Source organism: Lysinibacillus sp. NPDC096418, from assembly GCF_044762775.1.
Lineage (GTDB): Bacteria > Bacillota > Bacilli > Bacillales_A > Planococcaceae > Lysinibacillus.
Genome location: NZ_JBIWEY010000030.1, coordinates 1 through 56344, shown reverse-complemented (window position 1 = coordinate 56344; position 56344 = coordinate 1). Strand labels below are relative to the sequence as shown.

70 protein-coding genes, 4 pseudogenes and 1 riboswitch (1 of these 75 cut by a window edge) are annotated in these 56344 nt (G+C 35.1%); of the genes and pseudogenes, 23 read left to right on the top strand and 51 right to left on the bottom strand.

What is annotated here, in order from left to right; translation table 11 throughout:
- The 6 genes from ACIQZG_RS18715 to ACIQZG_RS18690 form a co-directional block, all read right to left on the bottom strand.
- A protein-coding gene (locus tag ACIQZG_RS18715) for a hypothetical protein (protein WP_402756979.1) crosses the window boundary here: on the bottom strand, positions 1-376 show its 5' portion. The gene continues 287 nt to the left of window position 1, outside the view; the window shows 376 of its 663 coding nt (coding positions 1-376); the start codon lies at positions 374-376; its stop codon lies beyond the left edge, outside the window.
- Positions 377-548: 172 nt separating this feature from the next.
- Positions 549-776, bottom strand: coding sequence for a hypothetical protein (locus tag ACIQZG_RS18710; protein ID WP_402756978.1), 228 nt, complete (start codon positions 774-776; stop codon positions 549-551).
- 123 nt (positions 777-899) lie between these two features.
- The gene (locus ACIQZG_RS18705) at positions 900-1166 is read right to left on the bottom strand and encodes a hypothetical protein (protein WP_402756977.1); all 267 of its coding nucleotides are present in this window, start codon (positions 1164-1166) and stop codon (positions 900-902) included.
- Between the two features lie 224 nt (positions 1167-1390).
- Complete coding sequence (locus ACIQZG_RS18700) at positions 1391-1540, bottom strand: hypothetical protein (protein ID WP_402756976.1); 150 nt, start codon at positions 1538-1540, stop codon at positions 1391-1393.
- 262 nt (positions 1541-1802) lie between these two features.
- On the bottom strand, positions 1803-2315 hold the full coding sequence (locus ACIQZG_RS18695) for a hypothetical protein (RefSeq protein WP_402756975.1): 513 nt from the start codon (positions 2313-2315) through the stop codon (positions 1803-1805).
- A 50-nt stretch (positions 2316-2365) separates the two neighbouring features.
- The gene (locus tag ACIQZG_RS18690) at positions 2366-2566 is read right to left on the bottom strand and encodes a hypothetical protein (RefSeq protein WP_402756974.1); all 201 of its coding nucleotides are present in this window, start codon (positions 2564-2566) and stop codon (positions 2366-2368) included.
- 341 nt (positions 2567-2907) lie between these two features.
- Between ACIQZG_RS18690 and ACIQZG_RS18685 the strand changes: the two genes are divergently transcribed.
- The 3 genes from ACIQZG_RS18685 to ACIQZG_RS18675 are packed head-to-tail and all read left to right on the top strand — an operon-like array spanning position 2908 to position 3700.
- The gene (locus ACIQZG_RS18685; protein ID WP_402756973.1) at positions 2908-3327 is read left to right on the top strand and encodes a DUF4183 domain-containing protein; all 420 of its coding nucleotides are present in this window, start codon (positions 2908-2910) and stop codon (positions 3325-3327) included.
- A gap of 51 nt (positions 3328-3378) precedes the next feature.
- Positions 3379-3504, top strand: a complete 126-nt coding sequence (locus tag ACIQZG_RS18680; protein WP_402756972.1) for a hypothetical protein — start codon at positions 3379-3381, stop codon at positions 3502-3504.
- Positions 3470-3700, top strand: a complete 231-nt coding sequence (locus ACIQZG_RS18675; protein ID WP_402756971.1) for a DUF4183 domain-containing protein — start codon at positions 3470-3472, stop codon at positions 3698-3700. Before ACIQZG_RS18680 ends, ACIQZG_RS18675 begins: the two co-directional genes overlap by 35 nt.
- A gap of 213 nt (positions 3701-3913) precedes the next feature.
- Here ACIQZG_RS18675 and ACIQZG_RS18670 read toward each other — a convergent pair whose 3' ends face one another.
- The 5 genes from ACIQZG_RS18670 to ACIQZG_RS18650 all read right to left on the bottom strand — a co-directional run bounded on the left by ACIQZG_RS18670 (position 3914) and on the right by ACIQZG_RS18650 (position 5154).
- Complete coding sequence (locus ACIQZG_RS18670) at positions 3914-4102, bottom strand: hypothetical protein (protein ID WP_402756970.1); 189 nt, start codon at positions 4100-4102, stop codon at positions 3914-3916.
- Positions 4103-4105: 3 nt separating this feature from the next.
- Complete coding sequence (locus ACIQZG_RS18665; RefSeq protein ID WP_402756969.1) at positions 4106-4279, bottom strand: hypothetical protein; 174 nt, start codon at positions 4277-4279, stop codon at positions 4106-4108.
- On the bottom strand, positions 4279-4437 hold the full coding sequence (locus ACIQZG_RS18660; RefSeq protein WP_402756968.1) for a hypothetical protein: 159 nt from the start codon (positions 4435-4437) through the stop codon (positions 4279-4281). Before ACIQZG_RS18660 ends, ACIQZG_RS18665 begins: the two co-directional genes overlap by 1 nt.
- 245 nt (positions 4438-4682) lie before the next feature.
- Positions 4683-4874, bottom strand: coding sequence for a hypothetical protein (locus tag ACIQZG_RS18655; protein WP_402756967.1), 192 nt, complete (start codon positions 4872-4874; stop codon positions 4683-4685).
- A 61-nt stretch (positions 4875-4935) separates the two neighbouring features.
- Positions 4936-5154 carry a hypothetical protein gene (locus ACIQZG_RS18650; protein ID WP_402756966.1) on the bottom strand — a complete coding sequence of 73 codons (219 nt, stop codon included), beginning with the start codon at positions 5152-5154 and terminating at the stop codon, positions 4936-4938.
- Positions 5155-5581: 427 nt separating this feature from the next.
- Between ACIQZG_RS18650 and ACIQZG_RS18645 the strand changes: the two genes are divergently transcribed.
- The 4 genes from ACIQZG_RS18645 (at position 5582) to ACIQZG_RS18630 (ending at position 9452) form a co-directional block, all read left to right on the top strand.
- A complete protein-coding gene (locus ACIQZG_RS18645) occupies positions 5582-6091 on the top strand; it encodes a DUF3231 family protein (RefSeq protein WP_402756965.1) in 510 nt (169 codons plus the stop codon).
- Positions 6092-6370: 279 nt separating this feature from the next.
- On the top strand, positions 6371-6658 hold the full coding sequence (locus ACIQZG_RS18640; RefSeq protein WP_402756964.1) for a hydrolase: 288 nt from the start codon (positions 6371-6373) through the stop codon (positions 6656-6658).
- Between the two features lie 451 nt (positions 6659-7109).
- Positions 7110-8666: an alkaline phosphatase family protein gene (locus ACIQZG_RS18635; protein WP_402756963.1), complete on the top strand. Its 1557-nt coding sequence runs from the start codon at positions 7110-7112 to the stop codon at positions 8664-8666.
- A 525-nt stretch (positions 8667-9191) separates the two neighbouring features.
- The gene (locus tag ACIQZG_RS18630; protein WP_402756962.1) at positions 9192-9452 is read left to right on the top strand and encodes a hypothetical protein; all 261 of its coding nucleotides are present in this window, start codon (positions 9192-9194) and stop codon (positions 9450-9452) included.
- A gap of 203 nt (positions 9453-9655) precedes the next feature.
- Here the strand turns inward: ACIQZG_RS18630 and ACIQZG_RS18625 are convergent, their stop codons facing one another.
- Positions 9656-9877, bottom strand: a complete 222-nt coding sequence (locus ACIQZG_RS18625; RefSeq protein WP_402756961.1) for a hypothetical protein — start codon at positions 9875-9877, stop codon at positions 9656-9658.
- Positions 9878-10042: 165 nt separating this feature from the next.
- Here ACIQZG_RS18625 and ACIQZG_RS18620 point away from each other — a divergent pair, with 165 nt between their 5' ends.
- Positions 10043-10279 carry a gamma-type small acid-soluble spore protein gene (locus tag ACIQZG_RS18620; protein ID WP_402756960.1) on the top strand — a complete coding sequence of 79 codons (237 nt, stop codon included), beginning with the start codon at positions 10043-10045 and terminating at the stop codon, positions 10277-10279.
- Between the two features lie 169 nt (positions 10280-10448).
- Here the strand turns inward: ACIQZG_RS18620 and ACIQZG_RS18615 are convergent.
- Both ACIQZG_RS18615 and ACIQZG_RS18610 read right to left on the bottom strand, forming a co-directional pair.
- A pseudogene (locus ACIQZG_RS18615) lies at positions 10449-10962 on the bottom strand (GNAT family N-acetyltransferase).
- Positions 10963-11808: 846 nt separating this feature from the next.
- Entirely contained in the window at positions 11809-12003 is a 195-nt protein-coding gene (locus ACIQZG_RS18610) for a hypothetical protein (RefSeq protein WP_402756959.1), read from the bottom strand.
- Positions 12004-12261: 258 nt separating this feature from the next.
- On the opposite strand from ACIQZG_RS18610, the gene ACIQZG_RS18605 reads away from it, so the two are divergent.
- Positions 12262-13029, top strand: a complete 768-nt coding sequence (locus ACIQZG_RS18605) for a glucosaminidase domain-containing protein (RefSeq protein WP_402756958.1) — start codon at positions 12262-12264, stop codon at positions 13027-13029.
- 28 nt (positions 13030-13057) lie between these two features.
- Here the strand turns inward: ACIQZG_RS18605 and ACIQZG_RS18600 are convergent, their stop codons facing one another.
- Positions 13058-13522, bottom strand: coding sequence for a GNAT family N-acetyltransferase (locus ACIQZG_RS18600; RefSeq protein ID WP_402756957.1), 465 nt, complete (start codon positions 13520-13522; stop codon positions 13058-13060).
- A gap of 297 nt (positions 13523-13819) precedes the next feature.
- Here ACIQZG_RS18600 and ACIQZG_RS18595 point away from each other — a divergent pair, with 297 nt between their 5' ends.
- Positions 13820-15217, top strand: coding sequence for an alanine/glycine:cation symporter family protein (locus ACIQZG_RS18595; RefSeq protein WP_402756956.1), 1398 nt, complete (start codon positions 13820-13822; stop codon positions 15215-15217).
- Positions 15218-15331: 114 nt separating this feature from the next.
- Here ACIQZG_RS18595 and fosM read toward each other — a convergent pair whose 3' ends face one another.
- The 6 genes and pseudogenes from fosM to ACIQZG_RS18565 all read right to left on the bottom strand — a co-directional run bounded on the left by fosM (position 15332) and on the right by ACIQZG_RS18565 (position 19430).
- Positions 15332-15754, bottom strand: coding sequence for a FosM family fosfomycin resistance protein (fosM, locus tag ACIQZG_RS18590; protein WP_402756955.1), 423 nt, complete (start codon positions 15752-15754; stop codon positions 15332-15334).
- Between the two features lie 95 nt (positions 15755-15849).
- Positions 15850-16317 (bottom strand): annotated as a pseudogene (locus ACIQZG_RS18585) (2-thiouracil desulfurase family protein).
- A 190-nt stretch (positions 16318-16507) separates the two neighbouring features.
- The gene (locus ACIQZG_RS18580; protein WP_402756954.1) at positions 16508-17137 is read right to left on the bottom strand and encodes a type 1 glutamine amidotransferase family protein; all 630 of its coding nucleotides are present in this window, start codon (positions 17135-17137) and stop codon (positions 16508-16510) included.
- Positions 17138-17209: 72 nt separating this feature from the next.
- Positions 17210-18172, bottom strand: coding sequence for a helix-turn-helix transcriptional regulator (locus ACIQZG_RS18575; protein WP_402756953.1), 963 nt, complete (start codon positions 18170-18172; stop codon positions 17210-17212).
- Between the two features lie 248 nt (positions 18173-18420).
- Entirely contained in the window at positions 18421-18696 is a 276-nt protein-coding gene (locus ACIQZG_RS18570; RefSeq protein WP_402756952.1) for a hypothetical protein, read from the bottom strand.
- A gap of 290 nt (positions 18697-18986) precedes the next feature.
- Complete coding sequence (locus ACIQZG_RS18565; protein ID WP_402756983.1) at positions 18987-19430, bottom strand: amidohydrolase family protein; 444 nt, start codon at positions 19428-19430, stop codon at positions 18987-18989.
- Positions 19431-19451: 21 nt separating this feature from the next.
- Between ACIQZG_RS18565 and ACIQZG_RS18560 the strand changes: the two are divergent.
- Together ACIQZG_RS18560 and ACIQZG_RS18555 are read left to right on the top strand one after the other, a co-directional pair.
- Positions 19452-19643 (top strand): annotated as a pseudogene (locus tag ACIQZG_RS18560) (hypothetical protein); the annotation flags it as partial.
- A 186-nt stretch (positions 19644-19829) separates the two neighbouring features.
- Positions 19830-20363 carry a hypothetical protein gene (locus ACIQZG_RS18555; RefSeq protein WP_132358150.1) on the top strand — a complete coding sequence of 178 codons (534 nt, stop codon included), beginning with the start codon at positions 19830-19832 and terminating at the stop codon, positions 20361-20363.
- A 383-nt stretch (positions 20364-20746) separates the two neighbouring features.
- Here ACIQZG_RS18555 and ACIQZG_RS18550 read toward each other — a convergent pair whose 3' ends face one another.
- The 5 genes from ACIQZG_RS18550 to ACIQZG_RS18530 all read right to left on the bottom strand — a co-directional run bounded on the left by ACIQZG_RS18550 (position 20747) and on the right by ACIQZG_RS18530 (position 27291).
- Positions 20747-21583, bottom strand: coding sequence for a YitT family protein (locus ACIQZG_RS18550; RefSeq protein ID WP_402756951.1), 837 nt, complete (start codon positions 21581-21583; stop codon positions 20747-20749).
- Positions 21584-21820: 237 nt separating this feature from the next.
- A complete protein-coding gene (locus ACIQZG_RS18545; RefSeq protein WP_402756950.1) occupies positions 21821-23521 on the bottom strand; it encodes a methyl-accepting chemotaxis protein in 1701 nt (566 codons plus the stop codon).
- A gap of 323 nt (positions 23522-23844) precedes the next feature.
- The gene (locus tag ACIQZG_RS18540) at positions 23845-24534 is read right to left on the bottom strand and encodes an aspartate/glutamate racemase family protein (protein ID WP_402756949.1); all 690 of its coding nucleotides are present in this window, start codon (positions 24532-24534) and stop codon (positions 23845-23847) included.
- A gap of 436 nt (positions 24535-24970) precedes the next feature.
- Positions 24971-26650 carry a methyl-accepting chemotaxis protein gene (locus tag ACIQZG_RS18535; RefSeq protein ID WP_402756948.1) on the bottom strand — a complete coding sequence of 560 codons (1680 nt, stop codon included), beginning with the start codon at positions 26648-26650 and terminating at the stop codon, positions 24971-24973.
- A gap of 170 nt (positions 26651-26820) precedes the next feature.
- Positions 26821-27291, bottom strand: coding sequence for a DUF2691 family protein (locus ACIQZG_RS18530; protein WP_402756947.1), 471 nt, complete (start codon positions 27289-27291; stop codon positions 26821-26823).
- A 314-nt stretch (positions 27292-27605) separates the two neighbouring features.
- Here ACIQZG_RS18530 and ACIQZG_RS18525 point away from each other — a divergent pair, with 314 nt between their 5' ends.
- On the top strand, positions 27606-28160 hold the full coding sequence (locus ACIQZG_RS18525; RefSeq protein ID WP_402756946.1) for a delta-aminolevulinic acid dehydratase: 555 nt from the start codon (positions 27606-27608) through the stop codon (positions 28158-28160).
- Positions 28161-28622: 462 nt separating this feature from the next.
- Here ACIQZG_RS18525 and ACIQZG_RS18520 read toward each other — a convergent pair whose 3' ends face one another.
- The 10 genes from ACIQZG_RS18520 to ACIQZG_RS18475 form a co-directional block, all read right to left on the bottom strand.
- The gene (locus tag ACIQZG_RS18520) at positions 28623-29414 is read right to left on the bottom strand and encodes an ATP-binding cassette domain-containing protein (protein WP_402756945.1); all 792 of its coding nucleotides are present in this window, start codon (positions 29412-29414) and stop codon (positions 28623-28625) included.
- A gap of 10 nt (positions 29415-29424) precedes the next feature.
- On the bottom strand, positions 29425-30216 hold the full coding sequence (locus ACIQZG_RS18515) for an ABC transporter ATP-binding protein (RefSeq protein ID WP_402756944.1): 792 nt from the start codon (positions 30214-30216) through the stop codon (positions 29425-29427).
- 2 nt (positions 30217-30218) lie between these two features.
- Positions 30219-31028, bottom strand: coding sequence for an ABC transporter permease subunit (locus tag ACIQZG_RS18510; RefSeq protein ID WP_402756943.1), 810 nt, complete (start codon positions 31026-31028; stop codon positions 30219-30221).
- Position 31029: 1 nt separating this feature from the next.
- Positions 31030-31992, bottom strand: a complete 963-nt coding sequence (nikB, locus tag ACIQZG_RS18505; protein WP_402756942.1) for a nickel ABC transporter permease — start codon at positions 31990-31992, stop codon at positions 31030-31032.
- Positions 31993-32281: 289 nt separating this feature from the next.
- Entirely contained in the window at positions 32282-33901 is a 1620-nt protein-coding gene (gene nikA / locus ACIQZG_RS18500) for a nickel ABC transporter substrate-binding protein (RefSeq protein WP_402756941.1), read from the bottom strand.
- 191 nt (positions 33902-34092) lie between these two features.
- A riboswitch (cobalamin riboswitch) is annotated at positions 34093-34289 on the bottom strand.
- 92 nt (positions 34290-34381) lie between these two features.
- The gene (locus ACIQZG_RS18495) at positions 34382-34915 is read right to left on the bottom strand and encodes a DUF1572 family protein (protein ID WP_402756940.1); all 534 of its coding nucleotides are present in this window, start codon (positions 34913-34915) and stop codon (positions 34382-34384) included.
- 122 nt (positions 34916-35037) lie between these two features.
- Positions 35038-35646 (bottom strand): SCO family protein, encoded by a 609-nt coding sequence (locus tag ACIQZG_RS18490; RefSeq protein ID WP_402756939.1) that lies wholly within the window; start codon positions 35644-35646, stop codon positions 35038-35040.
- A gap of 105 nt (positions 35647-35751) precedes the next feature.
- Positions 35752-35874 (bottom strand): YvrJ family protein, encoded by a 123-nt coding sequence (locus ACIQZG_RS18485; protein WP_402756938.1) that lies wholly within the window; start codon positions 35872-35874, stop codon positions 35752-35754.
- Between the two features lie 63 nt (positions 35875-35937).
- On the bottom strand, positions 35938-36162 hold the full coding sequence (locus ACIQZG_RS18480; protein WP_402756937.1) for a DUF2922 domain-containing protein: 225 nt from the start codon (positions 36160-36162) through the stop codon (positions 35938-35940).
- Between the two features lie 38 nt (positions 36163-36200).
- Positions 36201-36416: a DUF1659 domain-containing protein gene (locus ACIQZG_RS18475; RefSeq protein ID WP_402756936.1), complete on the bottom strand. Its 216-nt coding sequence runs from the start codon at positions 36414-36416 to the stop codon at positions 36201-36203.
- Positions 36417-36537: 121 nt separating this feature from the next.
- On the opposite strand from ACIQZG_RS18475, the gene ACIQZG_RS18470 reads away from it, so the two are divergent.
- The 4 genes from ACIQZG_RS18470 to ACIQZG_RS18455 all read left to right on the top strand — a co-directional run bounded on the left by ACIQZG_RS18470 (position 36538) and on the right by ACIQZG_RS18455 (position 39318).
- Entirely contained in the window at positions 36538-36966 is a 429-nt protein-coding gene (locus ACIQZG_RS18470; protein ID WP_402756982.1) for a DUF2621 domain-containing protein, read from the top strand.
- Positions 36967-37182: 216 nt separating this feature from the next.
- Complete coding sequence (locus tag ACIQZG_RS18465) at positions 37183-37779, top strand: TetR/AcrR family transcriptional regulator (protein ID WP_402756935.1); 597 nt, start codon at positions 37183-37185, stop codon at positions 37777-37779.
- A 1-nt stretch (position 37780) separates the two neighbouring features.
- Entirely contained in the window at positions 37781-38482 is a 702-nt protein-coding gene (locus ACIQZG_RS18460; protein WP_402756934.1) for an SGNH/GDSL hydrolase family protein, read from the top strand.
- Between the two features lie 17 nt (positions 38483-38499).
- Positions 38500-39318, top strand: coding sequence for an SDR family NAD(P)-dependent oxidoreductase (locus tag ACIQZG_RS18455; RefSeq protein ID WP_402756933.1), 819 nt, complete (start codon positions 38500-38502; stop codon positions 39316-39318).
- Positions 39319-39389: 71 nt separating this feature from the next.
- Here the strand turns inward: ACIQZG_RS18455 and ACIQZG_RS18450 are convergent, their stop codons facing one another.
- Positions 39390-39806: an NUDIX hydrolase gene (locus tag ACIQZG_RS18450; protein ID WP_402756932.1), complete on the bottom strand. Its 417-nt coding sequence runs from the start codon at positions 39804-39806 to the stop codon at positions 39390-39392.
- A gap of 121 nt (positions 39807-39927) precedes the next feature.
- A complete protein-coding gene (locus tag ACIQZG_RS18445) occupies positions 39928-40512 on the bottom strand; it encodes a LysE family transporter (RefSeq protein ID WP_402756931.1) in 585 nt (194 codons plus the stop codon).
- 56 nt (positions 40513-40568) lie between these two features.
- Between ACIQZG_RS18445 and ACIQZG_RS18440 the strand changes: the two genes are divergently transcribed.
- On the top strand, positions 40569-41186 hold the full coding sequence (locus tag ACIQZG_RS18440) for a helix-turn-helix domain-containing protein (protein ID WP_402756981.1): 618 nt from the start codon (positions 40569-40571) through the stop codon (positions 41184-41186).
- Positions 41187-41214: 28 nt separating this feature from the next.
- The gene (locus tag ACIQZG_RS18435; protein WP_402756930.1) at positions 41215-41541 is read left to right on the top strand and encodes a YnfA family protein; all 327 of its coding nucleotides are present in this window, start codon (positions 41215-41217) and stop codon (positions 41539-41541) included.
- Positions 41542-42800: 1259 nt separating this feature from the next.
- Here ACIQZG_RS18435 and ACIQZG_RS18430 read toward each other — a convergent pair.
- The 9 genes from ACIQZG_RS18430 to ACIQZG_RS18390 form a co-directional block, all read right to left on the bottom strand.
- Positions 42801-43658 (bottom strand): MBL fold metallo-hydrolase, encoded by an 858-nt coding sequence (locus ACIQZG_RS18430; protein ID WP_402756929.1) that lies wholly within the window; start codon positions 43656-43658, stop codon positions 42801-42803.
- A gap of 4 nt (positions 43659-43662) precedes the next feature.
- Positions 43663-44112, bottom strand: a complete 450-nt coding sequence (locus ACIQZG_RS18425) for a MarR family winged helix-turn-helix transcriptional regulator (protein WP_402756928.1) — start codon at positions 44110-44112, stop codon at positions 43663-43665.
- 381 nt (positions 44113-44493) lie between these two features.
- A complete protein-coding gene (locus ACIQZG_RS18420; RefSeq protein ID WP_402756927.1) occupies positions 44494-45246 on the bottom strand; it encodes a hypothetical protein in 753 nt (250 codons plus the stop codon).
- On the bottom strand, positions 45246-45737 hold the full coding sequence (locus tag ACIQZG_RS18415; protein ID WP_402756926.1) for an RNA polymerase sigma factor: 492 nt from the start codon (positions 45735-45737) through the stop codon (positions 45246-45248). Before ACIQZG_RS18415 ends, ACIQZG_RS18420 begins: the two co-directional genes overlap by 1 nt.
- 398 nt (positions 45738-46135) lie before the next feature.
- Positions 46136-46582 (bottom strand): hypothetical protein, encoded by a 447-nt coding sequence (locus ACIQZG_RS18410; RefSeq protein WP_402756925.1) that lies wholly within the window; start codon positions 46580-46582, stop codon positions 46136-46138.
- A 234-nt stretch (positions 46583-46816) separates the two neighbouring features.
- Positions 46817-47365 (bottom strand): hypothetical protein, encoded by a 549-nt coding sequence (locus ACIQZG_RS18405; protein WP_402756924.1) that lies wholly within the window; start codon positions 47363-47365, stop codon positions 46817-46819.
- Positions 47366-47650: 285 nt separating this feature from the next.
- Entirely contained in the window at positions 47651-48202 is a 552-nt protein-coding gene (locus ACIQZG_RS18400; RefSeq protein WP_402756923.1) for an MFS transporter, read from the bottom strand.
- Between the two features lie 64 nt (positions 48203-48266).
- Positions 48267-48821, bottom strand: a complete 555-nt coding sequence (locus ACIQZG_RS18395) for a nucleotidyltransferase family protein (RefSeq protein ID WP_402756922.1) — start codon at positions 48819-48821, stop codon at positions 48267-48269.
- 109 nt (positions 48822-48930) lie between these two features.
- Positions 48931-49122 carry a hypothetical protein gene (locus tag ACIQZG_RS18390; protein ID WP_402756921.1) on the bottom strand — a complete coding sequence of 64 codons (192 nt, stop codon included), beginning with the start codon at positions 49120-49122 and terminating at the stop codon, positions 48931-48933.
- A gap of 278 nt (positions 49123-49400) precedes the next feature.
- On the opposite strand from ACIQZG_RS18390, the pseudogene ACIQZG_RS18385 reads away from it, so the two are divergent.
- Together ACIQZG_RS18385 and ACIQZG_RS18380 are read left to right on the top strand one after the other, a co-directional pair.
- Positions 49401-49532, top strand: a pseudogene (locus tag ACIQZG_RS18385) (IS1595 family transposase); the annotation flags it as partial.
- A gap of 287 nt (positions 49533-49819) precedes the next feature.
- Positions 49820-50281 (top strand): putative iron-sulfur cluster-binding metallochaperone, encoded by a 462-nt coding sequence (locus ACIQZG_RS18380; RefSeq protein ID WP_402756920.1) that lies wholly within the window; start codon positions 49820-49822, stop codon positions 50279-50281.
- Between the two features lie 372 nt (positions 50282-50653).
- Here the strand turns inward: ACIQZG_RS18380 and ACIQZG_RS18375 are convergent, their stop codons facing one another.
- The 3 genes from ACIQZG_RS18375 to ACIQZG_RS18365 are packed head-to-tail and all read right to left on the bottom strand — an operon-like array spanning position 50654 to position 53248.
- Entirely contained in the window at positions 50654-51439 is a 786-nt protein-coding gene (locus tag ACIQZG_RS18375; protein WP_402756919.1) for an ABC transporter permease subunit, read from the bottom strand.
- The gene (locus tag ACIQZG_RS18370; RefSeq protein ID WP_402756918.1) at positions 51432-52328 is read right to left on the bottom strand and encodes an ABC transporter ATP-binding protein; all 897 of its coding nucleotides are present in this window, start codon (positions 52326-52328) and stop codon (positions 51432-51434) included. Before ACIQZG_RS18370 ends, ACIQZG_RS18375 begins: the two co-directional genes overlap by 8 nt.
- Positions 52319-53248, bottom strand: a complete 930-nt coding sequence (locus ACIQZG_RS18365) for an ABC transporter ATP-binding protein (protein WP_402756917.1) — start codon at positions 53246-53248, stop codon at positions 52319-52321. Before ACIQZG_RS18365 ends, ACIQZG_RS18370 begins: the two co-directional genes overlap by 10 nt.
- A 317-nt stretch (positions 53249-53565) precedes the next feature.
- Between ACIQZG_RS18365 and ACIQZG_RS18360 the strand changes: the two genes are divergently transcribed.
- Positions 53566-54183 (top strand): TetR/AcrR family transcriptional regulator, encoded by a 618-nt coding sequence (locus ACIQZG_RS18360; protein ID WP_402756916.1) that lies wholly within the window; start codon positions 53566-53568, stop codon positions 54181-54183.
- A gap of 14 nt (positions 54184-54197) precedes the next feature.
- A complete protein-coding gene (locus ACIQZG_RS18355) occupies positions 54198-54797 on the top strand; it encodes a TetR/AcrR family transcriptional regulator (RefSeq protein ID WP_402756915.1) in 600 nt (199 codons plus the stop codon).
- Between the two features lie 51 nt (positions 54798-54848).
- Here the strand turns inward: ACIQZG_RS18355 and ACIQZG_RS18350 are convergent, their stop codons facing one another.
- A complete protein-coding gene (locus tag ACIQZG_RS18350) occupies positions 54849-55988 on the bottom strand; it encodes a YhgE/Pip domain-containing protein (protein WP_402756914.1) in 1140 nt (379 codons plus the stop codon).
- Between the last annotated feature and the right edge of the window lie 356 nt (positions 55989-56344).

Sequence of the window (56344 nt, the reverse complement as noted above, 5' to 3'; positions counted from 1 at the left end):
AATCTAACTTATATTCTTCGATAATATTACAGTACTCTAATTTATTTGTACCATTTAAGAATTGAGAATCTAAAATTTCCTTCGTTAAAAAATCTAAAATTTCAACTACACTCTTAGTATCTTTAGCTAAAACATTGTATTTTTCACATGTAGCTATATAATACGAAAACAACACCGCTTTTTCGGGCAATTTTTTTTCTACTATAAACTCTTGTAGCATAACTACAATATCATCAGTTACTTGATTTATATTTTTTCTATATTCTTTATTGTCTTTGAATTTGCTAAACCAATTGGTTGCTATGTATACTATCACACCGGTTACAATACTTATTACCCAAGCATTGTTTATTATATTAGTTAGCCCATCTACCATTTAAAAACTCCTACCTTTCAGGTTAATCATAACCAAATTAGAATAATTTGTCATTATGAATAGAGACTACCAATTCAGTAGTCTAAAATGTTTGTTTTGAAATACATGCACAACCACCCCTCAAGGCATAATAAAAAGCCGCAACTCGTTAGATGCGACTTAATACATTGGATTAATCAGATGTTATAACATTTTGTTCTACCACTACCTTATAAACATCTTTAGTACTAATTAAAATCGTTTTATAATTTTGTGTTTCAGTAAATGAATACCAAGGCTTCTCATTGAAGCCATTAGAAATTTCTTCTGTAAATGTTTCTTGTCCAACATTATTCTTGATTTTATATTCTTCTTCACGACTTTCGTCAAAGTAAAACTTTACTGTATATTCATACTCCATTATCCTGCACCTCCCATCTATCTATATCATTGGACAAATGGGATTGATGTAATCAATAGAAATATAAAGCATAATAAAAAGCCACACCCGATTGTTGATTGGATGTGACTTGATGTCTATATTTTATTCAGGTGTTGATGTCTCAACAGTTTCATCGTTATTACAAATCAGAAGCTTAGCTTTAAAATCTATACTTGTTGAAAGTTTCTGCAACATACTTAATTCATTAGCCAACTTTTCTATTTCAACCAATCCTTCACTTTGCAATTTAGTAATGACCAACTCAAGTTGTTTTAACGACTGTTGAATTAATTCTATATTCTCCCTATATTTCACTAAAATATTTTCAGTATCCAATATCTCACCCTGATTGTTTGTGTTTTTAATCATTTGATCGACTCTTCCTTTCTCTCTATAAAGTCATCATTACGGTGTGGTCTTTGACACAAGAGATATTAATAAAACCCTAGGATATGACACGAAACCATCTCATAAATAGGATATAATTAGCACTATTATAAAGTTGTTTAACTTATTTAACAATTTTATTTTTATATAGTTAAATGCATAATAAAAAGCCACACCTGGTTAGATGTGACTTGAAAACATACATATTATTTTTGGTTCTTATCAACCTGATTGGTTCTTTTTTCTTCGCTACCTCTTATTAAACTCTTCAACTTACTCAATTCTTCAGATGACATCTTCATCTCACTAGCTTCTTTTCTGAGTTCATAATTATTCATTTCATTTTTACTTTTCACATGTTCACCCCCATCCACCTACAATTATAAATGGAATGGAAGTTGATAACAGTGATATAATTTTGATGTGAAAAAGAGACTACCCATTCAGTAGTCTCTTCCAGTGTTGACGTCCGCAAACGTCTATTAAATTGTTTTACCTGTTTAATTAACAGGGCTTTAAATGTCGATTGGAAGACTATCGGTGCAAAGTAGATCCACTTACTTTACATATACACTATATAATATTTAAAAATCGTGAAAAAGGGCACGTTTACGACATTTAAAGCTGAATACGCAATCCGTCAATGCCGAAAATCAGTACCGACAAGGCATATACCGCTTCTTTTAGATCTCTCCGGACCGTTCGTTCGTTGACATTATGCAGTTCCGCTATGTCAGCATATGTCTTTTTATCATCATCAATATAAAAGCTCATCAACGTATCATATTTACGAATCGATTCCTTCCCTTGTCTCTCACAATCTTTTTTATAAAATTCTAGCATATTATCAATAAAGCGCATCATATTTATCGTCCTTACACTGCTACGGGTAAGAGATTCAACAGATAGATATTCCCCACTAACTTCAATGAACGGATCTTCTTCAATTACCTCAACTTTATTTGTTTCTTTCAATTCTTCGCACCGAGCTTTAAAGTTTTGATAATTTCTAAGGAGCAGTCTTGTATTGAATATCCTTCTATCTGTTTTTTTATTATTTTCTTCTTGCATCAATTGATTAAATTTTGTAATTGCTACATCAGCAATTTGTTTTATCTCTAATCTTTCCATTTGTGCACCTCATCCCGAAATATTCATGATGTGTATTATCCCCATATTGTTCAACTGATAAATTCCGAATCTAAAAACCCTACTATTCCAACACCGTAAATTTTCACAGAATACAGCTCTTTCGAAATTCTGTGGTCAAATCCATAATATTCGATAATTAGAGCAGAATCAGAAATTAAGTAATCTTGTAATTGACCACAAATCACTTCATGAAGCAATTTGATATTTTCAACTTCAACCTCAGTCTTCATGGATTCCTCTAATGAACCTCTGTGAAATCTGAATTTAGGTATAATAATCCCTCCTACTTTCTTTCCTCATATTGTTCAGTATCAAGTCTATCTCCCCGTATTACTTCAAAATTCCATTTTCATAGCATCATTTCATCTTAGGTATTCAAACAGTTTCTATTTTTCCCAAAAAACATATATTAATTTCTGTTTAATAGACAGATTACCAATCACCTTCCAATTTCAAATCATAAATTATTAGTGTAAGACTAGATTTTGATATGTCTTTAGATAATTTAATAGAAACGCCTATGGTTCATTGGGGTCAACAAAATATTTAAAAAAGGAGGTGACAAACAATAATGAATCAAAAGAATTCAAAAAAATTTGTTAATAACGATTGTTGTGAAAATAACAGAATTTATTGGCCCCCTTTAAAAGCTATTGATATATCTGCTATTCCCCCTCCCCCAGTCATTGTCCCTGGTGGAACTATTATTCCAACGATAAATAGATATTTCTATATGGTTACAGAAGATATTGATCTAACAAACGGAGCAACCCTTCCAGCTAATCTATTTACAGATGATAATGGCGATCCAGTAACAGAATTCAAACTTTTTAATCCCAACGGATATGTCAATCTTTACATCAATGCTGTGATGCAAGAGGGTGGTGCTTATGAAGTAACCCCAGATTCATTAACTCTTAAGCCATTTAATGCAACTATTTTTGCTGGAACTCCAATAATTATAGAAACATTGGGATTCCAACAAATGTGATATAAAAATCTTCTAAATAATACTTTTTCTCCTTGAAAGGAGGTGAAAAAAATGGCTCTTTCAATTATTAATATTCATGTAAATGTTACGGGTACTTCGACTAGATTCTTTAATGTATTAGCAGCAAATTTAACGGTCGCTGATGGTACAACTATTCCTGCAACTGCCTTTCTATGATGATAGTGGGACTGCCGCGACTGCTTTTCCAATAGTAGTAAACGGCTACTATAATTTCTATATCAACGGTGTATTGCAAGAAGGTGATTCGTATACAATTTCTGCAACAGAGTTAACTTTTAACGGTGTTACTGGCACAATCACAGCAGGAACTCCACTAGTAGTAGAAGCTGTAGAGTTAGTTACACAAACTTAATGATTAGTTTTTAATTAATCACCTTTAGCCTTTCTTTTTCTATTTGGTGCTTAGGGTCACCCTTATCCCAAGTGACCCTTTTTTTGGATAGTTGCTTTTGCATCTCTCCAAACTGTTATCGCACGTTCGGGATAGCATCCTTAACATCTCCCCAAGATGTTTTTACACAAGGCTATCCCACTTCTGCGAATTTTTCATCAAACCTACTAAATCCTAGATTATTATGCTATACATCCCCTCATATGTTCCGATATGTTCAGCCTCATGAAATGTATTAGAATCTAAACATAGGCGATCTGCATATATCTCTCCGTCACCATCTACCCAAGGCTTAGAATATACATCACGGCTACTTTTACCCATGTACATCGTTTGAAGTGTTGCTGTTTCAGGATGTTCCAATGTTCACCATTCGACTGCATTTTCCCATACCAATTTTTCACCTACCACAACTGCACCTTTGAACCTTAACCGTACAGATAATTCCTCACACGATTCCTTATCGCAATACAAGATTTCTTCTTTACTGTGATGAATAGTATCGGAAGCATCACAAATGTAAACGTATAATAAATCCATCAATATTCCCCTTCCTTGCTGCTCAAAATGGTTTTGACACATTCTTTCCTCGTTCTTTGAATGCTTTTATCAAAGTCGCAACGCTGCACGATTTTAGCTAAGAATTTTTTAGCTATTTCTAGATAGATACTAACCGTTCCTTCCTTTGTAGCTGTCATCATCATGATTGGTAGTGTAATCGGTATTTGTTGTACTTTTGTACCTGAAGTAACTTCTGAAATGTTAAGTACATTACTTCCAGCAATAGCACAGAATCGATGTTTACCAACTTTAATTTCATGACCAACTGCTGGTATTAATTCATCATATGCTAAATAAAATCGCTATGTTTGTTCGTTTACTGTAATTTTCATCCCATCGCCTTCCTGCACATTTTCTTTCGAATAATACTCATATTGTGCAGTTAAAATATGCGTTTTACTGTTGCTACTTCTGCTACTTGTAAAGTCGTATTGTTTTCCATTTCCTCAATTTCTTGCAAAATGTATTCCCATTCAATTTCAAAAGGAACATGTGAATCAATAAATTCAACCACTTTATCCGCACCTTCGATATTAGCTTTTCTTTCGTTTACCGATACTTTAAATTCCTTCATTGTTATCTCCCTTTCTTACTACACAATATGTTTCGAATAATTATCAAATTGTTCAGTAGCTCTACCAATATCGTTTAAAGATTTCTGCTTTGGAAATGGCATTAATTTCTGCCAAGCTGTGAACATAGTAAGTGTAATTTTCATGTTTACTAATTCCGATGTAGTGTTCGAAGTATTCATGAAGATCTTTAAATTCAATTTGCGGTAAAACTTCGTGTTCTTCTAATCCGTGGTATTCTTTATCATGTAAGAAATGACTATAATTCGTGAATCCAATCATACGTTGACCTTTGATGATAAACTCATACTTTTTCCCAGTATGATTACACCCTGCGTTTCTCCACCAACCGTATTCCTGTTTCCAATCATCATCTTCAATTAAACCGAATTTTTGTTTCTTCCATTTCCCAAGCTTGCAACGCTACTCCTAGCCAATCCATTTCTGTCTCATGAACTTTAGTAGCACTAATTTTAAATTCTGTAAAAACTAAATCTAAATTCTCTCCAATGATTTATTTTTTCATTTTAATTTCCTCACCTTCGATTTTTTCACTGAACAATTTTTATCAGACACGAATCCTCAAAGTGTTCAGCAATGATGCTGATTTTTTCTTAATCTTTTTTTTAATAATGAATTAAATTTCTTTTTCTCCCCATACTATCCTTGCTTGAAAATGGCGAAATATAATTGAAAAGGAAGTGCAAGTATGGGTATGTTTAGCGGTAACTCTAAAGACGAACCATTACATTATGGTGAGGTGTTCAGTATCTGGACAAACCTTGCTGCAAACTATGGCATGATTGCTGGATATCAAACATTTTATAATCATGCTGGTGATAAAGACTTAAAAAAAATCATAGAAGATTTTATTCAATGCGCTAAAGAAGAAGCAAAGCAGTTAGAAGAGATTCTAAAAACTAACGGCATTGCATTACCTCCCGCGCCACCTGAACGTCCAGATGCAAGACCAGAAGATATCCCTCCTGGTGCTAAATTTAATGATCCTGAAATCAGTGCCGCATTATCATTAGATGCTGCTGCTGGTTTAGTTGCATGTAGTCAAGCAATGGGTATGTCTATTAGAGAAGACATCGGCTTAATGTATGGTCAATTCCATACAGCTAAAGCACAGCTTGGCGCCAAACTATTACGCCTTAATAAAAATAAAGGTTGGCTTGTACCTCCACCATTACATGTAGATCATCCAGAAAAATAATAATTATTAATTAAGCCTGATTAAACCGACAAATTAGTTCCCCAGTATAAAGCTGGGGATTTTTCAATTTGACTGAGTATCTTGGAAATATCTTTACTGCACATTTTTTATCTAACGTACATTAATGAAATCTTAAAATGGACTAGTAACCATTTTCTTTTTTGTAAAACTAAATCATTACTTAATAGACAAATTACCAATCGAATTTCTTTTTCTATTCATATATTAATAAAGTAAGGTAAACGTTATCTTACTAAAATGGAAAAGGAGGTATTCATCATGGGCAATACTATAAATAATAGACCTAATTCTGGTTGCTGTGATAAACATGGAAAACAATCAAGCAATCGCTGTAAAGGTTGTGTTTGTAATCAATTAAGACGCTTGCAAACTCAAACTGAAGTTGATCTCTTCTTATTTGGAGGTCAGGTTATAGAAGATGTTGTTTTTATTACCTTTGACCCAAAAGATTGTTGTGCATTCTTTAATGATCCAACGACAGAACCTGGTTCAACAATTATCGTTGACTGTCAGGATATTCAAGCTATTCGAATAGAAGCAGACTAATACAAAATCAGCTATCACATTTGGATTCACTTCTAATTTTCGTTTTACAACTACACATATTGATAAATAATGTGCAGTAATAAAGGGGTCTCTTCTTTATAAGTGAAGGGCCCCTAAAAAAATAGTTTAAATACCCATTTCGTGTTAACCTTAAAGTGTAATTTCATTTACATAAATTAGGTGTAGGAAATATCTGGTAATTCACATTTCTATACGCAACTGTTCCAAAATTTCTTCAACACTCACCCAATCGCTGCATTGTTCGATATATGCTTTTACCTTATCTCTGGTAAGAGAATAAGCTGTCACGGTTTCTTCAATCAACCCTCCGGCTAGATAAAGCATGTCCTAATAAATATCTTTAGTTTTTCTCCATAACAGCTATACGCTACCGTATCTTTCTGCTCAATATAAACCATACTATTGTATATTATTAAAAAAGGGTGAAAACATGGAATATAAAATATTCGTATTCGTTATAGTGTTTATTTTCCTGATAGTTAGTCTTGCATTGGCCTTTTCGATGTCGCCTACGAAAGATATTAACACCGTTATCAATAAAACGAATAAACCAGTCATACTAATCACTGTTGACTCACTTATGAGTCAATCCATTCAAAAAGTCATTCAAGAAGGAAAAGCCCCTGCTTTTTCATTTTTAATAAAAAACGGACAATTCTACCCTGAAGTAATTAGCTCTTATCCTACAATGTCTGTTACGATTGACAGCACTTTGTTAACTGGTGCTTATGCTGATCAACATAAGATTCCAGGCCTTATATGGTTTAAGAAAGATGAAAATCGCATTATTAGCTATGGAAGCGGCATAAGCGAAATATGGAGCCTTGGAGTAAAAAATGTTGTTCTAGATGGTATTGTTAATCTAAACAAAGAGCATTTGAGCAAAAATGTTCAGACCATTCATGAAGAACTCTCAAAGAATGACATTCAATCTGCCTCTATCAATGGACTTTTATATCGTGGTAGTTTCCACCAACGGTTAAATGTACCAAAACTTATTTCAGCAATGGGACTTCTACCAAATAAAATAGATATCAACGGACCTTCATTAATTTCATTGGGGACATTATCTCAATATAATCCCACAAATAATCGTCACAAGTTTGTTTGGGAAAAACTAGGTGTTAATAATCAATTTACTGTTAACGAGGTAAAATTTTTAATTGAGCAAAATAAACTACCCGCATTTACGCTCGCCTATCTACCAGATGCAGACAGTCATCTACACAAAAATGGGCCAGAGGATATAGAGCCAATTGAAAAAGCAGATCAATATCTTCAAGAGCTACTAAATTCTTATTCAACATGGGAGGAAGCTATTGAAAAGGCAATTTGGATTGTACATGGAGATAGTGCCCAATCTAAGATTATTAATGATCAGAACATTTCACTAATCGATTTAAATGATTTGTTGAAAGAGTTTACTTTTTGGAAACGTAACAAGAGTGGCGAAATTGCAATCGCGATTAACGAGAGAATGGCGTACATTAACGTAATTAAAGAAAACATAGAGATTTCAAAAATAATAGAAACAATAAAAAAAGATAAGCGAATTGGTATTATTGCATGGAAAGAGGGAAGAACAAACCATGTTATTTCTCCACAATCCAATAATAGGTTTAGCTTTTCACCAATTGGTTCATATAAGGATCTGTATAACCAATCATGGAAGTTAGAAGGTGATCATTCAATATTAAATTTAAAGGTCGATAATCAAGGACTTATTGAATATGAGGATTATCCAGATGCTCTAGCAAGGCTTAATGGTGCCCTGCATTCACATGAAGGTCAATTTATTATTGTAGATGCAAAGCCTCAATTTGAATTCATTGAAGAACATAGTCATAACCATGCTGGTGGAGGAGCACATGGTTCTTTACACAAAATCGATTCCCTTGTTCCTCTCATTATTGCTGGTACTCATGAAAAACCCGAATACAATAGACTCGTGGACATTAAGAAATGGATTATTAAATTAACAAAGTAACTCCCTTACCTAAAACCATTATAGGCGTTTTTGTTTTTCCTAATAGGTATATCAGGATACAATACGTCTTTTGGAACTAAAAATTCATATTGTTCAGAAACACATACTGTATCTTTATTAATGTATAAATTCCCTTTAAAATCTACGTTCTAAGAACGCTTTAGATAACTTTAGAGACTGTGGTGTTGGCGATCACCACCGTTTTTTATTCAATTTATAAATGTCAAACGCCTAAAATTCACTTGTTTATGAAGCGTATTGTAGTAATGTCATAAGTAAATAACAACTTAACAACTTTTTTAGTTTTCAAATCACTACATTTGGTCACTTCCAGTTTAGGAAATGGCCCTTTTTATTTTGGTGTAATGTTATTAATTCAAATTACATATCTTACTTCGAGATAGCAATCTCTTGCATTACCCCAAACTGTTATCGCACACGTTATCCATCAAACTCCTCAACTTGCTCCCAATGGAGAAGTTAGAAATCGCTTTTTAGAAATACGAGCCTTTGGGAGGTTAAATTTTGAGTAAAAGTAAAGACAGGCTTAATATTAATGATCTTTTATCGAGTGGCGAAAATGATGCTGCTAAGCTTGCTGTAATTGCTGGACTAATAACTACATTAGGTGACGGCCTAGCTACTGTTGCAGCAATGATGGCATTAGAGGAAACACAACAATCAAATACTAGCAATGGTAGCAAATCGAACAAAATAGCTGAATTAGAAAAACAAGTTCAATATTTATCAAAGGAACTAAATAAACTTAAATATTCAACAAAATAATCCTCTTTCATTTCTGCACAATATTTATCGATTACTTTAAACTTAACTTCCACAAATACAAACGCTATGTTTTTTAGTATAAATAAACAAACTGTGTACAAAATAAATATTGCCACTTGTTATTCTTCATTATTTTGAAGCTGCAGCTGCTTCTCTCGCTGTGGCTTTTTATTTTGCTCAAAATCTGACTTTTACTTCTTCATCTAGGAATTTATTTTTTCCATAATGGCCCATACTTTATTGCATGTAGTATCATATCTATTTCGATTAAGCGTTTTTGACTGTTCATTTCTCGTGCCACGCTTTACCAAATTAAATCCTCTTGCTTCAAGGTCAGCAATAGCGACATCTAACTCTGTATCATTTTTCCGCTGTATTGGTGGTAATCTAAATACGCCATTATGTGCTGATAAACGATTGAACATTTAATCCATCCCCTTTAAAAATATTCACCTTATCGTGAGGACTTTGGCCATATTTTATCCTGCGAAAATCTAGGGATTTTTGGTTATTAAAAGTAGTTTGTTGATACTGCAATTTACGGATAATAAACCCCCTACTGAACAGACTAATTTAAGGAGGTGAAACACATGTCAAATAAAAACAAGAACCAAACGATTGACCAAATTAGACAAAATATCCAGCAAGCAGAAGCTAACAAAAATCAAGCTTCTGGTCGTTTTGGAACTATGAACTCAATGAACAACGTAGAATTCGGGACTGAGACTGATGTTAACCAAGTTAGACAACAAATCCAACAAGCGGAAGCTAACAAAATGCAAGCTTCTGGACCTAACACAAATAGTTTCGGAAACAATTCAAATTAATTTGATATTCCAAACCGGCAGATTTTTCTTGCCGGTTTTTGCTTTCATCTCCTGAACAATACTTCATTTTGTGCAGTAACTAAACTACACAAACCTTATTTTGGTATATAGGGTCACAATTATCCCAGTGACCCTTTTAATTATTTCTTTCCCTCATATTGTTCAGTATCTAAAAATGAAACTTTTTAAATTTCGAATATATACAATGATTTTTATTGAAAATAAAGGATTCTTTCTCTTTAGAAAAACCGATTTTCTCAGCCACACGAATAGAAGGCTTATTAAATGGGGTCAATAATACTTATCAACCTATTTCGATTTAATTGAACAAATCCATTTTCCATACAACCTTTAGCGGCTTCAGTTGCGAACCTCTTAGACCAATATTTTTTATTAATATGGTAGCCAATTTCAACTTCAGTTTTACCATCCACTATTTGTTTGACAAGACCACAATCTCCAATTAATTCATGTGTTTCCTTCAAACATACTGCCCATAATCCATAGCCATCTTCTTCGTATCTTTTTATGTTCTTACCAATCCAATTTTTAGTTTGCTCTAAACTAAAAGATGATGGATAATACTTCATTGTTTCTGCATCTGAGAAAATTGCATGAAGTGAAGTAATATCTTCGTTGTTAAATTGTCTTAAATACAACCTTGCCGTTTCCAATACAATCATTTTGATGTTACTCCATTATTTGAGATCAAAATACTCTAATTTTTTTAAGTTTTCACCTTATTTTTTGTAATTCCGTATTGTAATAGGTTCCTTGAATTCAACGTACTTTGTATTATGATACTATGATTAATGCACAATATGTTTCTAATCCTCAGATTGTTCAGTAAGGTTCTAGTTTTTTATATTATTCTAAAGCTGAAATCCTTCGAATATAAGTTAACTAACAATTATTTTTATGTTAACATAATTGATATACCATTATTTGGAGGGATTGTTTTGACTGACAAACGTAGACGTAGTACATTTATTAGTTCAGTTAGTAGTTTAGGATTATGTTCAGTAGGAGGATATAGAATCTTTACTAACAACTTAGATGATATGTCAATACAAGTAGCATATATATTCTTTATTACTGGATTGATAGGCTTTGTTGGTAGTGTAGTAGAGTTATATAGAAACCCTCGAACTTAGCGTTGCTTTATGGCAAGGCTTTTCTTATTGCTACTGAACAATATTTATCTAATGTTTAATGATTTTCATTTTTCAATATGTCCGTTACCTTTACATGTCGGACACCCTTCAACAGGACATTTAATATACCCACCATGTTTAGCATTCCAGTACGGCTCAGTCATCACAATCCCCACTCCAAAGTTGCACGCATTTTATCCTTCAGTTTATGAATAGCGTTTGTATATTTCGAACAAGTGTCGCTGTTTCCTATTTCACTAAGCACTTCAGGCGTGTAAGAAGCATGGATCTGCTCCGTCGACAGTGCTTAAATAAGTGATAGCATACCAACCACTGTGATTCCCCAGAAAAATTGACTGTCAACAAATTCAATGATTACAGGAACATCACGGGAAATAGCATGGACTTAGCACTAGTTGCAAATGTAATATCGAGCAACTTGTTTCGTCCGATTTTATTAGAACTCTCTCCCAATAATGGACAGCTAAAAATAGACATCAGTCCTCCAATCGCCATAATTTGTCCAGCCGCAAATCGATCAATCTTAGATTCTAATATTCCCCTACTCAACACACCTGGGTTTTATAAATTTTGAGAATCCCTCCTCGATTTTTCTCTATGGAAAGATTTATTGTGTTTAGGTTGGATAATAGTTTATAGAAACCATTTCTCCTTCAATTTCGTCATAAAATCTATGAACTCTATAGAAAATACCAATGATTTATCTTATCTAGTTGTTTTATAATGATTAGAAGAATGACTTTCGTATTTATCCATGCCTAAAAGAAAGGAGGAAGGTGTTGCAAAGCTTCAACATCGACATACTAAATGAAGGTATTACGCAAATTACTAACAGGTATAATTGTAATAGGATCCATTATTGCTATTGGCTCATTTATGATCATCCAACTATTCAATTACACATTTAATCAAGCAGATAAATCTGATTTGGAATTCAAAGAAGAAGGACCAACTGTCGAAGAATTCATAGGTGAAATTGCAGAAACCGCACGCAAACTTGGCGAAGAAAATGATTTATACGCTTCCGTTATGATTGCACAAGCCATTTTAGAAAGTAAATCTGGTCAAAGCGGCCTGGCTACATCTCCAAACCATAATTTATTTGGTATTAAGGGCAAGTATCAAAACGATTCAGTAGTACTCGAAACTTCTGAAGATGATGGCACTGGTAACTTGTCAACCATTAGAGCTGAATTCCGCAAGTACCCTTCCTATGAAGACTCCTTAAAGGATTATGTAAATTTACTTCGCAACGGTGTCTCTTGGGACAGACAGTATTATACGAACGTTTTCAAAAGCAATACTGCCTCTTATAAAGATGCCACAAACTATTTAACTGGGTCTTACGCTACTGATTCAAACTACCAGGAAAAGCTCAACCAACTAATCGTACAATATGACTTAGTGCAATACGATAAACCGGTACAAACTAAAAAAATAATCCAAGTAGAAGATGGCGACTCCCTTTCGTTAATCGCCGAAGCACATAATGTCAAAGTCACATCCATCAAGCAATGGAATCAACTAAACTCCGAAATACTCGTTGCTGGACAGACATTAAATATTTATCAATGAATAAATAAAGAGATTTGAGCATAAGCGCTCAAATCTCTTTATCTATAAGTAATTCCATCACAACCCCTACAACAGGGCCACTATCATCAATTTTACCTGTTAAGCGGAAGCCGAACGATTCATAGATTTTCATCGCTAGCTTGTTTTCTGGATGCAAGCTTAAATAAATTTTTTTACAATCAAATTTTTGCTGAAAATGCTCGATTAATAACACTAAAAAGCGTTTTGCATAACCTTTTCCTTGGAACTTTTGGTCAATCATAAATCGATCTAACCATGCACTTTCCTCTTTCTCCGAATACCAGCCGTACATTGCATATCCGACAAGTGTTTCTCCGTCATACAATCCGATAGACGTTCCTTTTCCTTCATACAAAGACTCTGCTAAAGAAAATGCATTGCTTTCAATAAATGGTTGTTGGTCTTGTGCTACTTCTAAAGCAGCGACTGCGCGCCAATTTGCTGGCGTTACTTCACTAAAGTGAAGATTCATAGTTCCATCTCGCTCTCTAAATTTTCCAGTATCCTAACCTATTAAAGTTTTATTCAAGTATAGAAATAGAATACTTAAGATTATCTATTTTACAGAGTTTCCAGAATAATTGTCAAATTGTAGATATTGAGATTGAACAGATTATCAAATCATACTTTTCTATCTTTTTTTGAATTATTTGAATATAATCCTAAAGGCGTTATTTTAGTTATCAGAACAGCATTTTTTTGCTTTTAAGTTGATTATTTATTCAAAAATAGTATAAAATTAAACCTACGCAAAAAAGGAGGCAGATATATGGGATGGATTGAAAATATAGTTAATGAAACCAATAATGTTTTATGGACCTATATATTAATCGTACTATTAATTGGTGCTGGATTATATTTCACAATAGGAACTAAATTTGTACAATTTCGATTATTCGGAGAAATGTTCCGATTAATCGTAGAGAAAAAGGACAAAGACGAAGGTGTTTCCGCGTTCCAGGCTTTTACGATTAGTACGGCTTCTCGTGTAGGTACAGGGAATATCACAGGGGTTGCCCTAGCTATCGGAGTCGGTGGACCTGGAGCTGTTTTCTGGATGTGGGTAATTGCTATTATCGGGATGGCAACTGCATTTATTGAAAGTACACTTGCCCAAGTTTACAAAGTACGTGATGGTGATACTTTCCGTGGTGGACCTGCTTATTACATGGAAAAAGCGCTGGGACAACGTAAACTGGCAATTATTTTTAGTATCCTTTTAACATTAAGCTTTGGATTTATCTTTAATGCTGTACAATCCAATACAATTGCTACTTCTGTTGGTGAGGCATTTAATATTCAGCCTTATATCATCGGAATCATATTAGTTTTGCTAACTGCTATGATTATTTTCGGTGGCGTACATAGAATCGTGAAAGTTACTCAAGTACTTGTACCAGTGATGGCCATTTTCTATTTACTCATCGCACTTTACGTAGTGGCAACTAATATATCAGAAATACCTGGCGTCTTCAGCCTGATTTTATCTGAAGCATTTGGATTAAGAGAAGCTGCTGGAGGAGCTTTAGGTGTAGCGATTATGCAAGGTGTACGCCGCGGCTTATTCTCGAATGAAGCTGGTATGGGTAGTGTACCAAATGCTGCAGCTACTGCAAGTTCTTCACACCCTGCTAAGCAAGGACTCGTTCAGAGTTTAGGCGTATTCTTTGATACGATTATTATTTGTTCTGCTACTGCATTCATTATTATTTTGGCAGGTATTTATAATACAGGAGAAAACGATGGAATCGTCCTAACTCAAAATTCATTTGCTGTACACGTAGGGAGTTGGGCTCCATACTTTATAGCAATTGCCATTGTATTCTTTGCGTTTAGCTCGATTGTAGGTAATTACTATTACGGGGAAACGAATATTGAATTTATGAACGCACATAAAGGATGGCTAACTGGTTACCGTATTCTAGTTCTTGGCATGGTGATGTTCGGTTCTATTGCGCAAGTATCACTTGTTTGGAACTTAGCCGATCTATTTATGGGTCTGATGGCCATGTTAAACATTTTCGTCATACTATTACTAGGTCGAATAGCTTTCCGTGTGTTAGACGACTTTACGAAACAACGTAAACAAGGTAAAAATCCAGTGTTTTATGCTAAATCTGTTCCAGGTTTAAAGAACACAGAATGCTGGGAAGAAGACGACCAATAAAGATTGAAGACGTGTAGCATTTGCCTGCACGTCTTTTGTATTAGATATTTTCTCAAAGATTATTGCTGTCTTTGTGCTTTGACCTTTCGTAAATCTCGAATTTTTAACTAAAGCTTAATCATAAAACTCCATATGCATTTTTGCTTCTTTATAATAGTCAAGCCTATCTTGTAAAGTCCCTGAATGAAATTCAAATTTATGACCATCCGGGTCTATAAAATAGATAGATTTCTTGTCTCTTTCATCTCTTGATCGTCCTGAAAGGATTTTTACATTTAAACTCACTAGTTTCTGATACATATTATCGAGTTCTTCTTCGTCTATTGAAAAAGCTGTATGTGTATATGATTGGCTAATTTCATTACGAGGTATATCCTTTTCTTCATTAAGTGCAAGCCATAAACCATTTAGATCAAAATAAGCAGTACTCCTACCTTGAACTAATAACTTCGCATCAAAAACTTTTTGATAAAATTTTATCGAATCATTCAAGTTAGAAACTGAAAATAACAAGTGATTAAGGCCTTTAATTACCACATAAACCTCCTACGAAGAATCCTATATTATTCATATCTCTATAAAACCCAAAATAGTTAAAAAGCTAATTTGCCCCGCTAGCGGATAAGTAAAGTTCATAGCACTCCATCCATAAATTCATTGAGATTTTCTTCAGAAATTACTTTTAAGCCATTTCTTCTCATTAGGGCTGTTGTAACTCCAATACCTAGAATTTTTTTCCCTATAAATTCACCATTATAAATCATTGAGCTACCGCAAGATGGGCTGTATTCCTTTAGGATAATAGTTGTTGCCCTCAACTCTTGAGCTTTCTTTAATGTTACGTATGCACCTTTAATATATAATTCAGTAACATCTTTACCTGACTTTTCAACAACTATTGCCTTCCCATCTAATACATCTTCCCCATCTCCTCCAACGATCTCAGCAGGCTCTCTTGGCGTTAAAAACCCACCAAGTAGTTCTGGACAAACAGAAATGGCTTTATTTTCTGATAATAGTTTGTGTATTCTATTATCTAAACTATCTGTTCCGTTATATCTTACTTTTTACCCTGCCAAACAAGAACTAACTAATATCAATCTTTCCACCTCTAAATAAATAAGAATATTGCTAATATTATCACTTTCCCGACATATTAACTACTATCTCTTATTGAGCAAACCTGCCCAGTTCGATTAACAAGGCTAGGTAAAGTAAGAATCATTACAAAACAGTGCTTTAAAATAAATATGTAATCCAGTGAAAAAAGCCTATTAATTTACTGATTAGCTATTTGATAGAATTCATTAACTCGTGGAAGTAATTTGGATTATGAGTCTTATAAAGGTTGAACCATGAATGTAATGTTTCTGGTGCAAATACATCGAGCAGCTTCAATACTTGCATCGCAAATTCCAATGGAGCTATTCCTGATGCAGTAACTAAATTCCTATCAGTTACTGCAGCTTCCATTTCATAATATTTTTCTCCACAATAATTAGGACAAATCATTTTCATATATTCTAAATCGTTGCTTGTATGCTTTCTTGAATCTAACAATCCCATCTTTGCTAGCCCTACTGTTGCACCACAAATCGCCGCAATAACAGTTCCTTGTTTTATAGATTTAGAAACTTTTTTCAATATGGGTTCGTGTATTTCCTCTAACCAAGTATTCCCCCCTGGAAGGATTACAACATCATTACTTTCCAAAATACACTCTTCAATAGAAATACTAGGTAGTATTTTCACCCCACCCATTGTAGTAACTGTTTTTTTATCAATACCTACTGTAACTACTTCTAAAGGCGCTAGTTCTTTTTTAAAATACCTTCCCGAGTTGAGTTCAGCGATCAAATAACCTACCTCCCAGTCTGACATCGTATCAAATACATAAAGATACACATTTTTTGTAAACATAATACGCACTCCTTTCGCTTGATATTCTCTATTATAAAAAAACTTTACTGACATCCTTTGTCAGTAAAGTTATCAAACTTGATAAAAATCAATTAACTCATATAGAACTTCAATAAGTTTTTGCTTCAAGCTTATTGGTTCTATTACTTGAATAGATTTGCCATAGGGTAAAAGTAAATAAGGTACATATGTATGAATGGCATCTTCCTCTAGTAGAAATATCACTTCCTTTGAAGTCCGTTCTTTGAAATGATGTCCTAGAAACCAATGCTGGCATAAGTCATCCAACGCACTTGTCTTCCCTCTAAGCACTAGCGGTATAAGCTTTTGCTTATCTTCTACTTTAGGAAGTAGGTTTTTCATAAAAAATTCACTTGCCGAAAAATTCTTTGGACGGTTGAAGGTAATTTCTGTTTGAATGATACTGATTATTCGCCCCACTCTAAAACTGCGGATTTCATTCCTTAACTGACAAAACGCAATGACATACCAGTTAATATTCCAATAAATAATTCCATATGGATCAACAATCCTGCGCTTTGCTTGCTCTTCACGACTTGTACGGTATTCGATTTCTACAGATGATTCGTTTACTATACTTTGCTCCAATTCCCTCAATATTGGCTCCGTGGATGATTTTCCGATTGGGCTTATTACTTCAAGCCCTTCTAACTGTTGCTTGACCAATCTTTCCTGCTCTTGATTTGAATACATTTTTAGCTTTGATGTTGCGCTGTCTAATGCCTCCCCTAAAAAATAACCTGCTTCTTTTGCAAAATCAGCAGCATGTAGTAATGCAGTTTGCTCATTTATATCAAAAAGTAGAGGACTTTCAATAAAATTATTCAATAGGGTATATCCCCCATTATGACCTGTTTCAGATATGATCGGCACACCACTGGCAGAAAGTGCATCAATATAACGGTAAACAGTTCTTATATTAATCTCTAACTTTTCAGATATCTGTTTTGCAGTAATTTTCCTACCTGTATTCAACATCCATAGAATCGCCATCATATTATCAATTTTAGCCATAAGATTTCACCTCATTATTCCACTCGATTATGTTAGAACAGTCACTTGTTTTAGATGGAAAAATGAATCTATAAAATACCTCCCTACCTTATTCAACAATTTCAATATTATTGCATTCTCCAAGTTATATCTTGTGTCTTTCCCTTCAATGTCAAAATCTGTACGTCCCTCAATTTTATACTGTACAGGCGGGAAATGCATATTAGCCATTAAAAAAAACGCTTCTTCTGTGTACGCATTTCCATCCTTTAATCTGATAACGTTCCACCGAAGAACTGATATTGCTCTGTAATTATTTGCCCACTTTCGATTGGTGTAATGTTATGCGGTAAGGTCATCATAGCATCGTATCGATAATCTTCTGTCAAATTCGTGGTGTTTAGTAATATCCACGAACCACCATGTCCAAGTTCAACTTTATCATCAACCTTATAAGTGAGTTCAGCGACAATATTCGGCTTTTCTCCCGACTGATATTGAGCCTTCTTCCTTGTTAAACGAAAAGTAAATAACTCTTGCTCCACGTCACTTTCCTCAACATTGTCATATTATTTGAACCATCCTCTGCAGTTTCTGAACTACAAGCAGTTAAAAATATTGCCAGTAGTATTGTAATTAATAAACGTTAATTTTTTCCTCCTCTTTCAATTGGTGCTTTTTTATTCAATTTATTATAGAATACTATTCAATAAGTTGTCCTAAAAATATTTATTTACTGAAAAAGGGCCTTCTCAATCGTACTCGAGACGTCCCTTTTTTGCATTTTAAACAATTGCTATTATAAGTATTTCAACACAACGAACTGTATATTTTATTAAGAAGTTCTAATCGTTCCTTGTCCATATACTGGACGCCCCTCAATATACGTAGCAAGGATATAGATATCCTTTATTTCCTGTGGATTCACTGTAGTCGGATCCGCTTCTAATACGGCAAAATCAGCATTTTTACCAATCTCAATACTTCCTGATATAGCTTCATCAAAATTCAATTTTGCTCCATAGATGGTCATGGATTTCAATGCGGTTTCCACATCTATACGCTGTTCTGGCCCCAAAACATAGCCGTCCTTCGTTAAGCGATTAACGGCTGCCCACACGGAAAACAGCGGTGAAATAGGTGTGACTGGACAATCTGAGTGGAGCGTAAACAAAAGATTGGAGCTCATCGCTTCATGTAATGGGCTAATACGCTTTGCCCGCTCTGGCCCTAAGAAAATTTCTCGATGTCGATCGCCCCAATAATACACATGATTAATAAAGACGCAGTAACAGGATTGATGGAACGATTTCAGGGCATTGGTACGTATTATTTGGATAGTTACCTTTACTGGTAGCTTGAGTTACATAAAAACTTGGCATTTGAAAATCGGGTAGAGCAAATGCTTATTTCAACTTGTCAAAAATCTAACTATTTCACAATTGAAGCAATAAGAAAAGGCAAAGAGCACCATTTATCAGATGCTTTTTAAGCGGATTCAGTGGTTTACTGTTATTCAATTAGCGAAGCAAAAAGAGGTTTTCGCTGAACTAATATGGTAAATTTGATAAAACGTGGAATCTTTTTTATTGTTTCTCCTTATAATATAAAATACAATATATATGCGTGTGTTTTTATACTACTAGATTTTTTGTAAGTAAAAGTGTGGGGTGGTTAATTGAATTTTATTACTTGGTCAATTATTGCAGCAGAAATTGGTTTTTGGATTGTTATAATACTCGGTCTAACTTTACGTTATGTATATAACTTTAAAAAAATGGGATCGTTCTTTTTACTTCTAACACCCGTGATTGATTTGTTTCTGTTAATCGTAACTGCTATAGATCTATTAAAGGGTGGAAATGCAACTACGTCTCACGCTATTGCTGCTATCTATTTAGGTGTGTCGATTGCTTTTGGAAAGAGTATCGTTCGTTGGGCTGATGAAAGGTTCTTATACTACATAAAAAAAGAGGGAACAAAACCTGAAAAAAAGACTGGTTTCGCATATGCTCGTAATTCTTTGAAAGGGTCTTTTCAGCATTTATTTGCATATATCATCGGAGCAGGATTTTTATTAATATTGATATACTTAGTAAATGATGCGGACCGTAGCTCTAAACTTTTTGAAACACTAAAAGTATGGTCTTTAGTACTGGGAATTGATTTTATCATATCTATTTCATATTTCATTTGGCCACGAGGAAAATAGTTATTTTACATAGAAGTAAGTAAAATATTTTAAAAATAATGAATGTTTTTTCTTCAACTAACCAGAGCCTTCGTTAAATTTTCGATTCACGAAATATCAAACCGAAAAGACAGATTTATCCTACACATTTTGTAGATTAAATCTGTCTTTAACAGCAACAATCTTTGAGAAAACAGCCTTCTTTAAAAACTCCATTAATGCATATCCTATTCTTTAGGATCCTCACCAAAACTAGGGGTTGATTTAAAATACAAATACCATATTTTGGTAAATAACCGTTCTTTTACTTTAATAAGTGCGTTATTCCTTGAAAGAAGAAAATATTGTTGCTGTCAGTACTACTGAAACGTTACAGATTTGAGACCTTTCACATAACGACAACATCAGCTACCTTTAAAACCTTTGCCCAATACATCACGGACATCATGGACGACAACAAATGCCAGTTCATCTACACTACTGACGGCTTTTTTCAATTGCATTAATTCTGGTTGGTTAATGACAATATAAAGAACTTCTTTTTGATTTTGGCTATAGCCACCACGGCCTTCTAAAATAGTCACGCCACGCGTCATGTTGTCGATGATATACTGACGAATCTCTTTTGAATGATCAGAAATAATCGTCACCGCAGTACGGCTATTCAATCCTTCAATCACATAATCAATCACTTTTGCACCTATAAACACAGCCACTAGTGTGTACATGGCCTTTTCCTGACCAATAATAAAAACAGATGCTGCAATAACGACAATATCAATGACAAGTACACCTTTACCCAAACTCCAACCTAAATATTGATTGGCTAACCGGGCTAAGATCGCAGACCCTCCGGAAGTCCCACCTGCCCTAAACATCATCCCAAGCCCTAGACCTACAAACACGCCTGCGAATAGAGCAGCCAGCAAGGTATCACCATTCACCTGATATGCCACATCTTCTGTAATGTATAGAAAGAATGATGAAAAAAGTATGCCTAATATTGTATAAATCGTCGTCTTCTTGTCAAAAAACTTATAACCTAATAATAAAAGAACAGCATTGATACTAAAGTTTACAATGCCTGGCGACCATCCGAATAAATAATACGTGACAACGGTGATCCCAATGACCCCGCCTTCAGACAACATGTTCGGGATTGCAAAATAGTTTATTCCAATGGCGAATATTAAGGACCCTATTATAATTAAAAATATTTCTTTGATGCGATGTTGTAACATAAAAGCCTCCTGTAAACTGTGACTGTCAAAATTCGTTATGTAGTTCATTTTAAGCAATATTATTTTAATTCGTTTTCATGAAACCAAAATTACTATTGTTAGTATGTTCACTTTTTTAGTATAGACACCTAAAAAAGAGTAAGAATGAATGAAAATTTTACGCTTTCATTGACACACAAAAAAGCACTACAAGTCGTTATGTTCTTCGACCTGTAGTGCTCTTGTTTAATATTCAATTTACAATCTAAACTTACGCACCATTTCTTGTAATTCAGATGATAACTGACCTAACGTCCGTGCTGAAGTCGAGATTTCTACCATTGTTGCATTTTGCTCTTCTGCAGCTGCAGCAACTGTTTGCGCTTGACTTGACGAACTTTCAGATAAGATAGATGCTTCATTTAATTGCCCTTTTATACTAAGTGTATTTGCATTTAACTGTTCAATAAATGCGGAAATATTTTCTGTTTGACTAGATACATTTTCAATCATTGAAGAAATACCTTGGAAGTTATCTTCTGATTTTTTCACTAGTGTTATGCCTTCATTTACATTATTTGTTGATTTTTCCATTGCAGTTATTGCTTCTGTCACTTCATGTTGTATCGCTACAATGACCTCACGAATTTGATTGGCTGCCACAGATGAATTTTCAGCTAATTTCCGAACTTCATCTGCTACTACAGCAAAGCCTTTTCCATATTCCCCAGCTCTGGCCGCTTCAATTGCTGCATTTAATGCAAGGAGGTTCGTTTGATCAGCAATTGCGGTAATCAGCCCAACAATTTGACTGATTTCAGTCGATTTTTCGCCTAATGATTGAACAACTTTTGATGTCGTGTCAGAAGATTGCTGAATGTTCATCATTTGTCTCATCGTTTGGTCCATCATATTTGAGCCAACCAAAGTATACTCCTTTGTCGATACCGCTAAATCCGACACTGCTAGCACAGAAGAAGTTGCTTGCTCCATTCCTGTCACCATTTCTGAGATAGCTTCATTACTATTTCTTGCACCTTGCACTTGTTGGTCTGCCCCTTCTGAAACATCCACCATAGCTCTTGTAATTTGTTCTGTCGCTCTAGTTGTTTCGTCGGCGCTTGCAGACAACTCCTCTGAAGTAGCAGCAACTGTCTGTATATGCTCTTGTAAGCCCCCAATTAAATCTCGATAATTTGCTAGCATACTATTAAAATCAGTCCCCAGTTGACCGATTTCATCCCTATTCTTGATATTTACAGGTTCAATTGCCAAATTACCCTCTGCCAATTGTTTAGCTTGTGCTGATAGTAATTCCACTGGTCTTTTAATCACGCGAACAAAGAAATAGATAATCCCAATCGTCAATAGTAAGGAAATTACACTCGCTGCAATTTGAAAAATAACTGTACTTTTAAATTCATCTGACCCATGATTAAGAATTTCCTCTGATTGCTGATCCAGTATAACCGTTAACTCATCTAGACTTTCTTGCACTTTTTTAAAGATCGTATCAACTTCATAATATTTCTGTATTGCTTGGGTCATATCCCCAGCGTTATTTAAACGAACCGCCTCATTATTCATTTCCACTAAGCCTGTCCAGCTAGACATTAACTGTTCATAAGCTGCTGTTCCCTGGTCAGTTTCCACGATTCTTCCATATGAACTCAATGATTGTTCTATCTGCTTTATGATTGTTTCAACTTCTTGCGCATATTGTTTCTTATATGACAAATCCTCAGAGATTAAACTTTGCTGAGTGCTAATATACATATTATTCGTTTGTTCCTTAATCTCATTAAGCAAGTTTATTTCAGGAATAATATCATTGTTTAGTGTCGATGTATTTTCATTCAATGTAAACGCACTTTTAATAGCAATTGCACTCATCAACAAAATTATTAACATTATAATTGAGAATGAAATACCTACTTTCTTACCTATTGTCCACTTCATGACTTTTCCCCCTCAAAGAATGTAAAAAAACAAACCAAAAGTAATTCTTTACCACCTTATATATATCGACTATAATCGGCGATTATTTAGCTATTTATAGAGTATATTTCACTAGTTCTTAATTTAGGTATATTAGCACATTCACTCAGAATAAAATTTCACTAGAAACAGGTACAAACCTATCCGAGGAACAGCTATATTATTTAGTTTCTAGGAGGGTAAAGTAGGTAATTTCAGATCACTTTTTCCTTTGTCGAAGATCTCATTAAGTATCGAAGTGTTTTTGACGAAAGTATAGAAACATTTTGCATGTAAAAGTTTTTTCATTTGATGGCTTGCTCCACCGCTGCAATGGCATGGATTACAGTTGTATCAAATATAGGTACCTGAACATCTTCCTGTTTAATGAGTAAACCAATCTCAGTACAGCCAAGAATGATACCGCATGCGCCTTCTTCAATTAACTTCTGAATTACCTTTAAATAATATTCTTTTGATGGTTGCTCTATAATTCCTAAACATAATTCTTCGTAAATAATACGATTCACGCCGTTACGTTCCTCTTCACCAGGTACAATAACTTCTATGCCTTGATTGCCAATTCGTTCTTTATAAAATGCTTGCTCCATAGTATATTTCGTACCGAGTAAACCAATTGTTTTTAATTTTGCTTTTTGTATTTGCGAAGCCGTAGCATCAGCAATATGTAAAATAGGAATGTTAATTTTTGCTTCAATTAGATCAACAACTTTATGCATCGTATTTGTGCAAATCACAATGAAATCAGCTCCCGCTTTTTCTAAGGAATGTGCCGCTTCCCCGAGTACAGCCCCAGCCCTTTCCCAGTTCCCTTTTGCCTGATAATGCTCTATTTCTTGAAAATCTACACTATACAGAATGCAAGTTGCCGAATGCAAACCACCAAGTTGTCGCTTCACTTCCATATTGATAAGTCGATAATATTCAGCTGAAGATTCCCAACTCATCCCACCGATTAGACCGATTGTTTTCATACTATACCTCCTAATATGTATATTGAATATTCATTTCTAAATATCGTCAAATTGCCGAAACTACCGTGGCTTCCTGTCCTTATTGAGCGACTCTTCACACATGTTGAGCGACTTTCTCATAACCTTGAGCGAACCTTCTCTCATGTTGAGCGACCTTTTCCCAACCTTGAGCGAACCTTCTCTCATATTGAGCGACTTTCTCACAACCTTGAGCGACTCCCCCCATATTGAGCGACCTCTCCATAACCTTGAGCGAACCTTCTCTCATGTTGAACGACTTTCTCACAACCTTGAGCGACTCTCCCCCATATAAAGCGACCTCTCCACAACCCTGAGCGATTCCCCACCCTTGTCGAGCTGTCTCCTACTAAAAACTTCACTAAAAATCCCCAAGCATCACGATATGGAATTAGGTGATGCTTAGGGATTCATTTGATTAATATTTAAATGACTGAATAGATTCTTGCAAATCAATCGCCATTTTCGATAGATGTGTGGAAGCAGCAGCTACTTCTTCCATCGCGGCATTTTGTTCTTCTGAAGAGGCCGCAACGCTTTGGACGTTATCACTTGATTGCATCGACACTTCGCTAATATAGTCGATTTCTTTTACAAGCTTTTCGATATCTTGATGAATTGCACGTATAGCAGCTGTTACCGCATGTGCTTGTTGCTCTACGTCATCGATAGCCCCGTCAATTTGTAGGAAGTTATCACGTGCAACATTTACTTTTTCTCGCCCTACTGATACAGAATCATTGCTTTGTTCCATATCCTCCTCAATTATTCGGGTAGTCTCTGTAATTTGAGCGACCACCTTTTCAATATCGCCAGCTGCGAGATTAGATTCGTCTGCAAGTTTACGAACTTCTTCTGCTACAACGGCAAAGCCTTTGCCGTGTTCTCCGCTTCGTGCCGCTTCAATCGAGGCATTGATGGCTAGTAAATTCGTTTGTGTAGCAATGCTTTTAATAACACTAACAGCAGAAGCAATTGCAGCTGTATTGTCGTCTAGATCTTTGACTCGTGTAGTTAGCTCAGCTGTGTTATCGGAAATTTCATTCATCTGCTCTATGACATTTCGTACCGATGCACGGCCTGCACTCGCCATCTTTTTTGTAGAAACTGTTGCATCATTTACATTATCGATGCTTGTTGAAATCTCATTCATTTTTTTGAAAATATGCGAGGATAGCCCTTTCACATCCGCAGTCAAAGTGTCTTGCTTCTCAATTCCTTGTGCAATGTCTTGAATCGATTCTGTTACGACTTCCGTCGCTTGTGTTACTTCCATACTGCTCGCAGTTAGCTGTTCGGATGTGGCAGCAACTTGTTCAGATGAATTCCCGACTTGTCTCATCGTCTGACGTAGTTTCGAGGACATTTTGTTAAAGGAATCAGCGAGCAATGCAAACTCGTCTTTCGTTTTAAATTGAAGATGCGTTTTTAAATCGCCCTCTGAAAACTTGTCCATTTCTGTAACTGTTTGTTGAATGTTTTTCGCTACACGGCGACCAAAAACGGTAGCAATAATGATACTAACAAGCAAAGAAACAATCAACAGCCCACCAATTTCTTTCGCACTCGTTAAACCACTTGCCTTTGTCTTAGCTATATTTGCCATCATTTCTTCATTTTTTGCTGTTGCCATCGTTTTCCCAAAAACAACTAATTTTTGCGAACCCTCACCAAGCACAGGTAAAGCCATTTGCTGTGCTTGCTCTTTGTCACCATTTTGAAAAAGAGGTACTATGTCCTCATCAATCGGTGTCTCCCATTCATTTAGCTGCACTAAAAACTTGTCAAAATCCGCATCTTTTAGACCTAGATCTTTTATGCGATTAACAGAACTATGTAAAGTATCACGAATTTCATGATGATTTTTCAGCATTTCTTCCTTGCCATATAACATGTACCCGCGAATTGCCGCATTCGCACGCACAGTTTGGAAAGAAATGTCGTTATAAAGATTAATCAGCTCTGTATCCTTCTCAATAGCTGCAAGTGTTTTACTATTAGAATCTAAATAATAGATAGAAATTCCTGCAATCAATATTAGAAATGCCAACACGATACCAAATGCAAATTGTAGTTTGCGTTCAACTGTAAGTTTCATAGTACAACCTCAATTCCCTAAATATGTATAGTCCTCTCGAGTATATCGCAAGTCTTTACTTCCTCCTATGACTCTTCTAGCAATTATATAAAATAATAGAGAACATATGACAAATATTAAAACTCCTATCAAATTGCATTGACTTTTCTCAGGAGTATTTTACTAGTTATTTACCAAATGCCCCATCTAGTCCGCCCATCGTTTTCTTCAGTTAAATATTGAAGGTCCTCAAATTGCTGAGCTTTTGCATGACGATACATCTTCTCAATTAATAGTGGATTTTTGCAATAAATATTAAAATACGTACAGTCCGATAGTAGAATAACAATTTCACAATCACTTTTCAAAAAATCCTCATATGTAGTTATTACTGTAAACTGCTCACTTGGATAGCCTTTCAAGTCCATAAAAATCGTGTAATAGGAATCTTTCCGAAGTCTCATCTGTAAATCCGCTCCGGTAATGCCACGCTCATATTCATCGTCTGAGAAAAATGATTCAGTAAAATTATTCTGTTCTACAAAATATGCATCACTATTGCCAACCTTCCACATATATCTTGCTAAATCCACCGGTGCTAATATGTTCCCTAAACTTTGCCCATGTTCATTAGGAATGCTACACCCTATTCCTCTATACATCCTATTCACCTCAAATTCGAAATCTTATCTGTATACAAACTGAATTTATTAGGCTGATTCAAACTCTTCTTTCTATACTATTATAGTTGAAATATTTTTGACCATTCATCACAAAAAGTCGGGGATGACATTTGATGAAAGAGTATAATGCTTACAGATAACTGCATTTTTCGTTACAACTGGCCACTGGAGCGAGGTTGGAGACTAAAACACCACACTACATGACAACACACAGCAGTACGGAAATCCACCCACACGTAATGGTGATGAGCTATAATACTGTTTAATAACAATTTAAAGGAAGGGGTTTTTAAATGAGCAAACCAGAATTGTATGTCAGTTTAGTGGTAGGTCCAAATTGCGATATGGAATCTTTTGCCTTACGATCAACACTCGAGTATTTCGGTGCTAGAGTTACTGTTCATTGGATAGGACGACCAAATGTTCTTGTTGATGTACTATCTGGAGAAGATCGAGATGACAAAATGGATTATCTAATTTTAAATTTTCATGGAGATGAGGGTAGACTTTGTATGCCTGAACTAGGTGAGGATATCTATGAGGATGGTGAGCCTAGAGGGGAATTTTTTGATGAACAAGATGTTATGCGATATTCAAATTTAGAAAATGTAAAGGTAATAGCAACAGGTTGTACATTAGGAGACGAACGATTAGCAAAAGCATTCCTTAAGAGTGGTTGTCATTCTTATATAGGGCCAGATGATTACATAGGTGGGAATGCAAATTTAATGTTTGTTGTGAAATTCATGTACGAAATCATAAATAACCATAAAAGTCAGGAAGAAGCATTTGAGATTGCAAAAGCGATCGATGAGGAAACCTTTATGTACCAACTCTATTTATCCTAAATTATAAAAAACGTAGCCTGTTTGCCGGCTACGTTTTTAAATTTACTGAATACTACTAAGTTTACAATAGTACCACAATTTGGACAGTAAGAAGAAAGCGAAGATGTCGTTTCTACTAAAAATTGATTGTATAAGTTCTGATATTAAAAATCATCAAACTTTTTTCTTACCTTCTTTCGAAACTTAAAGCCAGATCGGTTAGTATATACCTCATTCCTTTTCTCTACTTTATCCATCCTCAATCCAAACGATTATCCTAATTAGCGTTATGTTTAAATAGAATAATCAAATTGGATATTCACACTATAATCCGAATCCCCAAAATGGATATCTGATATTCTCAATAATCAAGTCCTACTAGTATATTCTCACCGCTTTTACGAGTATTTACCTTCTCTCCGAGCATATTCACAACTACTGAAAATGACAACGCTCACATTTGTAGCAAGATTGGCTAACTAATTACCTCTCACGGTCACGGGGATGCGTCGGCAAAATAGCATTAAATAATTCGCGTGCAGCAGGATGTTTAATAGAAGCGTCTTTACTTACTTCGTCTACTAGTTGTCCTTGATGCATCACAAGTATTCGATCTGAAATAAAACGAGTAGCATTTAAATCATGTGAGATAAAAATATACGATAATTTCAATTGATGCTGCAAAGCTTGTAGTAACGTTAAAATTTGTTTCTGCAAGATCATATCAAGGCTACTTATTGCTTCATCCAAAACAATCAACTTAGGGTTGATAGCTATTGCCCGGGCAATACATACACGTTGCTGTTGTCCACCACTTAATTGGGAAGGGAATTTATGTACAACTTCATTTACTAACCCCACACAATCTAATAATTCTTCTACCTTATGACGTCGTTCATCTCTCGAATAATTTTCAAAATTGAGCAAAGGTTCTTCTATTATTTCCATAACAGTTTGTCTAGGATTTAATGAGTTAAAGCTATTTTGAAATACCGCCTGTAAGTCTCTTCGAATCTGTTTTTTCTTCTGATTATCTGCTTGATATAAGTAAACGTCATCAAATCGCACTGTCCCACTAGTTGGCTCCTCTAAACCTAAAATAATTCTGCTTAACGTACTTTTACCAGAACCACTTTGTCCAACAAGCCCTAAACATTCGCCTGCTTGAAGTGATAAAGTTACATCCTCTAGCACTGGCACTACTTGCTTTTTTTGTAACAATGACGATCGTACTTCATAATGCTTCGTAACATTTTTCACTTCTAATAATGACATCTATACACCTCTAAACAATAAGCCTTGATTGTAAAAGCTCTTTCGTATATGGATGCTTGGGATTATCAAAACAATCATAAACGTTGGTTTGCTCAACAATCTCACCTTTGTATATGACTGCAACATCATCCGCAAGTTCTGCAATAACGCCCAAATCATGTGTCACAATAATAATACCTGCACCTGTTTCTGTTCGAATTTGATCAAATAATGATAGTATATTTTTCTGGTTGACTGTATCTAGTGCTGTAGTCGGTTCATCTGCTATGACAAGCTTTGATTGCATCGAAAGCGATAAAGCAATCATCACACGCTGAAGCATCCCACCACTTAATTGAAATGGATAATAAGTTAATAGTTTCTCTGGATTCGGCAAGTTTACTTTTCTCATATAATAAATTGCTGTTTGTTTTATTTCTTTTTTGTTCATCGGAAAATGTGCCTTTAATGTTTCACGAAAATGCATTTCAATCGTTTGTATACTATCAAGTGATGCTGACGGGTTTTGCATAATCATCGATATCTGTTTACCCCTAATCGCTCTCATCTTATCTTCCGGTAGCATCGATAAGTCGTGTTGATTATAAAGTATTTTGCCACTCTCTTTTTGTGCGTAGGTTGGAAGTGCTTGCATAATTGCTTGGCACAACATCGATTTTCCACTACCACTTTCACCAATAATCCCTAATACACGCCCTTTATAGGCGGTCAAATTAATATTTTGCAAAATGCGCTTCTCACCAATTTTTACGGTTAAATCTTGGACGCTTAAAATTGGCTCGAATGATGTTTCACTCTCCATAGCTACCCCTTTTGAAATACTGATTTCTTGCTACCTGCCAATACATTGACGATTAGCACAACGAAGATAATTGCTATCCCTGGATACAACATAAGTTCAGGATGTTGTCGAATATACTGCTTACCCTCACTAATCATCATGCCCCATTCAGGCGTAGGTGCTTGAACACCAAGTCCTATAAAAGAAAACCCAGCAATTTCTAAAATAACTTTTCCTAAATCAAGAGATACGATTGTTAACAATGGTGTCATCGTATTCGGTATAAAGTGTCTAACAATCAATTTCAATCCCGATGTCCCACTAACCCTCGCTGCTTGAATATACTCTTTTTCCTTAATACTAATAAATAAGCCCCTTAAAATTCTCGAATAATAGATCCCTTGCGTGAATATCAAAGCGAATAATACATTTTTTAAACTTGGCCCTAAAATACCAAGCAGTCCAAATGCCAATACGAGGGTCGGGAAAGCTAATAAAATATCACATAGGCGAATAAATAAAAAATCTACAATTCCACCTTTAAAGGCAGCTGTCGCACCAATGCATATAGCAAGAGCACTCGCAACAATTTGAATAAATACTGCAGCCCCTACAGAATAACGAATACCCAGCAATAAACGTGAGAATATACATCTTCCCAAATGGTCAGTTCCAAGCGGATACTCCCATGAAGGTGGTAAAAACTTGTTTGTAACCTCTACAAAGTACGGATCATTCGGCATTATCCACGTTGCAAAAAGCCCAAGAAATCCAATCAATACAAGTACAATTACACAAAATAGTTGTCTAGGATTTAACTTAAACCTTTTCACATTACCCCCTCCTCTCCTTCATAGCGGAACGAGGGTCTAGGGCGCGATGTAAAATATCCGTACATAGATTTGCTAGTACATAAATCATCGCAATAATTAATACATAACATTGGACTACCGGATAATCGCGATTAATGATGGACTCGATTAAATAACGGCCTAGCCCTGGCCAACTAAAAACCTGTTCTACAATTACTGCACCACCGAGTAAATTCCCAAGTGTCATTCCGAGCATGGTCGTCATCGGAACTGCAGCATTTTTCAGTACATGCCTTGTAATAATAATATGCCTCTTTAAACCTCTTAATTGTGCATAATGGACATATGGTTTTTGGAGCTCTTCTAGTACACTCGTTCGAATAGACTGAGTAAACAAGCCAATGACAGGTAAAGCTAATGCCACCGTTGGCAATACAATATGCAAAAGAGTTCCCTTACCATTTGTCGGAAAAATACTAAGCTTCAAACTAAATATGTATAAAAGTATAAATCCAAGCCAAAAAGTTGGAATCGATACACTAATAATAGAAAAAAAGCGAACGATTTTATCAATAAATGAATTCTTATAAAGTGCGCTTACAACTCCTAGTGGAATACTCAAACAGACAATCAATATAAATGCAGCGAACGCCAACTCCATTGTAGCTGGTAGTTTCGCGAAAATTTCATGCCCTACAGGTAATTTACTGACAAAGGAAGTACCAAAATCTAGCTGTACCACTCCTTTCAACCATATAAAGAATTGAATAAGCATAGGTTTATCCGTACCAAGTTCTTCGCGCAATGCTTGAATTGCTTCAGGTGTAGGAGCAATTCGTGACATTCTAAGAATGACTTCTGCGGGCTCCACAGGTACAAAGCGAACAAATATAAAAGTAATCATCGATACCCCCACTAAGACAAATGGCAAAGTAAGGATGCGTTTCAGACAAAAGAGCCATGTAGATTCGTATATAGTAGTCACTTCCTAAAACGTCGTATTGAAAAATAAGGGCTGCTCAAAAAGAAAAATAGTATGCTGAGCGTATCTATTTTTTTGATATACAGTCAAAAATCTGCGTAGACTCCTACGGGAACTTAATTTGCGAAGAAAGCGTGAGTGAAACGTAGCGGTAGGAGCACGCACAAGCCGTAAGACGCAACAAACTGCGCTTAGCACGGGTTGCGACTTACGCTGTGACCTTGGGATTTTTACAATGTAGAAAGCAAGTTGTCTTGCTTAAGGGACTTATTTGCAATACCACTTTTCACTTCTACTTCTCCAAATCTATTTGAGCAAAAGGAATATCATATTCCGATGCACGAGGAGAGAAATCTTTCACATAGTCATGATAAATAACATTATTTGTTTCATATGAGATTGGATAGAATAATGCTTGGTCATGGAATATTGTCAAAATGTCTGTATATAATTGCACACGTTCTTCTTCATCTGTACCAATTAGTAATTGCTGAATTTTTTCATCAATTGCTGCTGCGTTTGGTAACCCTAATTTCGCTTCATACACTACACTTGAATTCGGTGTAGCTGATTCATTTGCAAAGCTATGCGGATCTGTTGGTGGGCCATTTGTACGCCAGAAATTAATGTCGGCTTGATCATCCATCATTTTTTGAAGACCTACCATTACATCAGCACCTTCTAGATTCAATTGCACACCGATTTTCGCCAATTCACCCTGCATTAATTCTGCCATTGGTTTTTGAACCGCATCTGTTGCGATATAAATTAAATCTAATTCAAGCTTCTCTCCATTTTTCGAGCGTACTTTTTCGCCCGCTTTTAATACCCAACCCGCTTCATCCAATATTTGCGTTGCTTTTTCTTGATCGTATATAATTGGCGTTAACTCAATATTGGCATATGGAATGGCATCCCAAAATAATGTATTGGCTACTTTTTCAGTACCATGTGTAATGCTTTCTACCATTTGCTCTTTATTAATTGCATATTGTAATGCTTGACGCACTTCCAATTCTGCTAAAGGACCTGATTGTGTATTGAATAATAAAGCACGTGTCGATAATGGTTCTGAAATAGCCGTCTTATATTTGCCGCTATCTTTCAAGAATGTATAATTATCTAAGCTAATAATCCCACGTCCATAAATCAAGTCTAATTCTTTATTTTCAAATGCTAGTGAAATAGACTCCGAATCAGGAATAATCTTTACCTTTACTTGATCTACTTCCGGCTTTTCACCCCAATAATGTTCGTTGCGGCTGAAAAGTGCGTACTCGTCTTTTTTATATTCCGTTAATACCCAAGGGCCTGTACCAATTGGTGCTTGAATGTCTTTGTATGTTGCATCACCTTCTGGGAAGCCTTTATCCCCTAAAAAGCGGAATGGACGAACAAAAGCTAATTCATTGAGCACTGGATAGTATGGTTCATCTAATTGTAAACGAACTGTATAGTCATCCTCTTTCACAACTTCCACGATATGATTGACCATCCCCATCCAAGAATGCATTTCACGGTCAGCTAATACTGCATTAAAATTACGCACAACATTATCTGCGTTAAATGCAGTACCATCTGAATACTGTACGCCTTCTCTTAAATGAAATACATATGCTGTTTTGTCAGGCGATATATCCCAACTTTCTGCTAACGCAGGCGAAATAGTGCCATCATCGTTATACGTTACTAATGATTCATAGACCATTGCTTGTGCAGTCAATTGGTTTGGTAAATATGTATGGGGATTTAGCGGTCCTACATCTAATGGCCAGCCTATTGTTAACATTTTCTGTTCATTGCCTGCTTTTTTTGGTGTTGCTGAACTATTGTCATTAGCGCTTGAACAACCCGCTACTATTACCATCAGCAATACTAACATTATTGGTAAAATACTCTTTTTCAATGTCATTGTCATTTCTCCCTGTCTTTGTTCTAGGTTCATTAAAACCCACTAAAAAAAGCTAATGCTATCTCACCATCAAAAAAATTATTACAAAATAGAAAAATACGCATAAAAAAATCCCTATTCATGTTGAATAAGGACAGAAAAACCCACTATTAAAAAGCTCTCTATCCATCTCCCTATCTTTCGTAGATCTTTAATGAATCTTATTACAAGTAGGCATTCTGGCTCATGAATCAACATTTTGTTTCACCTTCCCAAGTACATACTCAGTGGCATTCAAAACAAAACTCCTCATTTACAGCTGCGGGACAGCATGGGATTTACACCCATTTTCCTTTTAATTATTTGATATACAATCTTTATCAAACAAACTTGTAATGACCGATATTAAATTAGTAACAAACATAACATGGTAAAATAACATAGTCAATTATATTTTCTGAATATAATAAATTAAACTACTTCTTTCTGTAATCGTCTTGACTATTTTTGTTCTTTCATCATTGCCTCTGTAAAGGCATTTGATTGACCTTTTGGAATACTCAACGTTTCCCATTCTTCCCCTTTAAGTTGCTTGCCAATGTAAACAATTTGTCCAACATGCATTGCATAATGGGCCACTTGTCGCTCAATCGCCTCAATCACTGTATGCTGCGCTCCTCGAATCTTTACGACTTTCAGTAAATCTTCTTCAGTTAATCCACGTAATGTGTCAATGAAAACTTGCCATCCTTTTTCCCAAACCGCTATTAGCTCTTCTTTTAAAGTGAAGCTATCAAAGAATTCATCATCACGATTTCTTGTTGGCTTTTCCCCATCCGTCGTTAAAAAATCTGTCCACCTAGACACCATATTACCGCTCATATGTTTGATAATGACAGCAATACTATTGGAATCCTCGTTGTAAGACCAGTGCAATTGATCATGTGCCAACTGTGCAAACGTTCTATCACCTAATTCTTTGATAGCCTGAAATCTTTCTTGAATCACACCTAAGTATATCTGCCCTATGTTCATCTATAATTCCTCCCTTAATTTGGATGGTTGTACTACTAAATCTCTGCCGAAAATACTATTCTTTATAAAAATATATTCATAAATTAAAAAGCTAGTACTACAAAAATAGTACTAGCTTGCTCTTATAAGTTTTCTTCAATATATGTTTCTATATCGACAGCGATTGTATCGATTGGTACCTCAGATGGGTCGTCTGATTGACCTCTATATTGTTTTACAAGTACACCGTCTTTATCTACTAAGAAAAATGTCACCGCATGCATGACCTGGTCAGTTTTAGGATCATCTTTCACAATCAATTTTGTTGATTTCGCTGCAAACTGTTCGATGTATTTTTGCGAATACCCTGTCAATAGATTCCACTTCGATTCATCTGGCGCATTATAGGGACTTAAATAATCTGCTAATACTTCTGGTGTATCTACATCTGGATCTACAGAGAAGGCCACAATATTATAATCTTCAATACCCTTTTCCACGAGCTTTTCTTGAACTTGTGTCATATTAAATGTCATTGGCGGACATACATCAACACAATTCGTGAAAATATACATACCTAACCACGGTTTACCTTTTAAACTCTCAAGCGAAACAGTTTCATTTCGTTGATTGATATGCTCAAATTCTTGCATTTCATAATTATAGTCCGCTTTAAACTTCACATTGCCACATGCACTAAGCACAGCCGAAACTGCAAGCAGCATCACTAATCCTACTACCTTTACCTTCATCCCTACTCACTCCCTAACTTACACTAACTCCATCTTACCCGAATAATGTAAGCGATGACAAGTTTTCCGCGTGACAGCTTTCGTACATATTTGTGAAGTCTAGCTTCACTTTAACGCCAAAAGAACATCGTGAATTGCATCTAGTTTTACTTCCACTCGATGTAGCAAATAAAACGACACCAAAATTGGAAAGCCTATATCTGATACCATATTCAGCATCTGTTCCATAAACGGTACCCCCCTTTTTAAAAATGGTCCTTGCAGCATTCACCACAAAGACCACTTTCGGATTTACACAATATCTAATTCAAATGGTGAAACTTGTCGATCAACAATTCGAGCGCCTTTCATGCCTACAAAAGCACCAGCTTGTACTTCAAATACATTTGCAGTGATAATTGTTTCCATCGCTTGCTGAATCTCTTCTGCCGTCACATCTTGCCTAGGCGCATCGATGGAAATTGTCGAAGTCTTTCCTTCCGTTGTTTCAAACTGCAATTCTAATACTTGTGCCATTTTTCGCACCTCCTCTTTTTTCTATCATTAATCAGCCCTTACGATAAATCTGTTGTTTCTTGCTTTGTCACACTATCAAGTGGATGAGAAGATAGACTAGCGATTGCTGATGCTATCGCTAGTAAATTTTCTGCAGTATGCGAGCTATTTAAGTTACGGTACGACTTTGTAACGAAAATCGGCTCACTTTTGTCGTTCAGACCTGTAATATACTTTAAGCGCAATGTTGCGCCTAAAAACATTGAGTTTGCCATATGCGTCCCCCCTTTCTACACAATATATACGATTGACTTGTCAAAAAAGGGACAATTAGGATGAATTTTTTTTCACTAGCTTCTATAATAGAGGGAGAGAGAATGTAAAGAGGTGAACGGTTTGTTAGATGGTTGGTTTCTATGGTTTATCTTATTTTGGGTAGCCGTACTAATTTCGTTAATGGGGATTGGCGGATTTTTCATGTTCCGCAAGTTTTTAAAAGCGCTACCAAAACAGGATGGTAAATCAGATTTAGATTGGCAAGAATTTTACTTAGATAAAACAATTCATTTATGGGGACAACCTGAAAAGGAATTATTGTATGAATTAGTCAGCCCTGTACCTGAGTTATTTAGACAAGTCGCAAAAGAGAAAATCGCTGGAAAGATTGGGGAGCTTGCTCTTGAGGAAAAAGCACCTGCAATCAATCATGATTTAATTATTCGTGGCTATATTCAAGCTACACCTAAGCGAGATCATAAATTTTTACGTAAAAAATTAGATGAACTTAAAATTGACGTTGCACCATACGAAAGCTTATTCGATTAATAATAAATAGAAATGCCACACTTTTTAAGCAGTGTGGCATTTCTATTTGGATTGATTGTACCCCGCTAACTAAAAGCGACTTCCCCATCGTACCTAAGCACTCCCCTACTGACACCAAAAATCCATAAAATTTCTGTTGTTTTTTAATTCCATTTTTCAGATAATTATGTATAATCAAATTAGAACAATCGTTCAATTTTAGAAAGAGGTATTACTTTGAATAAAAGACGTTATGACAGTGAAACTGCAAAACATGAAATCAGGAAAGAAGCATCAATTTTATTTGCTCAAAAAGGCTATAACCAAACATCAGTTGGAGATATTTCAAAAGCTTCTGGTTACAGTAAAGGTCATATTTATTATCATTTTGAAAACAAAGAAAAGCTGTTTGTCCTTCTGGCTCAAGAAACGATGGAAGATTGGTATAACAAGTGGATACAAAAAGAACCTACCTTCTTAACAGCTATAGAAAAGTTGTACGGTATGGCAATGCACGTTCTCTATAATTACCAAACACCTTTATTAAAATCTGGTCAGGAATTAGCATCTACTCCGAGTTCAAGTCCTGAATCTATACAAAAACTAATGGAATTAGCCATTACCCCAATGAGTTCTTACCGTGCAATTTTACAAGAAGGTGTCGATAACGGGGAATTTACTACTGGAAATGTAGATGAATGGACTGTCTTACTTGGCACATGGCTCGGCGGGTTATGCCAACTAACAAGTGCACAAGAATTGAAATCTCTTGAACCACTATTTAATCAAGCCGTTACAATCTTTTTAGGGTCAATCCGAAAAGGAGGAATTTAATATGAAAGTTGGATTAATAGGTGATAGTTTAACAGATGGTCGTCCAGGAGTGCCTTTCTCAAATCTCTTAAAAGAAAAGTACCCTAGCATTACTTTTATCAACCTCGGAAAATCGGGAGAAACCGTTAAAAGTCTGTATACTCGTTTAACTAAAACAACGTTGGATACAGATTACGACCTTACTTTCCTTTGGATCGGGGTCAATGATGTCTATTCTAAAATGCTTAAAGTGCAAGCTCAGCCTGTAGCGAAAGACCACGAAGAATTTGAAGTATACTTCACTAAAGTTATAGAAATGATTCTTACCTCTTCTAAACATGTTGTTACCGTATCACCAGCAGTCGTTGGAGAAAATACAACAAACGATGCAAATAAAGAACTAAAAGAATTATCTACCATTATCCAATCTATTTCGAGTAAACATCCAAATACAAGCTTTTTGAATTTGCAATCTGTTTTCGAACAACATTTGTCCAAAGTTAGCAGTTCGGAATACATTGGTACCAGTGTTTTGAGCGTTATGAAGGATGTATTGTTTTACAAAAGCCCTACTCGCATTGATCAATTATCAACTAAGCGAGGACTTCATCTAACATTAGATGGGATTCATTTAAATAGTAGTGGCGCTGCAATTGTCGCGGGCGAATATGCAACCCTGGTTGATCAACTTTTATACACAAAATACGTTGTAAAAGAGATGTAAAATACGGAGGGATTAGTATGGAGGCGCAAAAGAAAGTCGCCATTGTGACCGGCGGAGCTTCAGGAATAGGCAGCGCTATTTGTAGTGAATTGGTTGCTAATAATGTATTCGTAATTATTGCGGACATTAATGTGCGTGAGGGAAAGACATTTGAAGCTGAGCTCAATAACAGGAACATCATTGCTAAGTTCGTGTATGTAAATGTAACGGAAATAGCGAGTGTAGAACAAGTAATTAATGAAACATATCAGGTGTTCGGTAGGTTGGATTATCTGTTTAACAATGCTGGGATGGCTATGTACGGTGAGCTTTATGATATGTCGATCGATGACTGGAAAGAAATCATGGATGTTAATCTATGGGGTGTCATTTACGGAACTCAGATTGGATACAAAATTATGAAAGAACAAGGCTTTGGACATATCGTTAATACAGCATCTGCAGCAGGACTTGGACCTTCGCCTATTTCTGCAGCCTATTCTACAACAAAGCATGCTGTTGTTGGGCTTACAACATCTCTTCATTATGAAGCACAACAATTTGGCATAAAAGTAAGTACTCTTTGTCCTACTTTTATTGACACCCCTATTTTTAATGATGCTAAAGCAATTAATATGAATAAATCAATCATGACTGACCAATTAAAAAAACAAAAGAAAATGTCTCCAGAACGATTGGCTAAAATCACTATAGATGGCGTTCATAAAAATAAGCCTATCATATGTCCTATGCCAATGCGAAAGACAATTGATGTCATCACAACAACCTTTCCACCATTACAAAATGCACTAATGCGATTAGTTTGTAAAGTAAGTAGGAAAGCTCGTATTTCATAACGAGCACTCCATTTGCTCTACTTCAACTATATGATGAAAAGTACGTATTATCGAAATGAGATATAGAGAAATTAATCTTTTTGCAAAGTATATTTTGCACCTGTTTCCTTTAGCAGTTTAGAAATTCCACCTGGATAATATGGCATTAATCGGTCAGCTTCATCTAAGCTCACCCATTCAACTTTGATGATATTTTCTTCTGGGGGAATTTCTTCAGGTCGTTTTACGATTTGGCCATGATAAGTAATAAAATACACATGGTTTTTATCTATAAAAGCATCGTTCAAAGCAACAATATTACCAACCTTTATGTCATACCCGGTTTCTTCTTTAACTTCTCTTACAGTTGCATCATGTAAAGTTTCTCCCGCTTCAACGCCACCTCCTGGTAATGACCAAGTACCATTTTTGTTAAATACCATTAAGATTTTGTTTGTGTCTGCATCAAACATTAATGCATAGACAACATCAACTCGATGATAATCCATTTCCTTATCCCCTTTGTAAGTAAAATTAATCTTGTTATTTTGAAATTCAATTTATAATTCCATCGTAAATTTTGTTAAAATTAGACAGTTGATAATCTTTTAGAACATTAACTATCCTTTTTTAATTGATAAGAATCGAAAAGGCGCTATACACCAATAAACCCGCCATCACAATATTAAACTGCTTTCTATATTGTACTAAGAGCTTTTGAAAAACCGAGCCAAATAATCCCCAACTAAATGTACTAGTAACCCCTACTCCCCCTAAAAACAATGCAAAAAGCAGATAGCTAAAATATGAATCATAGTAAGGTAAAATGAAGGTTGCTACTACCGTGATTCCAAAAAGAATGCCTTTCGGATTTACAAATTGCAACAAGATACCGATTAAGAAAAAGCTTCGATACTCTTCATCATTTTCCCCACCACTATCTTTACTCAGCAGAATTTTATAAGCAAGATACAACATGTACCCTACACCCAAAATAGTCAAAGGAAACTCAATAATCGGCAAAATACTTGTCAGAAAGACATTAAAAACACTGCACAATAAAATTATTATAAAAAATCCAGTACCTACCCCGAAACTAAACCGCACTGACTTGCTCAATCCATGTTTATTCGCAAACGCCATCGCCATAATATTATTAGGACCTGGCGTAAAGCTGGTAATCAACACAAATAACAAAAATGAAAATAAAGGCATCTATACTCTCCCCCTATGTCGTATGTTATAATGTCCAAAATAAACAATATAACGTCATTTGTTTTATTATACATATCGGTCGTTATATTGTACATGATGTAGGAGTGATTATTATGGAGGAAATCCAACTAGTGCTTGCAAGAAATTTAAAAGCGATTCGAGAAAAGGAAAAGTTAAGCTTAGAAAAGGTTGCTCAATTAAGTGGTGTCAGCAAAACGATGATCGGTCAAATTGAACGAGGTGAATCTAGCCCTACCTTGACAACTATTTGGAAAATAGCGAATGGCTTGAAGATTTCCTTTACGACCCTCATCAACAATCCACAGCCAGATACGACAGTTGTTTTAAAAGAAGACATCCAAGTTTTAACTGAAGACAATGGAAGGTATCGTGTCTATCCCTCCTTCCCTTTCCAAGAGAATAGACGATTTGAGGTGTATACGATTGAAATTGAAATTGAAGGCAAACTAAGTTCTGATTCTCACAAAGAAGGAACTGAAGAATTTATCACTGTGTTCGACGGAGAAGTAACAATTGATGTTAGTGATGGTCAATATACATTAAAAAGCGGGGATTCAATCAGATTCAAAGCGGATCGACCTCACACATATGCGAATTCAGGGGATACATTAGCCCGATTAAGTATGACGATTTATTACCCACCATTATTGTGATTTACATGCACAAGGAGAGACTTTAAAAATGATTTATTCAATTTTGTTATTTGTATTTGCAGGACTTGCTGAAATCGGAGGAGGTTACCTCATCTGGTTATGGTTGAGAGAAGGCAAACCATACTTATGGGGTGTTTTTGGAGGAATATCATTAGCTTTATATGGAGTGATCGCAACCTTTCAATCGTTCCCGTCATTCGGTAGAGTCTACGCTGCCTACGGAGGTATTTTCATCATACTTTCCGTATTATGGGGATGGGGTGTTGATAAAAAAACACCCGATTTTTATGATTGGCTAGGCGCTATTATTTGTTTAGTTGGCGTTTCAGTAATGTTATTGGCACCAAGACAATAATATAATTGCCAATTTTTTCATTACATGGAACAGAAAAGGCTGTTTTGACGAAGCGTTTTAAAAGATTGGTGTTAAACAAAACTTAAGGGGCAACAAAATAAAGTTCCCCTTATTCTTTTACCCTATGTCTTTAATCGAATTGCTCATTTTCATTAAATGGAGCTGCTTCTTTTAAGACTTCTAAAACATCTTTATTTTCAAATATTTTTTGATCTACTCATGTTTTTTCTCGATAAATTCCATAAAAAAACAACCCCAGCCATTATTTAATTGGAGATGTTTTAAATTACTGTATTATTCTTTTTAAGCAATACTTTCATTCTGCTCCAGTCTATCTCTTCGTTGATTTTTAGATTAAAATTTTTCTATTTCAAATAACCTTTTTGCCTTTCTTTACGGTCTTTTTCAATCATTTTTTGGACACTCGGAGAATTCTTTCTTGTTTCGGCTGTCCTTTTTCCAAATCCATCAAATAAACCCATTCTGAACATCTTAATTTTTTTGTCCATCTATATTTTATTATTGTATGCTAACGGTCACTATGTATCAAAAATTTGTTCGAATTTTCAATCCACATCCTCACTGCTTTTGTTTCTGTTGCTTGCGTTTCCTTCTGCTGAGTTTTTTCTTTTGTTGCTCCGTTGTCCCCCTCCTTTCGCTTTGGCTTCTTTCTTTTTCTTTTTCACATCATAAATGTTAACTGCAATAGTTATCGAAAATAATATCAGGAAGAACCCAAAAATTATTATCCCAGCTCTTACAACCTTAGAAATATCCAAAGAAGTGACGTCAAAAATTTATATCTGATGAATATTAAGAGTATCCACCATACCAAACCTGATATTAGCGATGATAGTATAAGAAATTTCCGTAGTGTCGAACCTTTGGATCGTGACAAAATTATCTCCCCTTTACTACTGTTATAGATTCTGGGGCGGTACGTGTTAGGGGTTCTTAATGGGATGAGTGTTGTACCCCTGAACTTTCACCTCCGTTAGTACAATAACTGCAATCTTATGACATCTTGTTTATCTTTGAACTGACTAAATTGCAGTTATTGTTTTAATCCGTTTTTTTAGATTAAATAGAGTAATCTTGGTAGCATTTGGTCATCTCCACTACAAATATGCTACCAGAGCGATTTACATGTAAATCAGATAGTTTTAAAACCGTCTGTGCACCTCAATTCTCTGATATTAAAATCATGAAAAATGTTTCTAAATTCAGCTCGTTTTTAAGGTATTTCATGGTTCTCTACCTCACTTAACTGATAATCCATTCATAAAACAATAAACAATCTCTTCTTCTAATTGACTTAATGGACGATTTAGTTGAGTAGTTAGCTCATTGACCAAATCCGAGTAATTACCTTGATGTTTTTCTGTTAAATCACAAATTAACTTCAATAACATTGAATAACCCATAAAATCAGCCTTAGATAATGGAGGTTCATGTGAAAGCACATAGATTTCTGCATCAAACATCTCAATACTTTCTATGAGATGTCTAACATTAACAATCTTGTATTGTGGTGGTTGTGTATAAATACTTGGATACAAACAATCCCCTAAGAAAAGTACTTTTTCTTCCTCTACAAAAATGAGAGATGAGTCATCAGAATGATCACCACCTACATGTTTGACTACACACCTAACACCACCTAAATCGATCTCAAATTGTTCTTTAAACGTAATATTAGGTAAAGTGATGGAGATATTTCTGTCTGTGCCAAATTCTTTCTTTATCATATCTGCACAAAACTGATTTTCTACGCCTTTTTCTACACGACTATCTAAAGCTTCGTCTGACCAATCAAAGTCCACCATTTTTTCAAGATGCATTTTTGTTTTTTCATGGGCGATGGTTAATCTATTCATCTGTTTTGCGCCAAAGCTATGGTCCCAATGCCAATGAGTTAATACGACACAATGATCATTCGTAATTTGACATTGAGCTAATTCATAAAGAAATTGTTTAACATGTGCGTCAGAATTTCCTGCATCTACAAGTAAAGTTTGGTGACTCCCACATATGGCAGACAGTATTGGTCGATCTGTTGCAGGATCGTGCGGTAAATAATGTATACGATTAGTTAGTTGTTTCAAATTTTTCTCCATCTTCTTAACTCCCTTTGTGTTTTGGTGTTCCGACAATTTTATTTAATGTATCAAGAACATTCTTTAACTCTGTTAAGCTTACTTTCGAATAATATTTTTCCACAAGCATGTTATCAATTTTATTAAGAAGCTGCTGAAATTCTTGTCCCCTTTCCGCAAGATAAATCAATGTCTCCCTACGGTTTAGGGCATTCTCTTGGCGATAAATCATGTTCATTTCTTCAAGCTTTGAAATGACTTGGCTAACGGCACTTTTTGAAATATCAAAATGATTTGCAATATCATTCGCAATTACCGGCTCATGACGAATAATATAAAACATAATAATTTCTTGTTGAGGCGTTAAGTGAAAGTTCTCTAGTTCCTCAACCTCTTTGGTTTCTTGTAAAACTAACAACTTGAACTGCTCAAATGTTTGATTGATTTTGTCTATCATTATTAAATATTCATGCACAGCGGTATCATCCCCCAATTCATAATAAAACCTATAGTTTAGTTAAGTTTACTTAACTGTTTTGTTTTTGTAAATTATTAACTTTATTATAAAGATATGAAAAAAACTAACTCTCTCCATATTGAACGTTATGGTTGCCATGAAATTAGCCAAATCGTTGATTAATAATAAAATTTAATTAAAAAGCAAGCTACACCCTTAATTTAAATGCATATAAAAAACCAACATTTTGAATAATGTTTGGTCAAAACGTTGGTAAGTTTAATTATTTATTCTCTATTCCACTGATTGGTTTCTTAATCCCTATGGATCTTTATCTACTAGTTCTTCTTTTCTCCAGTTAACTCGTTTTTTGTACAATAGTGTGATGACTCACATCATTTAATTAAGTACTAATGAAATAGATCCTGATTCTTGTGTTACCAGAATCTCTTGTTGTTCAGTTTCGCCATCTGTATATTTTACAATTGCGTTGATTATTATTTCATCCTCTACTACATACTCCCCATCATGAGGAATTGCAAGTGTGTATTTAGTTTTATCCTGTTCATGATACTTAACAGTGTAGGTATTCCCGATTTCCTTTATAGCTTGGTATACATTTGAACCAGGCACACCAGAAATATAATTTATCTTTTCTGACAATAACCAGTCTAGGTCATCTTTCTCTTTAGCTGTAAGTGTAATGTCTTCTACAAACTTGCCTTTACTCATGGTATAAGTGATTGAGTCAATCTCTTCTCCCGTTAGTTTTAGCATGACATTTGTAAAAATCAAATTAACTCCGCCTCCAGCTACACCAGCTAAACCATTTGTTCTTTCTTCAGTTGATAATTCAAAAGTAGCTTTTTCTGATGATAGATTTGTAAAAACCTGCTGATCACCATTACTGTCTGCATACGCTGTGATTGTAAAATTTGCACTTTGAGGGTCCCCATTCTTACTGAAGAATGGAATGCCTATCAACATTGACAATAAAATTCCAAATGCACATGCTACTGAAATCCACCCTTTAAAATTGAATTGCCCCGATTTATCCTTTTCTATACTATTGCAATTCTTTTTCACACGTTCTTCCATCGTTTCTGACATTTCAATCGAATGAACAGCCTGTTTGATCTTATCAAAGTCCATCATTCATTCTCCTTTCGATATCTTTCTCGAATAAGCTCTCGTCCGCGTTGTAATCGCTTTTTTACTGCCGATGTTGTAATGTTAAGTATTTTTGCTATTTCATCTACTTTAAAGCCCTCTACATAATAAAGTAATAATACAACCTTATGTTTATGTGGCAGTTTCATAAGATGGTCGAGCAAACCATAGTTTTCTTCATCCTTACAATATAGTTGCAAATCATTGATATCCATATGCTTACGAATAAAATTGTACCTTCTCATATTCTTGCAGCGATTCGTGGCTATCGTAATCAACCATGCTTTCTCATGCTCTGAATCGTGAAAAGTTGGAGATTTAGTGAGATAAGTAATAAAAGTATCCTGTACAACATCCTCTGCATCATTTTCATTGCATAGAATAACAAGACATATTCTAAATAGCATATTGCCATATGTATCAATAATTCGCTCTATATCTAGTTCAGTCGACCAAACTGATTGTTGCAACATCCATCAACTCCTTTCACTTATAACACACCTGAAGATACCATTTGGTGAATTTTTCTATAAAATAATTTTACACTACCGCTAATCAGTGCTTAGTTAACAAATATAAAATCCTATAGACTCCTCCCCGAATCTAAGGGAATAGATTTTTCACAGGAGTAGATCGCTCTTCCCTAAGCATCATTCCATATTGCAGTAGAAATGCAAGTGTCTACAATGGCCAAAAGTCCAGAAAAAACAAATCATAAACAATACGTAACCCATTCAGTTCCGTGGTACAAACATTCGAAATGGCACACCCATTGACATGATAAAGTGCTTAGTTAATAAACAAACTAAGCACTTTTTGTCATTTCGGTATTCAAATGTTCAACAAAAGCCTCCGTTCGTTGAAGTAGACGTTAATCCTTTTTGCTGTTATTTTGCAGTTCAAATGTCTCTTCAAAGTTACCCCATTTTACATTTACTTTTATAACTTCATCTTCACCTATTTCTTCCCAGCCCTTTGAACCTCCACTAATTTTATAGGTTACTTCTTTAGGAGGTGCAGAGAATTCTTCTTTAGCACTTCCACCTCCATTGTTTGTTTCATAGGAATAATTAATTTCTCTCACGGAAGATAACTCTTCTAAAGTCCCTTTGTATTTTAATAAAAAATTGTGATCATTTTTACTATTTGTAATAGAAGTTCCATCAGACTCCCGCTGTACTTCTGTTAATTTAAAAGAGTATTCTGCCTCCCAATGTTCACTTTCTCCTATAAATTTATGCTCATGTTTTATAGTTTCAATTTCCTGACAAGCTGTTAAAACTATTAATGTCAGTAGTAAGACCACTATTTTTTTCACCGAAAACCCACCTTAATATATTCGGGTTAAACAACTCCATTTATAACCACTTCATCATGCATCTAAAAATACCCTTCTATTACACAAGAACAATCCTTTAGTACTACATGTAGACCAAAACCAGCGATTCACCACAGAAAATAAAAATTAATTACGTTCTTTCATGGCGTTCAATAAGTAATGCCATTTATTTGAGAGCAAGCGAACTGCATCCGCTGATATGTCGACCTGCAATCATGGTGCAAAGATCTCTGGATGATCGTTTCGCCATGCGCCTATGCAGCCAATTAGACAGGCTGTGTAACTTCTCATCACACGATCGTTCCCACTGTCCGCATATTCAATAGCGATATTTATGTCCGGCTTGCGCCATGCCAAAATTCGACCGGAAAATCCAGGCCACATACATTCCTCATCCATTTCAGGTTGACCATATGCCTTTATCGACTGATCTGGTGTTGAGCTCATCATGATCCCCTTGGGCAGCTTTCCGGGAAACGGAGCTTTAATTCTGTCATCCGACCCGGGCGCAAGAAAATGTATGGCACCAATGATCCATCCATCTTGATTTGAATAATTGAGTTCAGTCAGGTCATTTATTTTTGGTGCGCGATAAAGATCGATGCGTATCGATGTTTTCACAGACCAGATAATATCGTCGTTGAAATAGCTGTTCGGAGGTGGCATTCGTTTGACACCGAATGATTGCAGCAAAGCTTGAACATTCCTGGGATTATACGGATGGCCAAGCATTTCTATGAACAGTTCAGATGGTTCTTTCATGCGTATATCACTCCTTAAGCGAACTTTTTTCTGATAATAACCGTTCCCCGTCTCGATTTTTCGGGGCAAAACTGTTAGCTCAGTATTAATCCTTATATTCTACATTGCTTCCATTTTTCCTTTTCCCCTATACTCCCCCGCTTAGCACAAGATCGAAATAACAATATTTTTACGAGGATGGCTGGGAGAGGTCATGTAAAAGCAGAAGAAATTGATGTGGACCAATTATAAAAAGTTTGCAGCAGCAAAAAATCTTCAACACGAAACCATTAATCTTAATCAAAATCAACGAGTAAAAAAGGGATATTCCACATACAACACGCTAAATTGGTAACTCTCCGTGTACAAGTGATTTTTGGATTTCAAAGGAAGAAATGCTATGAAACAAACAATTCCGAATGAAGTCATTAACCAAACAGCTCCGTTATAGGAACCGTGGAGCATATCTATTGAAAAACCAATCGCTAAAGATGCTATAAATCCCGCAATTTGAGTACCTAAATTCACTACTCCTTCAGCTGATCCACCAACAGCTTCTGGTAAACGTTTTATTGGTAAACCAAACAGGTTAACCGATAATAGTGCAGAAAACAAAGGTGCTATGCTTTGATAAATAATAACGCCTGTTACAGAACTAGCATTAAACATTAAATAAACCATGAGCCCTAACCCTATTCCACTGAAAGCACCAATCCATTTCTCAACTGGCTTCACTTTATCTAAAATAACTCCAGCTAAAAGAAAGAAACTAAATGATGTGACAGCAGGAATCATTTGTAGATACCTGTAACTTTCGCTATATAAAAAATTTGTTGCCCCAAGCGCCTCAAGCCTCACCCTCCCTGGGTAGCATCTGTGTATACTGCATTTGATCTAAGACGTCGGATGACAAGCTCTTATACTACTGCTCTATTGATAAACCTTCCCACGTTTTATCCCATGCTTTTTCCTGCATACGTTTACAATAAATTAAGTGAAATTCATTCCCTTTTTGAAAATAAGGGGCTGGGCGAACAATCTTATTAAATAAATCCTCTAACCCATACGGCGCCATCACTTCTAGTCCATTGTTTTGAAGCCTTACAGCAATTGCAGTTGGTATTTCTGTAAAATGAGCTACCCCTTCATATGAAGATGTGTACGGGGGAAAACCATTTTTCAAGTGCATACGTGCTTGATTTTTTACTGACCATGGCTGGTTTGGTAGTAAAGCTTCAAGTTTCTGTTCTAAGCTTTTTTCTGCCTCCCAAGAAGTATTCGTACTATCGAAATAGATTACATCAATATCATTGATTGGTGTCTTACAGTTATGTAAAACATCCCACACTTTATTGCGAATGAGCCCAGCACTGACCCAAGCGTCATTCAGATTTAATTTTCCAACAGCTTCTAAAATTGACAGTATATAATTGTCTTTTTTTATAATATCCATTAATTGAACTTCAAATTTACGCATATTAACTTCCCCTTTCCAAGTTTCCCAATCAATCATTGTAAATGAGAAAGAGCTGTCTCAAAAATTATCGAGACAACTCTTTGGATGGTATTAATTTTCATAGACCAGATTATTTATATAGATGGTCTAGTGCTTGGTAATCTTGCTGGTATCGTCCACCGTCTGCCACTTCTGCATGATACAGCGCCTTTAATGCATAGTTTTTTTGCAAATCCATATCAGCCATCAGCACCTTTAGGCGATCATGTAATTCACGATTTTCTTTCACTAATTGCTGCATCTGTGGTTTAAAATATTTCAAGTTGATAATCTCCCTCAATTTATAACATATCTATTAGTATAGCACGATTATTTCCGAAAGACTCGTAGGAGCAGCTTTAATTTCTTCATCGGAATGTGAATACCCCCGAGATCTTTTGAAGCATCAAAACCTACCTCCATTCCTTTTAGGGTTATTGTTTCCAAACCTCGTTCACTTATTCTGCTACATATTAATCAGATAAAGTCTGAAAGAAGGATTTGGAGAGAATAGAAAATGTTATTTGTTTTTAGGAACTGCCTCCTTTGTTTAAGATAAAGACTGTTCTACAAGAAATTACTGAGCGTAAAAACTAAAATGGCTATCGTTGTCCTGATTGCAAGTCGGAGCATATTGTTCGGTTTGGTAAATGTTCAACTTTTGTTGAAGGTGAAGAAATTAAAAAACAACGGTAGCGCTGGTAAAGTTACCAAAAAGAAGCTTTATGACATTCAGAACACCAACAATAAGCACCACAGACTTAAAGCATGGATACAACGATTTAACGAAATATATGGACCATTACCTTACTTGGTTTCAAGTGTCAGAAAGTGTTCAACACCAGAGAAATGAAGTCACTATGAAAGACTTGATTTTTAGAGAAAATCAAATACAAAATACAGAAACAAACGGGGCAGTTTACTTGAAGTAAGAATGTTATAATTTTTATATTACATAATTTTTTGGGAAGGTGTAGCATATGTCTGATTGTTGTACTAAAAAGGAACAAATTTCTGAAAGTAATAGTTCTGAATTGTGTTTGTCTTGTAATTCAAAAGGTAAAAAAGTGAAAATCATTACATTAAAATCAATGCTTAAACCAACGATTCTAAGTACATTGAATACAAATTCATCTCATTATTTTTGTTCATCAAAAGATTGTGATGTCGTTTATTTTAATACAGATAAAAAAACGTATCTTACATCAGATATTAAGGTTTCTGTTCATCAAAAAGATAACTCCTTTGATAGTCCTATCTGCTATTGCTTCGGTTGGACAAAAGAAAAAATTAAACAATATGTTGAAAAAGGACTTACTTCTAATCCATTAAATCACATTCGTGAAAACATAAAAGAAAACCGATGTGGATGCGAGGTAAACAACCCTCAAGGTAGTTGCTGTTTGGGGAATGTGACAAACTATATAAAAAACCTTTCTTAACAAAATAAGTGGAACATCCAATTTTTCACTAACGGATGCGATAGTATAAGGAGCAAATACTAAAAAATAACTTCCGTTTTTTACGGAAGTTATTTCAGAGTGTCGACAAACTAAATTCGTATCAAAAAGTTATCATATGTGGGCATTTAATTTTAGTTTTCTATGTTCAAACGTTTTTCCGCCCCCTTGAAAATAAAGGGTTTGGAAAATCTAAAAAGAATTGTGCTTATAGCCGCTCAATTTAAAAATAATAGACAAAGTCGAAAAAATCGACTTTGTCTACAGTCTGAAATAACTTCCGTTTTTTACGGAAGTTATTTTTTCACACTTAATATCAACATTAAAATTTCACAGAGCATTATATTATAACGATTAAAGCGGAAGGTCTTTTCGTTTAAATACTTCTAGACTCGCGATATAGAGAACTATGCCAATACCAAAAAGAATAATCAGCTTCCACCAATAATTTTCGCCCTCTAGAATAGCCGTTGTGTCGAATAATGCATTAATTGTAAAGTTACTAAGAACATTAAGGCTTTCGTCAACTGAACTGAGCAACTGGAATAAGAAGAAGGCAATCGGAATACCGGCACCAAAAGCAAGAGAATTTTTCGTTAAGTTGCAATAGCTTGAGAAAAAGAACGAAATACCGCTAATGGCAAACATTAATAAAAATAATCCAACATTTAGCATGATAAAATCAGCGATTACGATGTCCGTCTCAGATTGGAACACTTGAATGGTAATCAAACCAGCAGCTGTTTCAATAATGAACATTACAACTAAAGCGATAATTAAGTAAAGAGCTTGTGTAGCAATAATTGTAGATCGTTTCGTTGGTGTTGATAATAAGTATGCCATGGAGCCACGATCAACTTGTGAGGCAATTAAACTATTCGCTGTCATAATGATGAAAATAATCGGGAATATGACACCATGAATTGAATAAAATGTTGATGCAAGCATACTTAGTAATGTCGTCTGTCCAAGCATACCTGCAAGCGGTGTACCTTCTACTAAATGACTAATATCTGTTAATGTAGTAGCATCGAATACAGCAACCATAACTACTTGTAATATAGTTAAAACAATCGTAAATATTAGCCAAAGCTTTACGTTTGCGCGTAAGGTTTGTTTAAAAATCGTACTATTAATCATTAGATTGACCTCCTGAATATAAATGATAGAACTGCTCTTGAAGTGTATGTTTTTGTTCTGTTAAATTAACGAATTGATATTTTGATAAAACTGCTAAAAATTTATTTAGTGTATTGTTTTCAATATTTACAGAAACAGTTAACTTACTAATAGCCACCGAATCGATCTGCTCTTGCATAAAACGAGTACATTCCTGCTCATTACTAAACTCGATGATAAATTGTTGATTTTCATTTGACAGTATCGTTGAAATAGGTTTAATCGTAACTATCTTACCTTCTTTAATCATAGCCACTTTATCACAAGTTTTTTCGATTTCTTCGAACATATGGCTAGACATAAAAATCGTTTTACCCTTAGCTTTTTCCTCTTTAATAATTTGTATAAATTCTGCACGCATTAAAGGGTCAAGCCCCGTTGTAGGCTCATCCAAAATTAGTATTGGAGCATTGGCCATCAATGCGACAACAATCGCGGTTTTTTGTTTCATTCCCTTTGACATACGTTTAATATTTGCTGAAGGATCAAGCTGAAGTCTTTCAATTAATTTGTTTGCAAAGCTTAAATCCGTTAGTTGTAAAAGCTCTGCTTGCTGATGGATGAACTCCCAGCCAGTTTTTACATCCGGAAAGGCAATTTCTCCTGGAATATAGCCAATCCACTGCTTAATTGCCGCAGCATCATGCCATGCATCAAGGTTCTTAATTTTCACTGTTCCGGTATTCGGCTTTAAAAACCCCATTAGATGGCGAATCGTCGTTGTTTTGCCTGCTCCGTTTGTACCGACAAACCCAAATGCTTCACCTGATTCAATAGAAAGATTGATATTAAAAATGCCTCGACCATCACCGTAATCTTTCGTTACATTTTGTAATTCAATCATTGCCATGGTAATTCCCCTCCTACACGTCGATCGTAAAATTCCATGAAATGCTTTTCTAAACTAAACGGCACTTCATTGAACCTTGATAAAGGAAAATCGGCTAATATTTTGATGAGCTGTGATAAATCACTTGGATAACAACCAATTTGAAGATCATTTGTTTGATCATTTTTAAGAAGTAGATTGAAAGCTTCGTTCGATTCAATCACCTTCACTAGCTGCGAATAATGCATTTCGTTTTGGACTGTCAGATTGAAGACCTTTTCTGTCATTTTTAAAAGTTCTTGTTTGTTGAATGAAGAAATCAAATGACCATCTTTTATAATTGAAATTTCATCACAAGTAGCATCAACTTCAGTAAAAATATGACTTGATAGTAAAATTGTTTTGCCACGCTTTTTCTCTTCCTTTACGAAATCGATAAAGCGTTGCTGCATAATTGGATCTAAGCCACTTGTTGGCTCATCGAGTACGAGTACATCCGGATCATGCATGAATGCCGTCACAATCGCTAATTTTCTTTTCATTCCCAGTGACATACGTTTTATCTTTCCTGAAGCATCAAGCTCAAAGAATTCAATTAGTTTTTTACAATGTGACTCATCTTTAACTTTTCGTAAATCCATCATCATTTGAATGAATTGCTGACCTGTTAGGTTTTCAGGCAATGCTACTTCGCCAGGTAAATAGCCGAGATTTTCTTGGATAGTACTAGCATTTGTCCAACTATCTAAACTATTTACTGTTACGATTCCTTGCTGCGGCTTTGAAAATCCCATAATGTGACGAATGGCAGTCGTTTTTCCAGCTCCATTTGGCCCTAAAAAGCCATACACAGTGCCCTTTTCAACATTAAATGAAACATCAAAAATCCCACGTCCATGTCCATAGTCCTTTGTGACATGCTGTAATGAAATTACTGTCATATTCTCACTCCTTGAGTCTATTAAAAATTTAGTCATTTTAACTATATTTTCGTTTTAATTCAAGCTCATTACGAACATACTATTGTTTATGCTAAAGTATTTCACTAATCGAATAATATCTATACAATAGGCGAATAGATGTTATTATCGAAAATTGTACGGATGAAAAAAACATCTCGAACTTATTCTTTAAAAAATTCACTTCAACTCCCTCTAATTTTCAGTTAAAATGATGAACAATAATCAGAAATGTCCAATGTGTCGTTTAGCCAACACCTTTCCTGAATGTGTTGGTTAAAATTTAGGAGGGAAATAGAATGCAGGATATGAATACGGATTTACGTGTCGTTCGTACAAAAGAATCCATCCGGGAAGCATTGATTGATTTGATAGAAGAAAAAGGTTTTGATGCAATTACTGTTAAGGATATAACAACTCGGGCAAAAATTAATCGTGGAACCTTCTATGCTCATTACCAAGATAAGTATGATTTACTGACCAAATGTGAGGAAGAATTTATGCGAGAAATGGCAGACATGATAATAAAGAATTTTCCAGATATCATTTCAGACATAGAAGCAAATGCTCCTATTACCGTACCTTTTACCCTTGTTATTTCAATTTTTGAATATCTAGATCAAAATAGACGATTTATGAAGGGCATGTTGGGTCCAAAAGGAGATCTATCGTTCCAAACAAAATTGAAAAAATTTATATGGAAAACACTATTTGAAAGTAACAAAAATCCTCTTATTAAGCAGGAGAATTTCCTAGTTCCAGCTGAATACTTAATTTCCTACGTTGCTTCGGCGCATATAGGTGTTATTCAGCAATGGCTTAACAGTGATAGAGAGGAATCACCACAAGAGATGGCTCGTATTTTATCCACGATGACTATAAATGGTCCTTTCTTTGCTGCAGGTTTAAAAAAGTAACTGGGAGGGGAAATATGGATCGACGTGTGATGAAAACAAGAAAAGAAATACGAAAAGCGCTACTTTCATTGATGGAAGAAAAGGATTTTGAGGTAATTACGGTTTTAGATATTACAAAACATGCAAATATCAATCGTGGAACATTTTATTTACATTACGTCGATAAATATGATCTGCTAGAAAAATACGAACAAGAACTCTTCGAGAAGATCGAACATATTGCATTGAAATACTTAAAGGTTGACGATACTATGTATGAATTTTTTCATACACGTTACCCAACAATTGTTCAAGTTTTTCATTGTGTACAAGAAGAACAAGAATTACTTTCCATTCTATTAAAAACAAGAGGACTCTTTTCCTTTCAAGATCGAGTAAAGAATACATTTATATACCTGTTCCGAAATAACGCACCCTCTAAAGTATCTGAACATCAATTTTCATACCCAATTGAATTTATAGCGCTATTCGCGAGTGCAACGTTTATTAGTGTGATTCAATACTGGCTTCAATCAGATATGAAGCAAACTCCTGAACAATTAGCTCAAATTATGTGGGATATTTTTTTAAAAGGCCCTATAGGAGCTTTTGGCATACTCCCCTCTACGAAATAAACAAAAACAGGCCACTGCTATTAATATACAGCGGCCTGTTAGAATTGTATTTTATTCGATTGTTTCAGTTTCTTCAATTTGACTTGGCTTTTCAATTAGCTGTTTTACCCATAGTAAAATAAACGAAATTACTGCAATCCAGGATAATACCACGCCATTTCCATTAAATACACCTTTACCGAAGTATAAAATATCTTTTAAACCATTAATTAAAAACTTCATCGGTAACCATGGCAAAATGTAATCTTGATAAAAAGATGGTAACATTTCAGGTGCCAATTGAATTAAAGGTAATCCAAAGAACATCAGTAAAACATAGACAATTAAGCTAGGTAAACGTAGCCAAGATACCGTCGCAAGTATTAAAAATACGAATCCTAAACACGCAAGTGAACTAAATAAAGCGACTGTATTGAAACTTTCAAAAGCAAAGCCGAGTATCCATGTCGTTGACCACGTTACAAAATAGCCAGCAAAGAACGCGTAGATGATTGCAACAATGGATTGTACTACTTGAAATTGTAGTTTTTGTTTCTTCGAGTTAAAAGTAGTCTTCATCTGAGCTAGATAAAATAAAACAGCGCCCATAATACTCGCAAACCAAAGAGGTTGGAAGAATGCTGTTGGTGCCGTTCCTAAATCCCCTACTGCGTTTACATAAATCGTTTCAGCATGTATTGGAGCAACTAATGTTGTGACTTGACTTGCTTGAATCGGAACCTTTGCTTGCTCGATACTTTGAAGCAGTTGTGTACTCATAACCGAATTCATTTGCTTAACTATATTATCTAAAGCAGCGCTTAACATCGTAGATACCGTTGTATTTGCACCTTGATTAATATAAATTTTCATCGTAGGATTTGCAGGAGAAGGTGTTTGTAACGAAGCAAATTGTGCTGAGAAGTTTTCTGGTACTACTAATCCCCCATACACTTCTTGTTCTTTCATCGCTTCTTCCATCGATTGAACAGAGTCATAAACTTTTAACTTAATCGTATCCATTCCCATTGTTGCTAATTGGCTTTGCAAGTTCTGCAATAAAGTATCACCCATTTCTCCAGCATCTTCAGACACAAGAGCAACAGGTAAATTTTTCGGACTCATTTTAACAGCTGGAATCTGTGTTGATAAAAAAATAATTCCTAACACAATGACCGCAATAAATGGCAATACTAAAAATTTGTTCTTCATCATTTCCCCTCCAATTAATAAACATTGTGTTGTTTAACAATATTCACTATAAAAGAAAAGATGATTAAACGCTATCGGCAAAAGATAGCGAAACGTTGAGTAATGAACATCTTCAGGGGATATGTTTATTAAATATTTTAGTTTGGCTGTTTTCTAAAAGATTGTTGCTGTTAAAACATAAAAACAGAGTTAATCTACAAAATGTGTAGAATCAACTCTGTTTTTATGTTTGATATTTCGAAAATCGAATATTTAACTAAACAGCTAATAGGTTGTCAATATCTATTTGTAAAATGGCACTTTTCTTTATGTTATACTGTTTTTGGGCATACCAAATAACCCTCCAAGTGTATTGT

Bases quoted from the DNA above. Each gene is read 5' to 3' on its own strand.
- ACIQZG_RS18710 (WP_402756978.1), bottom strand. From the start codon at position 776: ATGGAGTATGAATATACAGTAAAGTTTTACTTTGACGAAAGTCGTGAA.
- ACIQZG_RS18705 (WP_402756977.1), bottom strand. From the start codon at position 1,166: ATGATTAAAAACACAAACAATCAGGGTGAGATATTGGATACTGAAAAT.
- ACIQZG_RS18695 (WP_402756975.1), bottom strand. From the start codon at position 2,315: ATGGAAAGATTAGAGATAAAACAAATTGCTGATGTAGCAATTACAAAA.
- ACIQZG_RS18690 (WP_402756974.1), bottom strand. From the start codon at position 2,566: ATGAAGACTGAGGTTGAAGTTGAAAATATCAAATTGCTTCATGAAGTG.
- ACIQZG_RS18685 (WP_402756973.1), top strand. From the start codon at position 2,908: ATGAATCAAAAGAATTCAAAAAAATTTGTTAATAACGATTGTTGTGAA.
- ACIQZG_RS18680 (WP_402756972.1), top strand. From the start codon at position 3,379: ATGGCTCTTTCAATTATTAATATTCATGTAAATGTTACGGGTACTTCG.
- ACIQZG_RS18675 (WP_402756971.1), top strand. From the start codon at position 3,470: ATGGTACAACTATTCCTGCAACTGCCTTTCTATGATGATAGTGGGACT.
- ACIQZG_RS18665 (WP_402756969.1), bottom strand. From the start codon at position 4,279: ATGGATTTATTATACGTTTACATTTGTGATGCTTCCGATACTATTCAT.
- ACIQZG_RS18660 (WP_402756968.1), bottom strand. From the start codon at position 4,437: ATGACAGCTACAAAGGAAGGAACGGTTAGTATCTATCTAGAAATAGCT.
- ACIQZG_RS18655 (WP_402756967.1), bottom strand. From the start codon at position 4,874: ATGAAGGAATTTAAAGTATCGGTAAACGAAAGAAAAGCTAATATCGAA.
- ACIQZG_RS18650 (WP_402756966.1), bottom strand. From the start codon at position 5,154: ATGATTGGATTCACGAATTATAGTCATTTCTTACATGATAAAGAATAC.
- ACIQZG_RS18645 (WP_402756965.1), top strand. From the start codon at position 5,582: ATGGGTATGTTTAGCGGTAACTCTAAAGACGAACCATTACATTATGGT.
- ACIQZG_RS18640 (WP_402756964.1), top strand. From the start codon at position 6,371: ATGGGCAATACTATAAATAATAGACCTAATTCTGGTTGCTGTGATAAA.
- ACIQZG_RS18635 (WP_402756963.1), top strand. From the start codon at position 7,110: ATGGAATATAAAATATTCGTATTCGTTATAGTGTTTATTTTCCTGATA.
- ACIQZG_RS18625 (WP_402756961.1), bottom strand. From the start codon at position 9,877: ATGTTCAATCGTTTATCAGCACATAATGGCGTATTTAGATTACCACCA.
- ACIQZG_RS18620 (WP_402756960.1), top strand. From the start codon at position 10,043: ATGTCAAATAAAAACAAGAACCAAACGATTGACCAAATTAGACAAAAT.
- ACIQZG_RS18605 (WP_402756958.1), top strand. From the start codon at position 12,262: ATGAAGGTATTACGCAAATTACTAACAGGTATAATTGTAATAGGATCC.
- ACIQZG_RS18600 (WP_402756957.1), bottom strand. From the start codon at position 13,522: ATGAATCTTCACTTTAGTGAAGTAACGCCAGCAAATTGGCGCGCAGTC.
- ACIQZG_RS18595 (WP_402756956.1), top strand. From the start codon at position 13,820: ATGGGATGGATTGAAAATATAGTTAATGAAACCAATAATGTTTTATGG.
- ACIQZG_RS18580 (WP_402756954.1), bottom strand. From the start codon at position 17,137: ATGTTTACAAAAAATGTGTATCTTTATGTATTTGATACGATGTCAGAC.
- ACIQZG_RS18575 (WP_402756953.1), bottom strand. From the start codon at position 18,172: ATGGCTAAAATTGATAATATGATGGCGATTCTATGGATGTTGAATACA.
- ACIQZG_RS18550 (WP_402756951.1), bottom strand. From the start codon at position 21,583: ATGTTACAACATCGCATCAAAGAAATATTTTTAATTATAATAGGGTCC.
- ACIQZG_RS18545 (WP_402756950.1), bottom strand. From the start codon at position 23,521: ATGAAGTGGACAATAGGTAAGAAAGTAGGTATTTCATTCTCAATTATA.
- ACIQZG_RS18540 (WP_402756949.1), bottom strand. From the start codon at position 24,534: ATGAAAACAATCGGTCTAATCGGTGGGATGAGTTGGGAATCTTCAGCT.
- ACIQZG_RS18535 (WP_402756948.1), bottom strand. From the start codon at position 26,650: ATGAAACTTACAGTTGAACGCAAACTACAATTTGCATTTGGTATCGTG.
- ACIQZG_RS18530 (WP_402756947.1), bottom strand. From the start codon at position 27,291: ATGTATAGAGGAATAGGGTGTAGCATTCCTAATGAACATGGGCAAAGT.
- ACIQZG_RS18525 (WP_402756946.1), top strand. From the start codon at position 27,606: ATGAGCAAACCAGAATTGTATGTCAGTTTAGTGGTAGGTCCAAATTGC.
- ACIQZG_RS18520 (WP_402756945.1), bottom strand. From the start codon at position 29,414: ATGTCATTATTAGAAGTGAAAAATGTTACGAAGCATTATGAAGTACGA.
- ACIQZG_RS18515 (WP_402756944.1), bottom strand. From the start codon at position 30,216: ATGGAGAGTGAAACATCATTCGAGCCAATTTTAAGCGTCCAAGATTTA.
- nikA (WP_402756941.1), bottom strand. From the start codon at position 33,901: ATGACATTGAAAAAGAGTATTTTACCAATAATGTTAGTATTGCTGATG.
- ACIQZG_RS18495 (WP_402756940.1), bottom strand. From the start codon at position 34,915: ATGAACATAGGGCAGATATACTTAGGTGTGATTCAAGAAAGATTTCAG.
- ACIQZG_RS18490 (WP_402756939.1), bottom strand. From the start codon at position 35,646: ATGAAGGTAAAGGTAGTAGGATTAGTGATGCTGCTTGCAGTTTCGGCT.
- ACIQZG_RS18485 (WP_402756938.1), bottom strand. From the start codon at position 35,874: ATGGAACAGATGCTGAATATGGTATCAGATATAGGCTTTCCAATTTTG.
- ACIQZG_RS18480 (WP_402756937.1), bottom strand. From the start codon at position 36,162: ATGGCACAAGTATTAGAATTGCAGTTTGAAACAACGGAAGGAAAGACT.
- ACIQZG_RS18475 (WP_402756936.1), bottom strand. From the start codon at position 36,416: ATGGCAAACTCAATGTTTTTAGGCGCAACATTGCGCTTAAAGTATATT.
- ACIQZG_RS18460 (WP_402756934.1), top strand. From the start codon at position 37,781: ATGAAAGTTGGATTAATAGGTGATAGTTTAACAGATGGTCGTCCAGGA.
- ACIQZG_RS18455 (WP_402756933.1), top strand. From the start codon at position 38,500: ATGGAGGCGCAAAAGAAAGTCGCCATTGTGACCGGCGGAGCTTCAGGA.
- ACIQZG_RS18450 (WP_402756932.1), bottom strand. From the start codon at position 39,806: ATGGATTATCATCGAGTTGATGTTGTCTATGCATTAATGTTTGATGCA.
- ACIQZG_RS18445 (WP_402756931.1), bottom strand. From the start codon at position 40,512: ATGCCTTTATTTTCATTTTTGTTATTTGTGTTGATTACCAGCTTTACG.
- ACIQZG_RS18435 (WP_402756930.1), top strand. From the start codon at position 41,215: ATGATTTATTCAATTTTGTTATTTGTATTTGCAGGACTTGCTGAAATC.
- ACIQZG_RS18430 (WP_402756929.1), bottom strand. From the start codon at position 43,658: ATGGAGAAAAATTTGAAACAACTAACTAATCGTATACATTATTTACCG.
- ACIQZG_RS18420 (WP_402756927.1), bottom strand. From the start codon at position 45,246: ATGGACTTTGATAAGATCAAACAGGCTGTTCATTCGATTGAAATGTCA.
- ACIQZG_RS18415 (WP_402756926.1), bottom strand. From the start codon at position 45,737: ATGTTGCAACAATCAGTTTGGTCGACTGAACTAGATATAGAGCGAATT.
- ACIQZG_RS18405 (WP_402756924.1), bottom strand. From the start codon at position 47,365: ATGAAAGAACCATCTGAACTGTTCATAGAAATGCTTGGCCATCCGTAT.
- ACIQZG_RS18395 (WP_402756922.1), bottom strand. From the start codon at position 48,821: ATGCGTAAATTTGAAGTTCAATTAATGGATATTATAAAAAAAGACAAT.
- ACIQZG_RS18380 (WP_402756920.1), top strand. From the start codon at position 49,820: ATGTCTGATTGTTGTACTAAAAAGGAACAAATTTCTGAAAGTAATAGT.
- ACIQZG_RS18375 (WP_402756919.1), bottom strand. From the start codon at position 51,439: ATGATTAATAGTACGATTTTTAAACAAACCTTACGCGCAAACGTAAAG.
- ACIQZG_RS18370 (WP_402756918.1), bottom strand. From the start codon at position 52,328: ATGGCAATGATTGAATTACAAAATGTAACGAAAGATTACGGTGATGGT.
- ACIQZG_RS18365 (WP_402756917.1), bottom strand. From the start codon at position 53,248: ATGACAGTAATTTCATTACAGCATGTCACAAAGGACTATGGACATGGA.
- ACIQZG_RS18360 (WP_402756916.1), top strand. From the start codon at position 53,566: ATGCAGGATATGAATACGGATTTACGTGTCGTTCGTACAAAAGAATCC.
- ACIQZG_RS18355 (WP_402756915.1), top strand. From the start codon at position 54,198: ATGGATCGACGTGTGATGAAAACAAGAAAAGAAATACGAAAAGCGCTA.
- ACIQZG_RS18350 (WP_402756914.1), bottom strand. From the start codon at position 55,988: ATGAAGAACAAATTTTTAGTATTGCCATTTATTGCGGTCATTGTGTTA.